The organism is Mesorhizobium sp. P2_B11 (assembly GCF_056404855.1).
The window spans coordinates 796370-852880 of sequence record NZ_JBFUDF010000001.1 but is presented as its reverse complement, the minus strand read 5'-3'; the positions used below and the strand labels follow the sequence as shown (position 1 = coordinate 852880).

The following is a 56511-nucleotide window of genomic DNA, read 5'->3' as shown; positions in this document are numbered from 1 at the left end:
GCCGCAAGCGCCGTCCAGCCTTTGGCTGAAACCATCGTTCCATCCACATAGGCATCGGTGGGCGACAGATCGATGTAGGTGCCGCCGGCAAGCGTCACCTCCGGCTCGCAAGCCGCGAGCGCCGCGACCTTCTTGCCACGGACGACGCCGTCGACAGCAATCAGAATCTGGACACCGTGGCAGATGGTGAAAATCGGCTTTTTGGTTTCGTGGAAGTGGCGCACCATCGCCTGAATGCGCTTGTCGGTTCGGATGTATTCCGGGCCACGTCCGCCTGCGCAATAGACGGCGTCGTATTGGCTCAGCTGCTTCTCGGCGTCGGAAAAGGTCTTGTTGATCAGCGCATTGTGACCGGGCTTTTCGGTATAAGTCTGGTCGCCTTCGAAATCGTGCAGCGAGGTCTTGATCATGTCTCCGGCGCTTTTGTCGGGGCACACAACATGAACGGTGTGCCCCACCGCTTCCATCGCCTGCTGATAGACGAAGATTTCATACTCCTCGGTGAAATCACCGGTCAGCATCAGGATTTTTTTGGCTGGCATGTCGTTTCCTCTCGGCTTGTTTCAGGGGCGAGGTGTACTGCGCGCCTCGCTTCCCGGGATCGAAATCGGCTCAGAACGGGGAATAGAATTCGTAGGCGGCAGCCTGGGCGAGCAGCGGCGCGCCGAGCTTGAGGGTGCCTCAGACAAGCAACATCGCCAGGGCTACTCGAACGCAGGCAGGAGCCTGTCCCGCGAATTTTCGATGTGCAGGCGCATGGCTTTTTCGGCGGCGTCCGGATCGCCGGCGGAGAAGGCAGCGAGAATGGCCTCGTGCTCGTCGAGCGCCTCTTCGGTCACCCGCGCGTGGTACATCAGGCGGAAGATGTGGAAGTGGGTATGCTGGTGGTTCAGCGTCTCGCGAATGAGCTCGTTCCGGGCGAACTCGACGATCTTGTCGTGGAAGATCGCATCCTGCCGGGCGAAGTTCGAATAGCGCAGGCGTTCGTCTTTGCCCACCCGTCGGGTCATGACGCCAGCCGCCTCCTGCAGCACGGCAAGACGCTCGGCGTCCATAGTGGCGGTGGCTTTGGCCGCCGCTGCAGGCTCGAGCAGAAGGCGCAGTTCATAAAGTTCGTCAAAGCGCCGGCGGGTGATTTGCGGGGCGGCGCGATAGCCGATCAGGTGAGTCTTCTCCACCAGGCCCTCCCCCTCCAACCGGCCAAGCGCTTCGCGAATGGGGGTATGCGAGACGTTGAATTCCTTGACGAGATTGTCGACGGTGATGCGCGATCCCGGAGCAATTCTCAAAGACATGAGTTGGGCGAAGATTGCCTCGTAGACGTCGCCAGCCAGACTGTTGGCGCGCTGGATGCGGCCGGTCGCACGGGCTTCATTGTCAACCGTCAGGTCGGTGTTCTGCATCGTTTGCCCCTTGACAGAAGCACCTACTAACACGATGCTCCGCCCAACTCAATCCTATATCCTATACGATTTAATAGAGGATACGGCATGAGAATGACCCGGAGCGTCGCGGCCGGTCTCCGGAACGAAGCCAATTGTCCTGGCTCCCAATCCGCCTTCGAAGGATCCTGTGCATGACCTTGTTTGCAGCGGCGCGCCTGCCGCGCGAGATCCTGTTCGGCAAAGGCCAGCGCCACGTGCTGCCTGTCGTTGCCGCCAAATATGGGCGGCGCGCGTTCATCTGTACCGACGAGCGTTTCGCGTCGACATCGCAGTTCGCCGAAATTCTTGCCGGCTTGCACAAGGCGGCAATAGACACGCTGGTCTACGACCGAACGCTGCCGGATGTGCCCCGCGACAGTGTCGCCGCCTGCATTGCGGAGGCGAAGGATTTCAAGCCGGACATGGTGATCGGAATCGGGGGTGGCAGTTGCCTCGACATGGCCAAGTGCGCAGCGCTGCTGCTCAGCCATGGCGGCAGGCTCGAGGACTACTATGGCGAGTTCAACGTACCGGGCCCTACCCTTCCCGTGATCGCCGTGCCGACCACGGCCGGGACAGGCTCCGAGGTGACGCCTGTCGCCGTGATCTCCGACCCGGATCGGACGCTGAAAGTGGGGATCGCCAGTCCTCATCTCATCGCCGTTGTAGCGCTTTGCGATCCGGATCTGACGGCGACCTGTCCACCCTCGCTTACGGCGATCGCCGGCGCCGACGCGCTGACGCACGCAATCGAGGCCTTCACCGCCAGCAAACGCGGCAGCGATCCGAATTTGCCGCAGCAGCATGTCTTCGTCGGCAAGAGCGCTCTGACCGATCATTTCGCGCTTCTGGCCATCAGGCTACTGGGCCGTAGTCTCGAAAAGGCATATCGCGACGGATCGGACGAGACAGCACGCGCCGATGTCATGATGGGAGCGCTGGCCGCCGGTTGCGCCTTCGGCACGGCGGGAACGGCAGCCGCCCATGCGGTGCAGTATCCCGTCGGTGCGCTTACCCATACTGCGCATGGCCTGGGGGTCGCCACCATGCTGCCCTATGTGATGAGCTACAACCGTGCCGCCGCGGCCGCAGAGATTTCCGAAGTCGGCGCCGCTCTCGGCATTTCCCATCACGGCGGCGGCGACGCCGATGCATCGGCGCACGCCACCATCAGGGAGGTAAGCCGGCTTTTTGGCGCCATCGGCATCCCACCGACCCTGGCCGAACTCGGTCTTCCCGAGGACAAGATCGACTGGACAGCCGAGCAGGCGCTCGGCATCGGCCGGTTGATCAAGAACAATCCCCGTCCCTTCGACCTCGCAGCAATGCGAGGGCTGATCAGGGCTGCTTATGACGGCGACATGTCCGCCACCGTGATGTGATCGACCAGGAGCTCATCCCATGAATATTGCCGCAGGCATATCCGACGAGGATCAAGATATGTTCGACTACGCCACCGTCTCGCACGGTCTCTACATTGGCGGAAGCTGGCGACCGGCGTCGGAGGGCCGCATCATCGAAGTGGTCGATCCGTCGACCGAAGCCGTGATCGCGGCGGTTGCCGATGCCACGCTCGCCGACGCCGCCGCCGCCGTCGACGCGGCCGCGAAGGCGGCGGCCGGCTGGCAGGAAACCTCGCCACGCAAGCGTTCGGAAATCCTGCGGCGCTGCTTCGAACTGATGACCGAGCGGGCGGAGATCCTGGCTGCGCTGATCTCGCTGGAGAATGGCAAGGCGTTGCGCGACGCGCGCGGTGAAGTTGCGTACGCGGCGGAGTTCTTTCGCTGGAACGCCGAGGAAGCGGTCCGCATCAGCGGCGAGTTCGGCCTGGCGCCATCGGGCGCGAACCGGATCATTGTCGACTACCAGCCCATCGGCATTTGCGTGCTCATCACGCCGTGGAATTTTCCAGCCGCCATGGCGACCCGCAAGATCGCACCGGCGCTGGCGGCCGGCTGCACTGTGATCCTGAAGCCCGCCAGCGAGACACCGCTGACGGCCTATGCGCTTGCTGCTCTCTACGAGGAAGCCGGCGTGCCGCCGGGCGTCGTCAACGTGCTGACGACTTCGACCCCGGGGCCGGTGACGGCAGCCATGCTGGCCGATCCACGCGTGCGAAAGCTGTCCTTCACCGGCTCGACCGGCGTCGGCCGCGCGCTCTTGGCCGAAGCCGCAAAACACGTCATTTCCTGTTCCATGGAGCTTGGCGGCAACGCACCGTTCATCGTCTTCGACGACGCCGACCTCGAAGCAGCGCTGGACGGTGCGATGGTTGCCAAGATGCGCAACGCCGGCGAAGCCTGCACGGCCGCCAACAGGTTTTACGTGCAGGCCGGCATCCATGATGCTTTTGCGGAAGGCTTGAGCAAACGCATGGCGGCACTCAACGTCGGCCCGGGCACCGATTCAGAAACCGAATGCGGGCCGATGATCACCAGGAAGGCTGTGCACAACATCGATCGGCTCGTGCGGGACGCCGTTGGCCGCGGCGCCAAAATCCTGTGTGGCGGCGGCGTATCTGAAGGCAGAGGCTTTTTCTATCCGCCAACTGTGCTCTGGGACGTTCCGGCCGATGCCGCCATGGCTCATGAGGAGATATTCGGCCCGGTGGCACCGGTCAGCCGCTTCGGCGATGAGGCAGAGGTAATCGCAAAGGCGAACGACACCGAGTACGGCCTCGCCGCCTATATCTACACGCGCGACGTGGCGAAGGGCATGCGCGTGGCATCGAAGATCGAATCCGGCATGATCGCGCTCAATCGCGGCCTGATGTCGGATCCGGCGGCGCCCTTCGGCGGCGTCAAGCAGAGCGGGTTGGGGCGAGAAGGCGGCCAGAAGCATGGCATGGCCGAGTTCATGGAGGCCAAGTATATCGCCGTGACGATCTGAGCAGACAGATGCCGAAGGATCCGTTCCGCATTCGTGATCACGTCGCCGAATTCGATGACATCGTGGCCGAGATCGTTCGCCGCAGCGCCGAGACCAGAGCGAAGGCACCCATGGCCGCCGATATCGCCTATGGACCGGATAGCACCGAAACCATCGACCTGTTCTTCCCGCAAGGCAAACGCGACCGCCTTCCGGCGCATATGTTCATCCACGGCGGCTATTGGCGCATGTTCTCCAAACGCGACTATTCCTATGTCGCCGAGACTGTCACCAATGCAGGAGCGATCGCGGTCATCGTAGACTACGCGCTGATGCCGGCCGTCAGGATGGCCAGGATCGTCGACCAGGTGCGCCGCGCCAAGCAATGGGTGCTTGACCATATCGCAGACCACGGCGGCAATCCCGATCTCCTGACCGTCAGCGGTCATTCCGCCGGCGCGCATCTGGCAACGATGCTTTTCAACCGTGACAACCGGCCGTCCGGCATCAAAGCTGCTCTGCTGCTCGGCGGCCTTTACGACCTGAAGCCGTTGCAGACGTCATTCCTTGCCGCCGAGATCGCGATCACCGACGAAGACGTCTGCCGGTTCTCGCCGATCAACCACAACTTCGATCCATCCGTGACCGTAGAGATCTCGGTCGGCGCCGAGGAAACGCCGCCCTTCCACAGCCAGGCCACGACCTTCACCAACTACTTGGAAAACCAAGGACTGGCTGTTTCACGCAGAACCCTTGCGGCGGTCAATCACATGAGCAGCGTCCGCGACCTTGGCGTGGTGGGTACCGATGCCGCGTCACTGTTGGCCCGCCTCGTGGCCGTGTGAAACCACCTCCTCAGGCGTCCGCCAGGTCGAACAAGCATCTTGCCGATGTTCTCGCCGGCAAAGAGGCCAACGGCAGGATTTGGGCCGGAAGCATACCAGCAGCTTTCAGGCAGCTTCTAGCTCGAATTGTCAGAAACAGCCCCCCAGATCGGCGCAAGCTTCGACATTGTCGACCCCGTTTCACACGTGCGGCTTACGTGGTCAAAGCCGCAAAAAATCAAGATTGGGCCACCACCGCCACCACCGCGATGCAATCGCCCGCTTTGACGAGTCCAGGGAAGTGACGGGCCGCGAGGATCCCCGACATTTTTGCTCTGATCTCCAGAGGGACTTGTCCGGTCCGGCCGGCAAGATGGATGCGTGCAATAACTTGGCCATTTTCCACCTTTTCGCCGAGATCGACCATGGTTTCGATCATCCCGTCATCCTCGGCGAAGGAGAAGCAATCGCCAGACGGCATGTCCAGCCATTGGGTCGTGCCCGTCTCGACTGGACCCTCAACAATGCCGGCATGGCGCAGCACATTGCTGATGCCGCGCCGCGCGATCCGCACGGTTTGCGCACGTGAGGTGCCGCCGCCGCCAAGCTCGGTGCTGACGAAGACCTTGCCCATTTCCTCCGCCGCCGTGTCGTACATGCCAACGGAATCTATCTCGATCATGCGCATCGAGAACGGGGCCGAGAAGGCCGCGACCGCGTCGAAGGCTTTCTGCTCCAGAGCCTTGTCGGGCAAAGTGTGGGCGGCGCAGAAGGGCACGAAGTCCAGCGTCTTGCCGCCCGAATGGAAGTCGAACACGAGGTCGGCGCGAGGCAGCAATTCGCGCTGGAAATAATCGGCGATCTTCTCGGTCACTGTTCCATCTGGACGGCCGGGAAAGCTGCGGTTCATGTTGCCTTTGTCGATCGGCGACGTCCGGGTGCCGGCGCGGAAGGCCGGATAGTTCATCGCCGGCACGATGATTACCGTGCCGCTGACTTGCTTTGGATCGAGCGTGCGGGCGAGATCGTAGAGCGCCAGGGGGCCTTCATACTCATCGCCGTGGTTGCCGCCGGTGAGCAGCGCCGTCGGCCCGTTGCCGTTGCGGATGACGCAGATCGGTATCATGACCGAACCCCAGGCCGAGTCGTCACGGCTGTAGGGCAAGCGCAGGAAGCCGTGCTGGACGCCATCCTTGTCGAAATCGACGGTCGGCGCGATTGGCGACGGGCGAACGCTGGACATCGGGCTCAATTCTTCACCACCAGTTTGCGCGGCACATTGGCCAGGCACTCTACACCGGTTTCGGTGATCAGGATGGATTCAGTGATCTCCAGCCCCATCGTCTCCAGCCACAAGCCGGTCATGAAATGGAACGTCATGCCGGGCCTAAGTTCGGTGCGGTCGCCGGGGCGCAGGCTCATCGTGCGTTCGCCCCAGTCCGGCGGATAGGAGAGACCGATCGAGTAGCCGGTGCGGTTGTCCTTGACGATGCCGTATTTTTTCAACACGGCGAAGAAGGCGTTGGCGATGTCCTCGCAGGCGTTGCCGGGCTTGGCCGCCGCAAGCCCTGCCTCCATGCCTTCCAGCGTCGCCTTCTCGGCATCGAGGAAAGCTTGCGTCGGCTTGCCCAGAAAGACGGTGCGCGAGAGCGGCAAGTGATAGCGGTTGTAGCAGCCGGCAATCTCGAAGAAGGTGCCTTCGCCCGACTTCATCGGCTGGTCGTCCCAGGTCAAATGCGGTGCCGAAGCGTCGGCGCCCGACGGGAGCAGCGGCACGATCGCCGGATAGTCGCCGCCGATCCCATCGACGCCGCGCGTTCCGGCATCGTAGATCTCGGCGACAAGATCGCATTTGCGCATGCCGACCTCGATCTTGTCGACGATGCGCTGATGCATGGCTTCGACGATGCGGGCCGCTTTGCGCATATAGTCGATCTCGGTCGGGCTCTTCACCGCCCGCTGCCAGTTGACCAGCGCAGTTGCGTCGACAAAGCGGGCGTTGGGCAGGTGTTCCTGCAGCGCGGCGAAGGCGGCAGCCGAAAACCAGTAATTGTCCATCTCGACGCCGATGCTAAAGTTACCCCAGCCGCGATCACTGAGCACGCTGGACAAGAAGTCCATCGGGTGGCGTTCGGTCGACTGCACATAGTGATCGGCGTAGCCGACGATGTTGTCATGGGCGAGATAGGCGGTGCGCTTGGCGCCATTGGCATCCTGGCCGCGGCCATACCAGATCGGCTCCCCCGACGGCGGCACGATGACCGCCTGATGCACGTAGAACGACCAGCCGTCATAGCCCGTCAGCCAGGCCATGTTGGAAGGGTCGCTCACGATCAGGAGATCGACGCCCTTCGCCTCCATAGCTCGCCGCGTCTTGGCGAGGCGGTCCGCAAATTCGCCGCGCGAGAATTTCAGGTTAGGCTGCATTGTTCTTGGTCCTCGTTTGTTGGGCCGGGAGCCCGCTTCAACTTCGTTGAATCCGGCTCCAGGAATTTTTGCTTGAGCATGATCTGATCGGAAAACCGGCTCCCACTTTTCCGGACCATGCTTTGCGGCCAGCATCAGCTTTCGAAAATGGTTCCCGCCTTCGCCGCCCGCGCGCGGTCGCGGGCGAGCGTGGCAATCGCCGTGTCCTGAACGCCGGTGCCGGTGAGGTCGGCGATGGTGATGTCGCTGACCGAGCGCCGGCCGTGCTTTTCACCGGCGATGATCTGGCCGAGTTCGGTGACCTCCGCGTCAGCTCCAATCACGCCCGCCGCAATGGCGTGATGGAGTTCGCCGAGACGCCGCGTTTGCTTCGCGCTGTCGGCGACATAGAGATCGGCCATGCGCAGTATCGCCGGCGCGATCTCGTTCTTGTGCTCGGCGTCTGAGCCCATGGCGGTGATGTGTTGACCGGCAGAGACGAATCCGGCCTCGACCAGCGGTTCGGTCGAAGGCGTGGTGGTGACGATGATGTCGGCGCCGGCAGCGGCCTTTGCCGCGTCAGGTTCGACGCGTACGACGATGCCGAATTTTTCACGCAGTGCCGACGCAGTAACCTCCGCCTTGACCGCATCGCGCGCCCAGATGCGCGCCTCTTCGATCGGCCGCACCAGCTTTAACGCCTCAAGCTGGAGGCCAGCCTGCAGGCCTGCTCCGAAGATGGCGGCGACAGACGAGTCTGGCCGCGAAAGGTGCTTCGCCGCGACAGCGCCTGCAGCAGCGGTGCGGATGTCGGTGAGGTAGCCATTGTCGAGCAGCAGCGCCTCGACCACGCCGGTTCTTGCCGAGAGCAGGACCATCATGCCGCCGCCGCTCGGCAGGCCGAGCTTTGGATTGTCGAAGAAGCCCGAGCTTATCTTGACGGCGAAACCGTCTATCCCAGGCACATAGGCCGACTTCACATCGACCTCGCCGCGATGCTCGTGAATGTCGAGCCGCAGGATCGGCGGCATCGCAACCGGCAAAGTGGCAAGCGCGCGGAAGGCGTTTTCGACACAGGCGACGGCGTCGAGATCGAGCGTCACGATGGTGCGCAGTTCTTCCTCGGTGAGGATCATCATTCGGCTCATGCCGCGCGCTCCGCAATGGCGTCACCGCAGATGACCTTGCGATGCGTGTTCATATCGATGTTTCGACCGGACAGAAGAACCACCACCGGCCCGTTCACCTTGACCTTGCCGGCGAGCAGCGCGGCGATGCCGACCGCACCGGCGCCTTCGACGATCTCACGCTCCTGCGCGTAGGCATGGCGGATGCCGGCGGCGATCTCGTCCTCGCTGAGTAGGATGACATCGTCGAGCAGGTCGCGGCACATGGCGAAGGTCAGCCGGTTGTCGGGGCCGATGCCGCCGCCGAGCGAATCCGCCAGCGTCGGCAGCTCCTCGACCTCGACCGGGCGACCGGCATCGAGGCTTGCCTTCATCGCGGCGCCGCGCGCCATCGAAACGCCGATGACTTTTGTCCGAGGGCTGACGCCTTTGATGGCTGCGGCGATGCCCGAGGCCAGCCCACCGCCAGAGAGCTGGACCAGAGCGAGAGTGGCATCCGGAACCTGCTCGATCATCTCCAGTCCGAGTGTGCCTTGCCCGGCGATAATGTCGGGATGGTCGAAGGGCGGCAGCATCACCAGCCCTTCTTGCGCCACCAGCCGCTCGACTTCCTGCTGCGCCTCATCCTGACTGCTGCCGACGATGCGGACATCCGCACCGAGCCGACGGATTTCATCCAGCTTGTTGCCCGGCACCAGCCGCGACATGCAGATCACCGCGCGCATCCCTTCGAGCTTCGCGGCATGGGCAAGCGCACGACCATGATTGCCAGTCGACGACGCGACCACGCCGTGCGCCCTCTCCTCAGCGCTCAGCGCAGCGACAGCATTCGAGGCGCCGCGCAGCTTGAAGCTGCCGGTGGTCTGGCGATGTTCGAGCTTGAGATGGACGGGGCCACCCAGCCGTTCGGACAGGCTGTGGGATAATACTGTTGGCGTGCGCTCGATCTTGCCGGCAATGCGCTCACGCGCGGCACGAATATCGCTAAGGCTAACTGTTGTCATGATCGTCAATCGCGCGGCAGCGGCAGCGTCATCAGACGGCCGAACTCCGGATGCGGTGTTTCATCGCCACACAGCCGCAAACAATTCCAGGCGCTGGCCTGATTGCTGGTCACCACCGGGCGGCCAATGGCCTCTTCCATGCCGGCGACTGCCAGCGCGCCCCGCAAGGCCGTGCAGGAGACGAACAGCGCATCGGCCTCAGCGTGCGTGGCCTCGCGTGCGAGATCGACAATCGCTGCCGGCGCGATGCGCGCCATCTCGCGGTCGTCTTCGAAGCCAAGGCAGGTGAAGCTCAATATGTCGAAGCCACGCGCCACAAAATAGGCGGCCATCGGCCTCGAGGTTTCGACTGTGTAAGGGGTGAGGATGCTGATCTTCTTCGCGCCCAACGCCTTCAGCCCGCGCACGCCGGCCATCGGCGGCGTGACGACGGGAACGCGAGGCTTGGCAGACTGGATTGCCGCCTCGATCTCCGCATCGCCGATCACCACCGAGGCCGAGGTGCAGGAATAGCAGATGGCGTCGAGGCTCTCGTCGGGCAGGATGAGCGCCGCGCCCGCCGCCAGCTCCGGCTGCATCTTGCGAAGGTTTTCCGGCGTGGTCGGATTCTTGTATGGAATGCGCGCGACATAGACGCCGATCCGCTCGCTCGCCACCATGCGGCGGAAATCCGGCTCGCTGGTGTGGTCGGTGGCAAGGATGATCAGGCCGACGCGCTTTTCCAGCGGGCGCGCGTCGAGCGCCGGCCTTGTCGACATCAGCCTGATTTCGGGCAGCGGTTTCATCTTGAGGATTACCTTTCGATCTTGCCGTAGCGATGTTCCAGCCAGCGGAGCAGCACGACCGAAAAGAGGCTGATGACGAGGAAGAAGGCGCCGACCAGCGTGATCGGCTCGATGTAGCGATAATAGGTGTTGGCGACGCTCTTGGCCTGGTTCATCAGTTCCAGCACGGTGATCGCCGACAGCAGCGGCGTCTCCTTGAACATGGCGATGAAATAATTGGCGAGCGCCGGAATCATCGGCGGGATGGCCTGCGGGATGATGATGTGGGTCCAGGTCTGCGTGGCGCTGAGATTACAGGCCTTGGCCGCTTCCCACTGGCCGCGCGGCACGTTGTCGATGCCGGCGCGGTAGACCTCGGCCGTGTAGGTGCCGTAGTGCAGGCCAAGCCCGATGACACCAGCGACGAGCGGCGGCAAAAGGATGCCGATGTCAGGCAGCACGTAGAAGATGAAATAGAGCTGCACCAGAAGCGGCGTGCCGCGGATGAACTCGGCGGCCCAGCCGACGCTGCGCGACAGCGCCTTGCTGGGCGAGCGGCGCGCCAGTGCGATGCCCAGCCCGACGAGGGCGGCCAGCACGGAGCCAAGCAGCGTCGCCAGGATGGTGATCTTCACCCCCTGGATCAGCGTCGGCATGATTTCCCAAACGAAGTTCCAATCCCAATCCATCAGACGCGCACCCCATCGAGGCCACGCGCCATGCGGCGTTCCAGAGAACGCACACCCCATGAGATGATTAGCGCCAGGGCGAAATAGATGATCAGGATGGTGGCGAACGGCACCAGCGTGTTGCCGGTCTGCGAGCGCACGACCTGCGCCTGAAAGGTGAGGTCGGCGAGCGAGATCAGCGACACCACGGAAGTCGCCTTGAGCAATTCGATGGCGTTGTTGCCGAAGGTCGGCAGCATGATCAGCAGCGCCTGCGGCAGGATGACGTGGCGCATGCCTTGCCAGCGGCCGAAATTGAGCGCGATGCAGGCTTCGTATTGCTCACGGCCGACCGACTGGATGGCGCCGCGCACAACTTCGGCCGCATAGGCGCCGACATTGAGGCCCAGCGCCAGCACGCCGGCCTGCAGCGGGGTCAGTTCGAGGCCGATCAACGGCAGCACGAAATAGGCAAAAAACAGCTGCACGAAGATCGACGTGCCGCGGAAGAATTCGATGTAGACGGTTGCCAGCCAGCGCAGCGCAAAGAAGCGGGACAGGCGCCCCATGCCGGCAAGGAAGGCCATGACCAGCGCGAGCACCGACCCCATCAGCGTCAGCTCGATGGTGACAAGCGCTCCCTGCAATATCAGGCCGAGATAGCCGGACCATTGGGTCATTCGGGTTCCAACGTTGGCGGTTAGCTCCCTTCTCCCGTTCTACGGGGAGAAGATGCCGGCAGGCAGATGAGGGGCGGAGCCAGCCTCTCCACGGCAAGCGCTGCCCCTCATCCGTCACTTCGTGACACCTTCTCCCCGTGAACGGGGAGAAGGAAACAGCAGCGCGTTACTTCGCAGCGCAGAGCTTGTCGCGGGTCGTCGACATCGCTGCTGCCGCCGAGAAGCCGTAGGGTTCGATGATCTTGGCGAACTTACCGGATTTCTTCAACTTCGCGAGTTCCACGTCGAAGGCGTCACGCAACGCTTCATCGCCCTTCTTGAAGGCGGCACCGTCGCAATAGACAGGCGCGCCCTGCACCGGCGCAATGACTTCGAGGTTCGGATCGTTGGCCTTCTTGACGAGGTCGTTGATCGACAAAACGGGAAGCGAATAGGCGTCGATACGGCCGTCCTGCAGCATCTTCAGGCCGCTCTGGCCGTCCGGTACGACGATGACGCGCTCGCGCGGCACGCCGGCGTTGAGCGCCAGCTTCTCTTCGGTGCCGCCGCCCGGCGCGCCGATCGTGGCTGACGTGTCCTTGGCAACGTCCTCGTAGCTCTTGAAGCCCTTCGGGTTGCCCTTCTTCACCAGCATCGCCTCGGCATCGCACAGCACCGGTTCGGAATAGACAACCGCCGCGCAGCGCTCGGGTTTCATGAACAGGCCGGCGGTGACGACGTCGAAGCGGCCGGCCTGCAGGCCGGGGATCATCGCGCCATACTCCGAAATCGAGGCGACGATGTCGCCAACGCCGAGACGCTTGAAGACCTCGCGGGCCACGTCGGGCGCCGCGCCCGAGACCTTGCCATCGGCGGCGACCGCCGTGTAGGGCGGCTCGTTGGCGATAGCGACGCGGGCAAACCCCTGCGCCTTCAATTGCTCAAGCTTGCCGTCATCGGCCGAACCGATGCTTGACGCGGCCAGAACCGCTGTCAATGCGAGACCGGCGACGCCGGCCAGAGTGCCAAGTTTCTTCATTGTTCCCAACTCCTTGTTTTCTTGTCTTGGTTTTTGTCTGGGGCGATCTTCCGCCCCGCAAAGCGGTCAGACACGATGTCCGGCCGCGATGATCTTCTTCAGGAAGCCTTGCGTGCGCTCCTGCTTGGGATGGCGGAAAATCTCGTCGGGCTTGCCTTCCTCGACGATCCTGCCGCGGTCGAAAAACAGCACACGGTCAGCGAAATCGTGGGCAAAGCCCATCTCATGGGTGACGAGCAGCATGGTCATGTCGGTCTCGGCGGCAAGCTTGCGCATGACGTTGAGCACCTCTTCGACCAGCTCCGGATCGAGCGCCGAGGTCACCTCGTCGAAGAGCATGATCTTCGGCGACAGGGCCAACGCCCGCGCAATCGCCACCCGCTGCTTCTGGCCGCCGGACAATTGCGCCGGCATCGACTTCGCCTTGTCGGCCATGCCGACCATGTCGAGCAGTTCCATCGCCCGCTTTTCGGCTGCGGCGCGCGGCGTTCCCTTGGTCAGCATCGGCGCCAGGGTGACATTGTCCATGACGCATTTGTGCGGAAACAGATTGAACAGCTGGAAGACCATGCCGATCTTCTGGCGCATCTTGGTCAAATGCCGCTCGTCGGCGGGCAGCAGCTGGCCATTGCGCTCCATGTGGTAGAGCTGCTCGCCATCGATCTGGATATGGCCGCCATCGATCTTTTCCAGCGTCATCAGGATGCGCAGGATCGTCGTCTTGCCCGAGCCGGACGGGCCGATCAGCGCCAGCTTCTCGCCGGGCATGACCTGCATCGACAGGCCGTCGAGCACCTTGAACGAGCCGAAACTCTTCGAAATCGCATCGACCTTGATGATGGGTGTGGACAAATGAATTTCCCCTGTTGGAGAAGCCTGTGCCCTTAACGATGGGGAAGGCGCCAAATCATGTCAATTGAGAAAATAATCTCATGACAATATTTCCGACGCCGCATGATTTCAGGGCAATTTCCGCTCAGATTGCGAGCAGCAGATGCTCCGGATCGCCAAGCAGCAGCTTGGTCACAACGCCGAGGCCGGCACGCAGTTCCCCTTCGGTGGTCGAGCCCAAAGAGATGCGCACCGCCGGATGCCAGGGTGCATCGGAGATGCGAAAGGAGGTGCCGGGCGCGATCGCGACACCCTGCAAGCGGGCCTGGGCGACGAAGCTGTCCTCGGCGCGGTTGGCCGGCAATTGCAGCCAGACATGCAGCCCGTCGCGCCGGGCGCGGTAGTCGACCCCGGCCAGCACTTCGGCCGCGATATCCTGGCGCCGCCGCAACGCCGTGCGCTGCCAGCGCACGAGCTCCATCGCCGTGCCGTCGGCCACCCATTTGGTGGCGATCTCTGCGACCAGCGGCGTCGCCATCCAGTTGGACACCAGATGCCGGTTGGCAACGGCCGCGACATAGCGGTCGGGCGCGGCGAGATACCCGATGCGCAGGCCGGGCACGGTGATCTTGGTGAAGGACGTCACGTAGAGCGTGCGCTCCGGCGCGAAGGCCGCAACCGGCGGCGGCCGATCCTCAACCAGAGGACCGAGCACATCGTTCTCGATAATGGCGATGTCGTGCTTGCGCGCCACCGCCGCGATCTCTTCACGCCGCCGCGCATCCATCAGCGTCGCCGTCGGGTTGATCACCGAAGGCTGGACGAAGACCGCGCGGATATCCGAGAGCCGGCAGGCCTCGTCCAAAGCATCCGGTATCAGCCCGTTGCCGTCGATCGGCAGGCCTTCCAGGTTGAAACCGAGATAGCGTGCCAGCGGCACCAGCGTGTGATGGCCGATGGCTTCGGTGGCGACGGTCGAGCCCGGCGGCGCAACGCTCATCAGCGCCACCGTCATCCCGGCGGTGGCGCCGTTGGTGAGACTGACATTCTGTGCGGAGACATCCAGCCCGCACAGCTTCAGCCAATCCACCGCCACCGCGCGGTGGCGCGGGAACACCATGTTGGGCCGGAACGACAGCGCCGAACTTGACGGCAGGTTTTCCGCCAGCCAGCCCAGCGCCTGCTTCAGCCGCTCCAGATGCATCGGCTCGCAGACCGGCTTCAGGATTGAGAGATCAATGACCTCGCCGAGGCGCTCCGGCAGATAGGGCGGCTCGGGCTCGCGGCGCTGCGTCTGCACAAAACTGCCGCGGCCGATCTCGCCCGAAATCAGGCCGCGCCGGATCAGTTCCTCATAGGCGCGGCTGACCGTCTGCACCGATAGTTTCAGGTCGTCAGCCAATCGGCGATGCGTCGGCAGCCGCGTGCCATTGGCCAGCCGCCCGTCATGGATGGCGCGCGCGAACTGGTCGGCCAGCGATTGATAGGCCGGCCGGCGAAGGAGCGCGGGATCGGGTTGCCACAATGTCATGACTTATTAGGATCGAAATCAGTGCAATTGACAATCGAAATAATGCGCCGTCATGCTGGCGCCGACGAAAATTGAGCCATGGATGTCATCAATCAAACTCGACCCGATCGACCTCAAAATCCTCGACGCCATCCAGCGTGACGGACGCATCACCAAGCTGGCGCTGGCCGACAAGGTCGGCCTGTCGCCGACGCCGTGCTGGATGCGTCTGCGCAAGCTGGAGAAAGCCGGCATCGTCTCGGGCTATCACGCCAGAATCGCCATGCGCGTCGTGGCGCCGGTCGCCACCGTGTTGATGGAGGTGACGCTGGCCAGCCACCGACAGGCCGATTTCGACCGCTTCGAACGCGCCATCCGCGACATTCCCGAGATCGTCGCCTGCTGGTCTGTCGGTGGCGGCGTCGACTATGTCGTGAAGGTGATGGCGCGCAACATCGACGCCTATCAGCAGCTCGTCGACGGCTTGCTCGCGCGCGAAATCGGCATCGATCGCTACTTCACCTATATCGTCACCAAGACGGTGAAGGAGGAGCTCGTCCTTCCCATCGCCGACCTGCTGCCGGCATCGTCCTAGCCCGGAGAGATCGTCTGCCTAGGCGGCACAAGAGAGAGACTCTCTCTGCAACCGGGCACGCCAACAGTCTCTCTGTCTGCTGGTGACCGATAGTCTTCCCGTACTGTCCGAAACGGGAGGCCCTCGACCATGTCCGCGCATTTCGCCCGCTCCCATCGCCATGAGGCGCTCGAGCGCCTTGCCGACCGCCGGCTGCTTCGCGAACTCGCCTATATCGATGGCCACTGGACGGCAAGCGATGCCGCCAAAAGCTTCGAAGTGACCGATCCGGCCACCGGCACCACCGTCGCCTTCGTCGCCGCGCTCGATGCCCGGCAGACGACCAAGGCGATCGATGCCGCCGCGCGCGCCTTCCCGGCCTGGCGATCACTGCTGCCGCAGGAGCGGTCCAAAATCTTACGAAAATGGTTCGAGCTGATCGTTGCGGCCAAGGATGATCTGGCCCTGCTGATGACACTGGAGCAAGGCAAGCCGCTGCAGGAATCGCTTGGCGAGATCGACTACGCCGCTTCCTTCGTCGAGTGGTACGCCGAGGAAGCCAAACGCCTCAATGCGGAGAGCGTCACAAGCCATCTGCCGAATGCGGAAATGATGGTGCGGCGCGAGCCGATCGGCGTCGTCGGCGTCGTCACGCCGTGGAATTTTCCATCGGCCATGCTGACCCGCAAGGCGGCGGCTGCCCTTGCCGCCGGCTGCACCATCGTCGCGCATCCGTCCTCGGATACGCCGCTGTCGGCGCTAGCATTGGCCGAGCTTGGCGAGCGTGCCGGCCTGCCAGCCGGCGTCCTCAACGTCATCACCGGCAAAGCCGCGACGATTGTCGGCCGCATGTGCGAGGATGCGCGCGTCCGCGCCATGAGTTTTACCGGCTCGACGGAGGTCGGCAGGCTGATCGCCGCGCAAAGTGCTGCGACGATGAAGCGGCTGGTGATGGAGCTTGGCGGCCATGCGCCGCTGATCGTGTTTGCGGATGCGGATCTCGACAAAGCGGTGAACATCGCCATCGACGCCAAGTTCGCCACGTCGGGCCAGGATTGCCTCGCCGCCAACCGCATCTATGTCCATCGCCCGATCTACGATCGCTTCTGCGCCGCCTTTGCCAGGCGCGTCGAGATGTTGCGAACCGGTAATGGGCTTGCCGACAAGTCTGACATCGGGCCGCTGATGCATGAGCGCGCCGTCACCAAGGTCGAGGAGCAGGTCGCCGATGCCATCGCCCGTGGCGCGCGCTGCCTGACCGGCGGCAAACGACATCCGGCCGGGCCGCTGTTCTACCAGCCGACGCTGCTGGTCGATGTTTCCGACGAGGCGCTGATCATGCGCGAAGAGACCTTTGGCCCGGTCGCCGCTGTGACGCCCTTCGACAGCGAGGATGAGGTGATCGCCCGCGCCAATGCCACCGAATATGGCCTCGTCGCCTATGTCGTGACCGAGAACGGCCCGCGCCAGCAACGCATGGGCCGCGCCCTCGACTACGGCATGGTCGCCATCAACCGCGTCAAGATCACCGGGGCACCGATCCCGTTTGGCGGCGTCAAGCAATCCGGCATTGGCCGCGAAGGCTCGCGCCACGGGCTCGAAGCCTTCACCGATCTCAAGTATCTCTGCCTGGACGTCGCATAGGGTCCAGGTCAACGGATGCATGAGAAGCGTATTTGCCAATCTTTTGAGATCCATCCATGAACGCCACAACAAGAACCATCCCGGCCACCATGTCCGCAGTGCTGCTCACCGGGCATGGCGGTCCGGAAAAACTCGTCTACCGCACCGATGTGAAAGTGCCTGTGCCCACTCCGGGTGAGGTGCTGGTCAAGGTCAGCGCTTGCGGCATGAACAACACCGATGTGTGGGTTCGCCAGGGCGCCTATGGGACCGAGGAGGATGCCGCCGCGGTGTCGACCTGGCGGCGCCAGGGCAACACGCTTGTTTTCCCGCGCATCCAGGGCACCGACACGGTCGGCACCATTGCTGCTGTCGGCGAAGGCGTTTCGCCGGATCGCATTGGCGAACGGGTGATGGTCGATTTCTCCATCTACAACCGCGACGACGATTCACTGGCCGACATTGACTATATGGGCCACGGCCGTGACGGCGGTTATGCGGAGTACCAAGCGGTGCCGGCAGAAAACGCCCATGTCGTCGACACCGAGATGAGCGACGTAGACCTCGCCACCTTCTGCTGCGCCTATCTCACCGGCGAGCAGATGCTGGAGCGTGCCGGGCTGAAAGCCGGCGAGCGCGTGCTGGTCACCGGTGCCTCGGGCGGCGTTGGCTCAGGCATCGTGCAGCTGGCACGGGCGCGCGGTGCCATCCCCTATGCAGTCGTCGGCAAGGGCAAGGAGCAGGCGGTACGCGACATCGGCGCCGAGGCCGTCATCACCCGTGGCGTCGCCGACTTGCCCGCCGCGGTTAATGAGGCGACAGGCGGCCAGCCGATAGACGTAGTCGCCGATCTGGTGGGCGGCGCGATCTTCAACGACCTGTTGCGCATTCTCCGACCCGAAGGCCGCTACACCACCGCAGGCGCCATCGCCGGCCCGGTCGTGCAGCTCGATCTCCGGACCATGTACCTGAAACAGTTGCAGCTGCGCGGCTCTAGCCAGGGCACGCGGGCGGACTTCCGGCGCATCGTGCGTTACATCGAGGAAAAGAGGATCCGGCCCCTGATCGGCGGCGTCTACAGGCTCTCCGATTTCCACAAAGCGCAGGCCGACTTCATTGCCAAGGATTTTGTCGGGAAGCTGGTGGTGGTCCCGGACGTTGCTTGGGAGGAAAGCTGAGATCTTCGAGCGTCCAAGCGGTGGGCACCGATGTCGGCTCTGGCGAACAAGAATGGGACGTTTCGATCATCGCGCCGCGTATCCGCGCTAGCGGCGAACTGTGATGTCGAGCTGGGTACAAAGCAAACCCGCCTAATTATACGCTATTCTACGCTAGAACCCTCTCGCCCTCTGAGGTCGCTTTACATAGGCCGAGACTTGGATGCAGATTAGATTTGCCAATTCTGAGAAGGAGATCAATGCCACGTGGAGTGGGTCGGGAAACAGGTGAACGGCAGCGCAAATCGCCGCGGAAACTACGCTATAGCCGCCGAATACCCCTCACTCCCACTCGATCGTGCCCGGCGGCTTGGACGTCACGTCGTAGACCACCCGGTTGATGCCACGGACCTCGTTGATGATGCGGGTGGCGGCGGCGCCGAGGAAGGCCATGTCGTAGTGGTAGAAATCCGCCGTCATGCCGTCGACTGAGGTGACGGCGCGCAGCGCGCAGACGAATTCATAGGTGCGGCCGTCGCCCATGACGCCAACGGTCTGCACCGGCAGCAGCACGGCGAAGGCCTGCCAGATGGCGTCGTAGAGCCCGGCCTTGCGGATCTCGTCGAGATAGATGGCGTCGGCTTCGCGCAGGATCTCCAGCTTTTCGCGGGTGATGCCGCCGGGGCAGCGGATGGCGAGGCCAGGGCCTGGGAAAGGATGGCGGCCGATGAAGCTCTCGGGCAGGCCGAGCTCCTTGCCGAGCGCCCTCACCTCATCCTTGAACAGTTCGCGCAGCGGCTCGACCAGCTGCATGTTCATGCGCGCCGGCAGGCCGCCGACATTGTGGTGCGACTTGATGGTCACCGACGGGCCGCCGGTGAAGGAGACGCTTTCGATGACGTCGGGATAGAGCGTGCCCTGCGCCAGGAAATCGGCGCCGCCGAGCTTTTTCGCCTCTTCCTCGAACACTTCGATGAACAGCCGGCCGATGGTCTTGCGCTTCTTCTCCGGGTCGGACTCGCCTTCCAGTGCGGAGATGAATTTTTCCGAGGCATCGACCAGGATCAGCGGCAGATTGTAGTGCTGGCGGAACATCGCCACCACACCCGCGGCCTCATCCTTGCGCATCAGGCCATGGTCGACGAGGATGCAGGTCAGCTGGTCGCCGACCGCCTCGTGGATCAACAGCGCCGCGACCGAGGAGTCGACGCCGCCCGACAGTGCGCAGATCACCTTGCCCTTGCCGACCTGCTTGCGGATTGCCTCGACCGCGTGCTCGCGGTAGGCGCGCATCGTCCAGTCGCCTTCGATGCCGGCAATGTTGTGGACGAAGTTGCGGAGCAGCCTGGCGCCGTCGGGCGTATGCACCACTTCGGGGTGGAACATGATGCCGTACATCTTGCGCGCGACGTTGCCGAAGATGGCGAAGGGCGAACCTTCCGACTTGCCGAAGACCTCAAAACCCTTGGGCAGCGATATGACGCGGTCGCCATGGCTCATCCACACCTGGTGGCGCTGGCCTGGCGCCCACAGGCCTTCGAACAGCGGACTGTCCTTCTCGATCTCGACGAAGGCGCGGCCGAATTCGCGATGGTCGGAGCTTTCGGCGACGCCGCCCATCTGCACGCACATGGCCATCTGGCCGTAGCAGATGCCGAGCACTGGCACGCCGGCATCGAAGACGATCTGCGGCGCGCGCGGGCTGCCTATGTCCGATGTCGAGGCGGGACCGCCCGACAGGATCACGGCTTTGGGATTGATGCGCTTGAAGGCAGCTTCGGCCGATTGGAACGGCACGATCTCGGAAAACACGCCGGCCTCGCGGATGCGGCGGGCGATGAGCTGCGTAAACTGGCTGCCGAAATCGATGATCAGAACGGTGTCGGCCAGGACGGTATCGGAGTGATTGGCTGTCGTCATGGCGAGCCTTTAGAGAAAGAAATGAGTCGACGCAATGGGTTGCGAGGCCGCACCGCTACGGAACTTCGGCGTCTTTGTCACCGGCATTCGAGGAGTCTGCATCGAGGGCTCGCAAGGCATCCATCAGCGCCGCGAAGCGCTGCTGGCCGATGCGCCCGACATAGCGCCGTTCGATCTCAAGCTTGATGCGGTCACCGTCGCGCAAGGCGTCCAGGCCCTTGCTTGTGTAGCCGACAAGCTTGCCGCGCCCGTCGCGCGGATCAGGCAGGCGCTGTACCACGCCTTCCGCCTCCAGCCCGTCGAGCAATTGCTGGACCGCCTGCTTGGAAATCGCCGAGCGATCGATCAGCGCAGCCTGGCGAACGCCGTCGCGAGAGATATGCCCGAGCAGCCCAGCGCGCGCTTCGGTGAACCAGCCATGGCCGGCGGCGCGCATCGCAGCGGCGAATTCGGCCTGCCAGGCGCGGCTCGCCTGCCACAGGCGCCAACCGACGTGATCGGGCAGCGCTTTGGTTTTTTCGTCAAGCTCCTTGACCATTCCTCTGGCGCTCCATATAGTCAAGATACTTGACGATCTTCACCGCGTCGACCGTTTTCGAACTCAAACCTGGGACCTCGGACAATGACAATTCTAAACAAGGACACGCTGGCCATTATCATGATCGGCACCACGCATGTCATCGACATGGGCGGCAAGAGCGCATTCATCCACTACGAAACCGTCGACCGCGCGCATATGCTTTTGCCGGACGGCAGCCGCTTCCATGGACAATGGGACCTGCTGGAAGACGGCTACAAGGTCGAATGGGCGAATGGCCCGGCCGGCGCCTGGAAACTCGAGCACACGCCGGGAGCCATCGACTATGTCGATGCCACCGGCACTGTGCGCGGGCGCATCTCGCGCATCGATTTCGGCGATCCTGCCAGCCTGGCGGCCTGATCGGTACAGTCAGGCGCCAAGCAAACCGTCACCGATCGCCTGATCGAGCAGCCCGACCGCATCCGCCAGCTTCTCGTCGATGACATGCAGATATTCGGTCCAGTCACCGACATGCCGCAGGTCAGCCGCGCCGTCGGAAATGCCGCGCAGGCCAATCAACGGGATATCGAACAGCTGGCAGGCACGCAGGCAGGCGAAGGTCTCCATGTCGACCATGTCGGCGCCAATTGCATTGTAGGCATCGCCGCTGATGATGGCGCCGCCGGTCGACAGCGACGCTTGCCTGATACCCGGAATCTTTAATGGCAGCGGCACGGTCACCGGCAGGTCGAGAAACGGCGTCGCGCCCTTCTCGAAGCCGAGCGGCGAGGCGTCGATATCGCGATAGCTGACCGAGATCGCCTGGTAGATTTCGGTCTGTTCCAGCGTGCGGCTGCCGGCGGAGCCGAGCGAGACGACGAGATCGGGCAGCGTCTTTTCAGACTTCAGCCGGGACAGTTCGGCGCCGAGCCGCACACCTGCCTCGACCGGGCCGACACCCGTCATCAGCGGCGTGAACAGTTTTTGCAGATGCGGACCGTATTCTGCCTGCGCCGCCATGACGAAGAGCACATCCTTGCCGCCAATGCGCGTAACTTTGACCATCAGCCAGCGATCCCATCACGGCCCACCACCGTCATCATCGTCCCCGTCATCGTCGCAATGAGCTTGGCCTCGCCGTCGGCGGCAAAGGCATAGGCCTGACCGTCGGCAACGATGATGGTGCGGCCGGGCTTGGTCACCGAGCCCCGGAAGAGGAAGCGCTCGCCCCTGCCCGGCGCCAGCAGATTGACCTTGAACTCGATGGTCAGCACGCCGGAATTTTCCGGCATCAATGAAAAGGCGGCATAGCCGCAGGCCGAGTCCAATGCCGTCGAAATCACGCCGGCATGGAGGAAACCATGTTGCTGGGTGAGAGCCGCCGAATAGGGCATTTCGATCTCGATGATGCCTGGCGTCACCAGCGTCAGTTCGGCGCCGATCGTCGCCATGGCCTGCTGGCGCGCGAAGGACGCCCTGACGCGATCCTCATAGTCGGGAGCCGGTACGATCTTTGCTGCCATGGCCATCGCCCTGATTTTTCTGCGAAAAGCTTATCGCAGACGCCGCAAGATCAGGCAAATGCTTTTGCTGCACTGCAACAAAAGCGACTTAAGCGCGTCGCGCTGATACGGGAATCATGCGACGCGCTTAAGTCTTTTGTTTTGATGCATGTCGTTCTCTCAAAACCAGGACCACTTTTGAGCGACATGCATTAGTTCAGCAGGAGAAGCGACGCGTTGAGCAAGGTGGCGAAGGCGACCCATGCCGCGTAAGGGACAAACAACCAACCGGAAGCCCGGTCGCGGTTCCAGACTTTGGCGATGAACAGAACAATGGTGGCGAGAAGAGCCAGTATCACCAAAAGCGCCGGCCCCATCAGTTTGGCACCGAAGAAGGTCGGCGACCAACAAAAGTTCAGCACAAGCTGGACGACCCAGATCTTCATCGCCGCGCCCGCCGGTTCCCGCAGCCAGGTCCTCCAGCCGGCCACGGCGATCAGGACATAGAGAATTGTCCACGCCGGTGCGAAGACCCAATTGGGCGGGTTGAAGGGCGGCTTGATGAGAGATGCATACCAGGCGCCCGGCAGCGTCGCGTAGCCGATCAGCAGGCCGCCGCCGAGCACCAGAAGGAGGAAAAGCAGAAACGACAGATATCTTTGCAAGAATTCTACCCCGTGATGGCGGCCCAACGCCGCGCATCTGCAACTGGGGCGCTATGTCAGCCTGTCAACGGCAGCGTCAATTCGCCCGGCGCAGCGCGCAGAAGTAGAACCCGTCGGTGCCACTGAGCGCCGGCGACAGCGAGATGTCGCTTGTCTTGCCGATCCGCGCGGCCGCCGCGTGGCCGGGAAAATGGACGTCCCAGAGTGTGCGATGGTCGACCGGAACAAAACCTTTGTGCCGCTCGCGGAAGCCGGAGATCTGTTCGCCATTCTCCTCGTCGAACACCGAACAGGTGATGTAGACCAAAAGGCCGCCGGGTTTGACGTAGGCCTTGGCGGCATCGAGGATCGCCGACTGCTCGCCCTTGCGGGCGTCGAGCTGTCTCTGGGTCAGCCGCCACTTGGCATCGGGACGGCGCCGCCAGGTGCCGCTGCCGGTGCAGGGCGCATCGACCAGCACAATGTCCATATGGCCCGCGAGGGGGCTAAGTTCGGCCGGCTTGGTGACCACCTGGACGTTGCGGTTTTCCGACCGGCGGATGCGGTCGAAGATCGGCGCCAGCCGCGCCTTTTCGGCGTCGTGGGCGAAAACCTGGCCTTTGTTGGCCATCGCCGCCGACAGCGCCAGCGTCTTGCCGCCGGCGCCGGCGCAGAAGTCGAGCACCTGCATGCCAGATTGCGCCCCGGCGAGTGCGGCGACGATCTGCGAGCCCTCGTCCTGGACCTCGTACCAGCCTTTCTGGAAGGCTGGCTCGGCCTGCACGTTCGGATGCCGGCCATCGCCGTCGATCGGCGGAATGCGAATGCCTTGCAGCGCGATAGCAGCCGGTTTGGCGCCGGTGTCGGCGAGTTCCGCCAACACTTTGGCGCGATCGGCCTGAAGCGTGTTGACCCTGATGTCGAGCGGCGGGCGGGTGGCGAGCGCTGCGCCTTCCGCGACCCAGTCCGCGCCAAAGGCTCGTTCGAAGAGCGGTTCACACCAGTCGGGTACGTCCGCCCGCACGGCCTCCGGCGCGTCATCAGGGCGGCGTTCGGCCAGCGCCTGCAACTCGGCGGCGCTGAGCAGCGGCGGCGCGAACTTGTCGCCGTCGAGCGCCTGGTTGAGCGATTGCGCCGTCTGGCCCCATTCGATGAGCAGCGCACCGAAGCCGATGGCGCGCGGCGTGTCTTCACCGAGCAGCCAGCCGGCGGAACGCTTGTGGCGCAGCGCGTCGTAGACGATGTTGCCGATCGCCGCGCGGTCGCCGCCGCCGGCGAAGCGATGCGACAGGCCCCAATCCTTCAGCGCATCGGCCACCGGCCGGTGACGCCGGCCAATGTCTTCCAGCACTTCGATGGCTGCCGCCAGCCGTCCGCCCAGTCGCATTCGTTATTCCATCCAAAGAAGCTTCCCGGCTGCTCTTAGAGCCTTTCACGTCGAGATTGAACCCCACTTGAATTTCGCGGCGACAAGGCCCTTGTGATCGCGGTCGGCGAATTTCCCCGGCTGGCAAATGTCCGCCCGCCGGCGACAACAAATTCCCAAATAGATGCAGGGTCTCTAATGTTGGAAAACTGGCTGCCGCAAGCATGGCCTGTGGCGCAACTGCTCTGCTTTCCAAGCTTTTGCGTTGAGAATACTCTCTGCTCCATGATTCGCGGCGCAGAAAACGCGAACCCGCGGATCGATACGAGGAGAGGGCAATGAAAACGTATCTTGCGGAAGTTCTAGGGACATTTCTGTTGGTGTTCATCGGCACGGCGTCGGTGGCGACGGGCGGCTTTCTGGCCGACCTGCCGCTTGGCCAGGAAGCCATCGGCCTGGCGTTCGGCATCGGCCTGATTGCGGCGGCCTATGCGGTCGGACCGATTTCCGGCGCGCATCTCAACCCGGCGGTCACGCTCGGCGTCTTCGTCGCCGGCCGTCTGCCGGCCAAGGATGTCATCCCTTACTGGATCGCACAGGTCATCGGCGCCATCCTGGCCTCGCTGGCGCTGTGGATCATTGTCTCCGGCCAGACCGGCGGACACACAACCGGCTTCGGCGCCAATGGCTGGGACGTGGCGAAATGGGGGATGAGCTCGGCCTTCCTGTGGGAGCTGATCGGAACCTTCACCTTCGTCACCGTCATCCTCGGCGTCACCGCTGAAAAACACTCGACGGCGTTTGCCGGCCTGGTCATCGGCCTGACGCTCGCGGGGCTGCACTTCGCCATGATCCCGGTGACCGGCACCTCGGTCAATCCGGCGCGTTCGATCGGCCCGGCGCTGTTTACCGGTGGCGCAGCGCTCAGCCAGCTCTGGCTGTTCATCGTCGCCCCGCTGCTCGGCGGCGCGATTGCCGGCATTGTCGCAAAGGCCCGCATCTTCGAAAAGGACTGATTTTCGAAGCCTGCAAAAACAAAAAGGCGCGGGCCTCGGCCCGCGCCTTTTTGCTTGGGAGGTAATGCGATCAGCGAGCGATGTCGAAGCGATCGGCGTTCATCACCTTGGTCCACGCCTTGACGAAATCGCCGACGAATTTCGGCCCGGCGTCCGCCGACCCGTAGACCTCGGCCAGCGCGCGCAACTGCGCGTGCGAACCGAAGATCAGGTCAGCGCGGGTGGCCGTCCATTTGACCGCCTTGGTCTTGCGGTCGCGCGCTTCGTAGACCTCGTGCGAGCCCGGCTCAGAGGCCGGATCCCAGACTGTCGCCATCGAGAGCAGATTGACGAAGAAGTCATTCGTCAGCGTGCCCGGCCTGTCGGTGAGCACGCCATGCTTCGAGCCGCCGGCGTTGGCGCCGAGCACGCGAAGGCCGGCAACCAGCACCGACATCTCCGGCGCCGTCAGGTTGAGCAGTTGCGCGCGGTCGATCAGCAACGCTTCGACCGACATCGGCAGCTTGCCGCCGACATAATTGCGGAAGCCATCCACCTTCGGCTCAAGCGCGGCGAAGGAATGAACGTCGGTCTGCGCCTGCGAGGCGTCGGTGCGGCCCGGCGTGAACGGAACCTTCACCGCGTTGCCGCCATCCGTCGCCGCCTTCTCGACCGCGGCGACACCGCCGAGCACGATGAGGTCGGCCAGCGAGACCTTCTTGCCGCCTACGCTGAACTCCTTCTGGATGGCCTCGAGCTTCGCCAGCACCTTGGCGAGTTCCGCCGGCTGGTTGACCTCCCAGTCCTTCTGCGGCGCCAAACGAATGCGCGCGCCATTGGCGCCGCCGCGCTTGTCGGAGTTGCGGAAGGTCGAGGCCGAGGCCCAGGCAGTCGAAACCAGCTGGGAAACGGTGAGGCCCGAAGCCAGGATCTTGGCCTTCAGGGAAGCGATATCCTGGTCGCTGACCAGTTCATGGTCGACGGCCGGCACCGGATCTTGCCAGATCAGCTCTTCCTTCGGCACCAACGGGCCGAGGTAGCGAACAACCGGACCCATGTCGCGGTGGGTGAGCTTGTACCAGGCGCGAGCGAAGGCATCGGCGAACTGCTCGGGATGCTCATGGAAACGCCGCGAGATCTTCTCATAGGCCGGGTCGGCACGAAGCGCGAGGTCGGTGGTGAGCATGGCCGGCGCATGACGCTTGCCCGGATTGTGGGCGTCGGGCACCGTAACAGCGCCAGAACCGCCTTTCGGCGTCCACTGATGGGCGCCGGCGGGGCTCTTGGTCAGCTCCCATTCGAAGTTGAACAGATTGTCGAAGAAGTTGTTGCTCCACTTGGTCGGCGTCGTCGTCCAGGTGACTTCGAGGCCCGAAGTGATCGCATCGCCGGCAATGCCTGACGCATGCTTGCTCGACCAGCCGAGGCCTTGCGCCTCGATGCCGGCGCCTTCCGGCTCGGCGCCGACAAGGGCTGCATCACCGGCGCCATGGGTCTTGCCGAAGGTATGGCCGCCGGCGATCAGCGCCACCGTCTCTTCGTCGTTCATCGCCATGCGCCCGAAGGTCTCGCGGATATCGCGCGCCGAGGCCAGCGGATCGGGCTTGCCGTTCGGGCCTTCGGGGTTGACGTAGATCAGGCCCATCTGCACGGCACCGAGATGGCCATGCAGTTCACGGTCACCGGAATAGCGCTTGTCGTCGAGCCACTTGGTTTCCGAACCCCAGTTGACGTCCTGCTCGGGCTCCCAGACATCGACGCGGCCGCCGGCAAAACCAAAAGTCTTGAAGCCCATCGATTCCAGCGCGACGTTGCCGGTGAGGATCAACAGGTCGGCCCAGGAAATCTTGCGGCCGTATTTCTGCTTGATCGGCCACAGAAGCCGGCGGGCCTTGTCGAGATTGGCGTTGTCCGGCCAGCTGTTCAGCGGCGCGAAACGCTGCTGGCCCGCACCTGCGCCACCGCGGCCGTCGCCGATGCGATAGGTGCCGGCGCTGTGCCAGGCCATGCGAATGAACAGCGGGCCGTAATGGCCGAAATCGGCCGGCCACCAATCCTGCGAATCGGTCATCACCTTGTGCAGGTCCTTGATCACCGCGTCGAGGTCGAGGGTCTTGAACTCCTCGGCATAGTCAAAGGCTTCGCCCATCGGGTCCGAAAGGTTCGACTGCTGGTGGAGGACGCTGATGTCGAGCTGGTTCGGCCACCAGTCACGGTTGGTCCTGCCGGAGGTTCCATGCGCGACCGGGCATTTGCCGGCGCTGTTGTCGTCGGTGTTCGCGTCCATCTTAGCCTCCGAAGTGCTGATTTTCTGGTTGGTTTTCCGGGCCGGCCGGGAGCCGCGCCACTCTGGAACAATTCCAGACTAGGCCGTCTCTTCGATAAAAACAAATTGCCTTTCCTGTTTGTTGCGATAGGTTTTCCTTATGATTGGTCTCACCGTCCGGCAGATGCAATATTTCGAGGCTTTGGCGCAAACGCTGCATTTCGGCCGCGCTGCAAAGCTCGCCGGCGTCAGCCAGCCGGCGCTGTCCGCACAGATCGCGGAGATGGAACAAAGGCTGAGCTGCCGGCTGTTCGAACGCGGCGGCAAGACGGTGCGGATGACTGAGGAAGCGCAGTCGCTGCTGCCACGCATCGAGCGCATCCTGCGCGATATCAGCGAGGTCGAAACGACGGCGCGGCGCGGCCGCCCGGCCATGGAAGGGCGCTTCCGGCTGGGCATCATCCCGACGGTGGCGCCGTATCTTTTGCCGCATGTGCTGCCGGAGCTGAAGCGGCATTTTCCGGCTTTGCAGCTCGAACTGCGCGAAGCGGTGACGTCATCGCTGGTCGAGGACACGGCGACGGGACGGCTCGACGCTTTCATCGCCGCGCTGCCACTCGACCAGCCAGGCCTGGTCACCGAGGCGCTGTTCGCCGACCGCTTCTTCCTTGCCGTGCCGTCAGGCGATCCCGCCTTCGCGTCGCCGCCGGTGCCGCCGGAAAGCCCGGCGCTGGAGCGGCTGATGCTTTTGGAGGAAGGCCACTGCCTGCGCGAACAGGCGCTTGCGCTGTGCGGCAGCGTGCGGCCGGTGGCGATGGCAAGCTACGGCGCCACCAGCCTGACGACGCTGTTGCAGATGGTGGCGCATGGGCTGGGCGTCACGCTGATCCCGGAAATGGCGGCAAGGCCGGCCAGCGCCATGCCGGACCTGAAGATCGTGCCATTCCAGGAGCCGATGCCGCAACGCACGATCTGCCTGGCCTGGCGCCGCAACAAGGTGCGGCATGATGAGTGCGTGGAACTGGCCAAGATCATTCGCGGGCTGGATCAGGCGGTGCTGGCGGCGTAAATGCCAAATCATCCCGTCACGTAGCGCAGCTATTGCCTGGCCCTCTCAACTTCGTCGGCGACATGCAACGCATAACCCTCCGCTGGTGGCAGCGGACGCGATGTCCTGCGGATCGAAGTCACCAGAAAACCTTTGCCGGCCGTTTTCCCTGCAAGGCGGCTGCGCAACGCCGTTGGATCGATACCCGTCAGACGGTAGAGCGCGGCAGAAATACGGGCCGGTTTGCGCCGATCGGGTTGGGGTTCATTGGCCGCGGCCATCGCGATTTGGCGCTGCTCATCCGCATCCTTGCCGGATAAAAGGGCCTCCAACACCTGATGCTGGGGGCTTGCGACCGCATAAGTGCCGCCTGGAGAGCCTCTCCCACTATAGGTCACGATCTTCAACACTGTCGGTGTATCTTCGAATGCGAAACGTGCGCCGGCACGCCAGGCTCGCATCACGAAATCCTGCAGTGGCGGACGATGGACCGTCAACGGGTGAGCCCACAGACCTATTCGCTCGACAATGCCACGGTCGAAAATCCAGGCGCTGGCGGGCTCAAACAAATAGTGGTTGCGATCGCAAACGTCGTAGTCGACCCGGTCAGCGCCGGACATTCGCGTAAAGAGCGGCACCGGCGAATCCATCGCCTCGCTGGAGCTATCTTCGGCAAAAAGGGCTGCGCCAACGAAAAAATCAGAGCCCGCGCTGAGTTTCGCCCTTGCCCGCGCTATGTGATCCGGCAGCAATATGTCGTCATGGTTGAGGTAGGCAAGGAGCGGTGTCCCGGCGAGAAGGCCCCCTACCGAGTTAGGCCCGGATTGATGACCAAAACGCTTTTGCAGGTTGAGATACGAGAAACGCAGATCGGCCATCGAGCGCACCACGGCTTCGGTCTCCGGCGCGCAATTGTCGCCGACGACGAGCACCCGCCAGCCCTGATCTGTCTGGCGTTGGACTGAGCGCATGGCGATCGCCAACGTGTCGGGGCGATTATACGTCGCCACGACGAACGTTATCTCACCGTCGCGCATCGCTCGATCCTGGCCAAGTACCATTCTTGTTCCTGTATCTCTCAGTGTGGTAACCAGCCCGCCCAGGGATTGAGAAAACAGATGCAGGACAGGCTGGATTCGGTTGAGCAGATTCTCGACTGGCGATCAAAGCAGCTATCCCTGAGTGCTTTTCACTATGAACGCATCCCGCTTTCCCAGTGCCGCGCATGGCGCTTGGCGGACGGGCGCATCGAGCATTCCACCAGGCGATTTTTCAGCGTTGTCGGCATAAAGGCCGCATCTGCCTCCCCCGCCGTCAACACCCAAAGTCAACCTATCATCGACCAGCCCGAGGTGGGAACGCTTGCTTTCCTGTTACGGCAGATGGATGGGCAATACGACGTCTTGGTTCAGGCCAAGACAGAGCCTGGAAATGTCGGCGCGGCGCAACTGGCGCCAACCGTCCAGGCGACGCTCAGCAATCACAACAGGCTCCATGGTGGAGCGCCGACGCGCTATCTCGAGTATTTTGACAGCGCGACCGACACGACCAGCGATCAGCTGCAGTCCGAGCAAGGGACGCGTTTTCTGGCAAAATACAACCGCAATGCGACGCGCGAAATCGCCGGCTCCGGTCCTGCGCCGGCCGGCGAGGCTTGGCGATGGTGCGGCATGGAGTCATTGCTTGCGTTGCTCCACCATGACTACGTCATCAATACAGACGCACGCTCGGTGTTGGTCGCCAGTCCATGGGAATCGCTTGGCCCGGACCGGTCGCCGTTTTCATTCGCGCGCGGTGCTGGCAATTTCGGTGCGGATCTCTTCACATCGCATGAGGCGCAAGACGACAAGGCCGTGCATAATTTCGACGACCTGCTGGACAGGCTATCTGCCGCCCGCGCGTCCGCATCGATTGTTCTCCGCCCTGTCCCCATCGACAGCATATCCGGCTGGATTTTCGAGGACAGCGAGATCGCTGACGAAGGTCGTAGCCGGTTTCGTGTCGGATATCATCGCATCCAGGCACTCGATCGCGAGGTGCCACGATGGGATCAGCCGCTGCTGTCGGACTTCCATGCCGTGGATGTGGTGATGGTGTGCCAGCGGCGCGGCGGTGTGCTGCACTTCCTGTTGYGGCATGCCGCGGAGATCGGTTTTCGTGAAGGCGTTCAATTCGGCCCGACCCTGCAGTTGACCGCCACGGAGCATTTGCGCGACCCTTTTCAGCGGCCGCTCGTGGAACTCATCGAAGAGGGCATCGTACACGCTGACGTCTGGGCATCGGACGAAGGCGGCCGTTTCGACCACAACCGTGTGCGCTACCGCGTCGTCGAGCTACCTGACGGGTTGGAATGCCGCGATGGCCCGGCGGCCTCGTGGGCGACGCTGTCGCAGATACGCAAGCTTCTGAAGATTTCCGGCGCGTTGACCAATGAAGCGCGCAGCGTCCTGTCGCTGCTGCTGCCGTATTTGTGGAAAGCTTGAGTCACGCTGTCTTGCGCGCGGCAACAACATCGTAGGGCGGGGCCTAGCTTCTCGTCCGTGCTCATTCCGGAAATGGCTGCGAAGCCGGCCAGCGCCATGCCAGATCTCAAGATCGTGCCACAGGGCCGTAACAGGCTTTATGCCTAAGACCATACTGTCTCACTATTTGATGTAGACGAGCACGTACCTGTTTTTGTAGGGCTGGTAGTATTTCGTGCCGCAACTCCAGACCACGATCCCACCGCTATAGGTGGTTTTCACGCAGCCCTTTGGAAGTGTCGTAATGTAGATGGTGGTCTTCTGGATGACGACCGTCTTTGCTTCCGCTGATGCGATGAAACCGAATCCAGAGGCGCCTGCCATCGACGAAATCGCGAGCAAAGCTCCAATGGCAAAAGTACGCGCAAACAAACCACGTCTGACCATAGGTTTCCCCTCTCCTCAACCTGCAGCCTCTCTAATGTAGCATCAGCGAGCGAAAGCCTCAACAGATCGATTGATTCGGTTCCATTGAGGCGCGGCCAGATCGTCGATGCAGCCCCGGTATAGCCGGACCCTTAGTCAGGGCCGGCAACAGTTTCACGGCACAAAGATCAGAAACACATACGTAAAAAACACCACGATATGGACCATGCCGGTCAGGAACGTCGTTCTTTCGGTACTGAAGCTTACGGCGCATGTGAAAAGCGCGAGGACCAAGAGGACGGCGTCAGCCGCCGGCAGCCCCAGGGTCAATCCCCTCCCCGTCAACAGGCTGGCGGCTGCTACTCCCGGAATTGTCAGGCCGATCGTGGCGCAGGCCGAACCCATTGCGACATTCAAGCCGCGCTGCAACTCGTTGTTGAGTGAAGCGCGAATGGCCGAAATGGCCTCCGGCATCAACACCAGCCCTGCGATCATTGCTCCGACAATGCTGTCGGCCTGGGTCACCTGGTAGGCAACGAGCGTATCTTCAACGCTTGCGGCGACCTGCTCGGCAAGCATGACAATTCCGATCAGCCCGGCAACCAGCAGCGCAGCGCTGATAAAGATGTTCTCGCCGGCGGCCGTTCGCACCGAACTGTGGTGTTCTTGTCCCTCGACAAAGTCTTCCCGGTGCCGGACGGTCTGCGCGAACACGAAGCTTGCATAAAGCAGCACTGAAAGGGCACTGACGAAACCAAGCTGGGCCGCCGAAAACGTACCGGGACCCGTGGTCTGGGTGTAGGTCGGCAGAATAAGCGTCATGACGGTCAGCGCGCTCAGAACCGCCAGATAGGCACTGGTTCCTTGCCGGACGATTGCCTGCTTGCGATGGCGCCAGCCGCCAAGCGCGAGGCATATGCCGACGACGCCGGTGGAGGTGATCATCACCGTTGAGAAAACGGACTCGCGCGCGAGCGTCGGATTGTTCTCTCCGTGCAACATCATCGAAACGATGATCGACACTTCGATCGCCGTCACTGCAAAAGTCAGCACCAACGTTCCATAGGGCTCGCCCACGCGCCGGGCGACCGCCTCGGCATGCTCGAGCACCACAAAAATGGTGGTGAACATGATCGCGCTCGACAGCGCACCAACGACGATCCTGAGGTTCAGCGACCCTTCGTCGACCGAAAGGCCGCTGGCCCTCACCGCGAGAGCCATTGCCAAGGCACCCAAAGGCATCAGCCAAGACACCACCGATCGCCCGAAACCGCCCGATGCGGCCTTGGATGTTGCAACCTTGGGCATTTGCGTAGGCCTGTCTTCAAGCATCCAGCCAACATTCCACGAGATCAGCGGGCCTTGCCGGCCAGCGTTCGCTGATCCCGCTCAGTCGTCGAATAGGCCGAGCCCTAGAGCACTCTATCCCAATTCCGGAGGCAAAAATCACCGCGCACTTTTGCTGGAATTGCCTTGGTGGCCCTATTGGGGCGTATTCGCCTTGACGACCTGCTGGCATTGCGGCGTCAGGTCACTCAGATGTTCGTTCAGGCACGCGATGATGCGGCCTCCGCCCTGCTCCACCCCTTTGCAGAATTTCTCGTAGTCAGACTTGCAGGCTTCGCGCTCGGCCGCAGTCTGCGCAAATGCGACATTGGCCGTCACCTGAGTTGCCAGAAAAAGCACGCTTAACGCAATCCGCATGACAAACTCCCCAAAAAAAGCTAGCTTCACCCCAATTTCACAGCAATACGATATATATACCGAAGTATTCAGAGGGGCAAAATGGTTTTCTCAAGGAGGAGAGCCGCGCCGACGGCTGGTTCATTCGCACTCGCAGCAATTTTATTGTGCGCCTGCAGCAAGGAAAACAGTTACGCGCCGCCCCCGCCACCCAAGATAGATGTAGCGCTTCCGGTCAAGCAGACTGTAACACCCTATCTTGAGGCTACAGGCAGCGCCGCGGCGGTCAACACGACACCTCTGGTTGCGCGTGTCTCCGGCTTCATCCAGGAAATCGACTATAAGGACGGAGATGAGGTCAAGGCTGGTACCCGGCTGTTCCTGATCGAACAGGATACCTACCAATTGGCCCTCGAACAGGCCCAGGCCGGGCAGGGTTCGGCCGACGCCTCCGCCAAGCAGTCCGGAGCCGACCTCAAGCGGCAGCAGGAGCTGCTATCCCAGAAGGTCATCTCGCAATCGACCCTCGATCAGTCCGCAGCCGCGGCGGATGTCGACGCCGCCAAGCAGAAGCAGAGCGCCGTCGACGTCGAGCAGGCCCAGCTCAATTTGAGCTACACCGAGGTCAAGGCGCCGTTTGCCGGCATCGTCGGCGCCCGCCAGGTGTCAATCGGGCAACTGGTTGGCGCCGGCAGCGCGACGACGCTGGCGACCATCGTTCAGCTCGCGCCAATCTATGTCAACTTCAACATCTCGGAGCAGGACGTGCTGCGCATTCGCGCCGCCATGGCCAAACGGGGCCTGACCGGCCAGGACCTCAAGAAGGTACCCGCCGAAGTCGGCCTGCAGAACGAGACAGGCTATCCGCACAAGGGAATGCTGGACTACGCCTCCCCTGAGGTTACGGCCACCACCGGCACGCTCGCGGTGCGCGCCGTGCTGCCCAACGACGATCGGGCATTGCTTCCGGGTTACTTCGTGCGCGTGCGCGTGCCGCTGGGCGAAGAACCGGACATGCTGCTGGTTCCCGACAGAGCGATCGGAAGCGACCAGAGGGGTCGCTACCTGCTCGTTGCAGGAAAGGACGACGTCGTCGAGGAGCGTCCGGTCGAGATCGGCCAGCTTGTCGGTGCCTTGCGCGTGATCCGCAAGGGGATCACCGCCGAAGACCGCGTCCTGGTCTCCGGCTTGCTGACGGCCGTGCCCGGCCAGAAGATCGAGCCGCAGGTGAAAACGCTGGAAGCGGCTGCGGCCGACGGCGCTGCCCAATGATCTCCAAATTCTTCATCGAGCGGCCGGTCCTGGCCAATGCAATCGCGATCCTCATGGTCGTCATCGGCCTGGTCTCGCTCTTCGGCCTGCCGGTGGCGCAATATCCCGACGTGGTGCCGCCGACCGTTTCGGTGACCACCCGCTATCCTGGCGCCAGCGCGCGCTCGGTGATCGACACGGTGGCGCTGCCGATCGAGCAGCAGGTCAACGGCGTCGAGGGCATGCTCTACATGCAGTCCTTCTCCGCGTCGGATGGCAGCTACAATCTGACCGTCACTTTCCAGATCGGCACGGACCTCGACCAGGCGCAGGTGCGTGTCCAGAACCGGGTGTCCACTGCGCTCGCATCGCTGCCGCAGGCAGTGCAGGTGCAGGGCGTCAACGTCCAAAAGAAATCGACCTCCATCCTCGAGATCGTCACGCTGACGTCGCCGGACAAACAATACGACAGCCTTTATCTCGCCAACTACGCAACCATCCGGCTGAAGGACGAGCTCTCCCGGATACCAGGTGTCGGCAACGTGAACGTGTTCGGCGCCGGGCAGTATTCGATGCGCGTCTGGCTCGACCCGCAGAAGATGCAGGTGCGCGGCCTTACCACCCAGGACGTCGTCCAGGCTCTGCAGCAGCAAAGCGAGCAGGTCACCGCGGGCCAGGTTGGCGCGCCACCGGCGCCCGACGGACAGTCCTTCCAATATACGATCGAAGTGTCGAGCCGCCTTGACGACCCCGATCAGTTCGGCGCGGTGATCGTCAAGACCGGCGCCAACGGCGACCTGACCCGCGTGCGCGACGTCGGCCGGGTCGAGCTCGGCGCCCAGACCTACGGGCAATTCTTCAATCTCGACGGCCAGCAGGCGGCTGGCCTGGCCATCTTCCTGTCGCCGGGCGCCAACGCGCTCAACGTGGCCGGCAAAGTCGAGGCCAGGATGAAGGAACTGTCTGGCGAGTTCCCGCAAGGCCTCGTCTACTCGATCCCGTTCAACACCACGATCTTCGTCAGCCAGGCGATCGACGAAGTCTACAAGACGCTGCTTGAGGCCGCGGTGCTGGTGCTGATCGTCATCCTGCTTTTCCTGCAGGACTGGCGGGCGATGCTGGTGCCGGCAACGACCGTGCCGGTGACCATCATCGGAGCCTTCGCGGCGATGCTCGCGCTCGGCTTTACCGTCAACCTGTCGACGCTCTTCGCCATCGTGCTTGCCATCGGTATCGTCGTCGATGACGCCATCGTTGTGGTCGAGGGGGCCGCGCACAACATGGAGCGCGGCATGTCCGGCCACGATGCGGCGGTCACGGCCATGAATGCGCTGTTCGGACCGATCATCGGCATCACGCTTGTGCTGATGGCAGTGTTCCTGCCTGCCGCCTTCCTGCCCGGCCTTACCGGGCAGATGTATGCACAATTCGCCCTGGTGATTGCGGCAACGGCCTTGATCAGCGCCGTCAACGCGGCAACGCTGAAGCCCACGCAGTGCGCGACATGGCTGAGGCAGCCGGTGCCGCTGGACAAGCGAAACGCCTTCTTCCGTGGCTTCAATGCCGTCTATCAGCGCGCGGAAAACGGCTACGCCCGCCTGATCGGATCCATGGTGCGCCACAGCACGGTGATGGGCATAATCGCGTTGCTTATCATTGGCGCGGCGGGCTACGGCATGTCGCGCGTGGCCACCGGGTTCATTCCGATCGAGGACCAAGGCTATCTGCTCGCTTCGGTGCAACTGCCTGACGGCGCGTCCCTCGGCCGTACGCAGGAGACGCTGCAGCAGATTTCGAAGATCGCCAAGGCAACGCCGGGCGTAGACCAGGTGGTGACGATCGCCGGCTTGTCGGCCCTCGACAACAACTCGACGTTAGCAAATGCCGGCGTTGCCTACATCATCCTCAAGGACTGGAGCGTGCGGGGCAAGGGTGAGGATCTCGCCTCGCTTTATGCGACGCTGAACAAGAACCTGTCAGACATGGCGGACGGCAATGTCCTGGTGCTGCCACCGCCGCCGATCCAGGGCATCGGCAACGCCGCCGGCTTCACCATGCAGGTCGAGTTGCGTGACGGCAGTTTCGACCTTGCGAAGTTGCAGGGCGCGACCAACGCGCTGACCAGGGCAGCAGCGACGCAGTCCGGCATCCAGCGCGTATCGGCAACGTTCCGATCCAACGTCCCGCAATACAAGGTCGAGTTCGACCGCGAAAAGGTACAGATGCTCGGGCTGACCACTGACCAGGTGTTCCAGACGCTCGCCGGCTATCTAGGCTCCACCTATGTCAGCCAATTCAACAAGTTCGGGCGGGTCTTCCAGATCTATGTGCAGGGCGATTCTCAGTTCCGACTGTCTCCCGAGGACATCGGCCGCCTGACGGTGCGCAACCAGAACGGCGATATGATCCCGCTTGGCACGGTGCTGACGGTCACGCCAAGCGTCGGCCCCTCGCTGATCAGCCTCTATAACCTCTATCCCTCCGCATCAGTCCTTGGCGTGCAGGCGCAGGGTTTCTCATCAGGTGATGCGATCAAGCTGATGGAAGCGGCCGCGGCCGACACGCTGCCGCCCGGGACCGGCTACGACTGGACTGCGCTCTCCTTCCAGGAAAAGCTCGTCGGCAGCCAGATCTACCTGGTGTTCGGTATGGCACTGCTGCTGGTCTATCTGGTGCTGGCGGGCCAGTACGGGAGCTGGCTGGCGCCGATCTCGATCTTGCTCGCCGCGCCGCTTTCGCTGGTCGGCCCGGTGTTGGTCCTCACCGGGCTCGGTATCGATAACAACCTCTATGTCCAGATCGGCCTGATCCTGCTGATTGCGCTGTCGGCCAAGAACGCCATTCTGATCGTCGAGGTCGCGCGCGAATTGCGCGCCGCCGGCAGACCGATCGTCGAGGCGGCGATCGAGGCCGCGCGCGCCCGCTTCCGCCCCATCTTGATGACGTCCTTCGCCTTCATCCTCGGCGTCGCGCCGCTGGTGCTGGCGACAGGCGCCGGAGCCAGTGCGCGCAAATCGATCGGCATCACGGTCTTCTCCGGCATGATCGCCTCCACCTGCCTTGCTGTTCTCTTCGTGCCTGCCTTCTTCGTGATCTTGCAGCGGTTTGAGGAATGGCGCGCCGAGCGCAAAGGGAAGCGGCAGGTCACGTCCACGCTTCCCGGCTAGGCACGGCACGAGAGCCGCGTCCAACGACTACCAAGGAGATTTGCCTGCTATCGGACGCATCGCAACTTAGCCAAGGAAAATCTGACATGCTTTTCCACTCCCTCATCCGTCTCTTCGCTCTTGCGGGCGCTTCATTTCTGCTTGTCCCGACGGCGCCAGCCTGGGCGGTGAACGCTCAGGTCGGTATCCTGAAATGCGACACCTCGACCGGCATCGGCGAAATCATCACGCGCAAACAGACAATGACCTGCGTCTTCACCAGGAGTGACGGCACGAAGGAAAATTACACCGGCTCCATCAAGGAATTCGGCATTGAGCTTGGCGAGGTCAAGGAGGGCCATCTCATATGGGCCGTCGTGAGCGGTTCGGCTGCAAAGGACAATGGCCTGCTAACCGGAAAATATGATGGCGTCGATGCGGAAGCGGCCGCGGGCCTTGGACTTGGCGCCGATGTCCTGCTTGGTGGAACCGAGAAAGCCTTTGCACTTCAACCGCTCGCAGTCGAGGGCGAAACTGGCATCAACATCGCGGCGGGGGTCGAGCAGGTCGAACTCACTGCCGCAAACTAGAACGTTTCACCGTTTCACGGAAACGGCGACCCGCTCTATCTCTTTGTTTTTTCGCAATTCCCGGACGGAAAACCGCTCACACTTTTCCTGGAATTGCTCTAGTAGCCGCGTCCACACGAGACCATCTGGCCAAGCCTGTACGGCAAGGCAAGATGCCTACTGGCGCGAACTGCGGCTAAGTAACCGCTTTACGCCGTCTTCTGCGCCACCAGCCCCAACTCCTCCACCATCGCCTCGCGCATCAGGAACTTCTGCGGCTTGCCGGTGACCGTCATCGGCAATTCGGTGCGGAAGCGGATGTAGCGGGGGATCTTGTAGTGGGCGATCTGGCCGGCGCAGAAGTTCTTGATCTCCTGCTCGGTGGCGATCTGGTTGGGTTTCAGCACGATCCAGGCGCACAGCTCCTCGCCATATTTGGCGTCGGGAATGCCGAACACCTGCACTTCCTTGACCTTGGGATGGCGGTAGAGAAATTCCTCGACCTCTCTGGGATAGACGTTCTCGCCACCGCGGATGACCATGTCCTTGACCCGGCCGACAATGTTGCAATAGCCCTCGGCGTCTATCGTCGCGAGGTCGCCGGTGTGCATCCAGCCATCGCTGTCGATCGCCTCCGCGGTCTTTTCCGCGTCGTCCCAATAGCCCTTCATCACGGAATAGCCGCGCGTGCACAGTTCGCCCGGTGCGCCGACGGCAACGGTGGCGCCCTCGGTGTCGATGGCCTTGACCTCGACATGCGGATGGATGCGGCCAACGGTGGAGACGCGCTTTTCCAGCGGGTCGTCGACGCTGCTCTGGAACGACACCGGGCTGGTCTCGGTCATGCCATAGGCGATGGTGACTTCTTGCATGTGCATCAGCGACACGACCTTCTTCATCACCTCGATCGGGCAAGGTGAACCCGCCATGATGCCGGTGCGCAGGCTGGAAAGATCGAAGCTGGCGAAGTCGGCGTGATCGAGCATGGCGACGAACATGGTCGGCACACCGTAGAGGCCGGTGCAGCCTTCCCGCGCCACTGCCTTCAGTGTCGCGCCGGCGTCAAACCCCTCGCCCGGAAACACCATCGTCGCGCCCTTGGTGACACAGCCCATCGTGCCCATCGACATGCCGAAGCAGTGATAGAGCGGCACCGGAATGCAGAGCCGGTCGTCGACGGTGAGCTTGATCGCCGCGGTGACGAAATTGCCGTTGTTGACGATGTTGGTGTGGGTCAGCGTCGCGCCCTTGGGAGCGCCTGTCGTGCCTGAGGTGAACTGGATGTTGATGGCCTCGCCAGGCTTCAACCCCTCGGAGATGCGGTCGAGGCTGTCATGCTCGTCGCGGCCGGCCATCGACAGCACATCGGCGAAATTGAACATGCCGGGTGAGTTGTCGTCGCCCATCCGGATGACGATCTTCAACGCCGGCAGTTTCTGCGCCTTGAGCTTGCCGGAGGTCGCATTGGCGAGCTCCGGCGCCAGCGTCTCGATCATGCCGAGATAGTCGGAGGTCTTGAAGCTGGCGGCCGTCACCAGCGCCTTGCAGCCAACCTTGTTGAGGGCATATTCGAGTTCGGTCAGCCGATAGGCCGGGTTAATGTTGACCAGGATCAGGCCGATGCGGGCCGTGGCGAACTGCGTTACCAGCCATTCCCAGCGGTTGGGCGACCAGATGCCGACGCGATCGCCCTTTTCGAGGCCGAGCGCCAGGAAGCCGGCGGCGAGCGTATCGACGGTGTCCGACAGTTCGCTCCAGGTGAAGCGCTTGTCCTGGCCGACGAAGACGGCAGCATCCTGCGTGGCGTATTTGCTGACCGTGTCGGAAAACAGCTGAGGAATCGTCTTGTCGAGCAGCGGCACGGAACGGTCGCCCGACACATGCGCCCGGCCATCCAGCGGGGCGATGAACGCCCTGCCGCGCCCGCGCAGGTTGGTGGCGTTCTTCAGTTCGTCGAGATTGATCGCCATCGCCGTCTCCTCCCGGGATATGGCGAGCCTATCAGCCTGATGCGGCGGTGGAAATCCCGTCGATGGTACCCCTCCCCCTCAAGGGGACGGTGCCGAGCGAAGCGAGGCGGGTGGGGTCGCCTCAACTGCCTCGACCTCCATCTGGCTTTGACCAAAGATGGAGCACTGCCGCAGCGACCCCACCCGTCCAGCCGCCTTTGGCGGCTGTCTACACTCCCCTCAAGGGGGAGGGAGGGCGCTCATCTTCGCAGCGATATCGCGCACCAGCGCCTCATCGACCGCCGCACGGTCCTTCCGCGACGCCACCAGACAAGCCTGCGACTTCAGCACGACGCCGTCGGCCAGCACTTTGAGATGGTTGGCGCGGAGCGTCGAGCCGGTGGTGGTGATGTCGACGATGACGTCGGCAAGGCCCGCCGCCGGCGCGCCTTCGGTGGCGCCGAGGCTTTCGACGATGCGGTAGACCTGGATGCCGTGCTTTTGGGAGAAGAATTGTTGCGTCAGCCGCCAGTATTTGGTGGCGATCCTCAGCCTTCTGCCGTGGCGCTGGCGAAAATCGGCGGCGACATCGTCGAGATCGGCCATGGTGTCGACGTCGAGCCAGATGCCGGGCACGGCGACGACCACATCGGCATGGCCGAAGCCCAGACGGGCGACGATTTCGGCGCGCGCTTCCCAGTCGGCGAGGTTTTCACGCAAAAGGTCTTCGCCGGTGATGCCGAGGTCGACCGTGCGTTGACCGATCTCGCCGGCGATTTCGGAGGCCGACAGGAACGCCACCTCGACGTTTTCGAGCCCATCGATGCGGGCGCGGTATTTGCGCACGTCGTCCGGCAGCGTGACGCCGAGCCCTGCCTTGGCCAGCACCTCCAGCGCCTGCTCCTTCAGCCGGCCTTTCGACGGGATCGCCAGCGTGATCATTTGAGCTCTCCGCGCAGCGCTTCGATGCGGTCGAGCCAGACGGAGAAGCCGACGCCGGGGATCGGCGTTTTCGCGCCAAGCAGCGTCAGCAGCCGGTCGTAGCGGCCGCCGCCGGCCAGCGGCCGCTCACCGCCTTCAGCCGCTATCTCGAAGACGATGCCGGTGTAGTAATCGAGCGGACGACCGAAAGCGGCGTCATAGCGGATTGTTTGCATCGGCAGGCCGTGCGCCTCGATGGCTTTGGCGCGGGCTGCGAATTTCTCCAGCGCCGCGCCCAGCGACAGGCCGGCAGAGGCGGCGAAGCTTTCGAGCGCCTGGGACGCGCTGTCGAGCGGCACGTCGATGGCCAGAAAATCCTTCAGCGCCGCAAACGCCTCGTTCGACAGCCGCACGCTGCGCAATTCGGCCTTCTCGATCAGCCGCCGGGCAATGTCGGCCGGCGCGCGTCCGCCCGACGCCAAGAGGCCTGCTTCTTCCATGCCGCCGGCGATGTGGGCGGACAGCGCTTCGAGATCGCCGTCGAGGACAAGCGCGGCGACATCGCCGTCAAGCTGGCCGTTGCGCGGCGGGTTGGCGAGATCGGCGAGCGCTGCCTGCAGCATCGGCGCCGAGCCGAAGGCGCGGGCCAGCCGCATGCGCCAGCCGCGCGGCAGGCCGAGCGCCGCCAGCACTGCCTCGAAAATGGTCTGGTCGCCGAGCGTGACCGCCAGGGGCTGCGCCGGCAGCACCAGCCGCAGCAATGCATGCGCATCGGCCACCGAACGGGCGTCGGCCTCGGCCGTGTCGCGGTCGCCGAGATCCTCGATGCCGGCCTGGAAAAACTCGTTGCCACCCTCGCGGCGCTGGCGAAACACTTCGCCCAGATAAGAATAGCGGCGCGGCGTGCCGGCCTGGCTGGCGATGTGGTCGAGGCAGACGGGGATGGTGAATTCAGGACGCAGGCAGAGCGTCTTGCCGGTTTCGCTTTCGGTCAGAAAAATGCGGCGGCGCAGATCCTCGCCGGCCATATCGAGGAACGGATCGGCCGGCTGCAGCACGGCCACCTCCACCGCGTGGGTGTTGCGGGTAGCGAAGAGGTTGATGATTTCGGTTGAGATGGCGGGGCGGGAGGTCATAAGACGCCGCCTCCCCTTCTCCCCTTGTGGGAGAAGGTGTCGCCGAAGGCGACGGATGAGGGGTGTTCCAGCGGAGTGAGGCGTTGGCGTTCCCTAGAACACCCCTCATCCGTCTCGGCGCTCCGCGCCGATCCACCTTCTCCCACAAGGGGAGAAGGGAAGAACAGCGCGGCGCTCTTCATTTCGCGCGTTCCTCGGCCTGCGCCGCCAAAATCTTCTTCACCTCGGCGACCAGCGCACCTTCCGCCACCGTCACCTGCGCCGGCCTTGCCGCGCGCCATTCGGCGTTGTCGGTGATCTCGGCCGACATCCGCGCGCCTTCGATCAGGTCCTTGATCTGCAACTCGCCCCTGGCGCGCTCGTCGCCGCCCTGGATGACAGCGACCGGGCTGCCGCGGCGGTCGGCGTATTTCAGCTGCGCCTTCATGCCGGCGCCGCCGAGATACATTTCGGAACGAATGCCGGCGGCGCGCAGCTCGGCGACCATCTTCTGGTAGCGGCCGAGGCTTTCGGTGTCCTTGTCCATGACCAGTACGACAACCGGCGCGATGACATCGGCGGTGTCCAGCTTGCCGAGGTTCTTCAGCGCTGTCATCAGCCGGGAGACGCCGATGGAGAAGCCGGTCGCCGGAACGGGCTCGCCGCGAAAGCGCGAGACCAGGCCGTCATAACGCCCGCCGCCACCGACCGAGCCGAAGCGGACGATCTGGCCGTCCTCGTTGGGGATCTCGGCGAGAAGCTCGGCCTCGAAGACGGGGCCGGTGTAGTATTCGAGGCCGCGGACGACGGAGCGATCCATGGCGATGCGATCTTCGCCATATCCTGCAGCCTTGACCAAGGCTTCAATCGTCGCAAGTTCGCCGACGCCTTCCTGATAAGTCGCGTTCGAGCTCACCATGGAATCCTGGCCGACCTGCGCGTTTCTCGCCGTAGCGAGCAGAACGGCTTCGGCCTGCCCGTCGTCCAACCCGGCGCCCTTGGCAAAGTCGCCCTCGCCTTCCTTGCCGCCGTCCCACCGCCCAGGCCCGAGCAGGAGCTTCACGCCCTCAGGTCCAAGCTTGTCCAGCTTGTCGATGGCTCGAAGCACCGTCAGCCGGCGGCCGGCATTTCCCTCTCCGCCAAGTCCGATCGCCTCGAGCACGCCGTCGAGCACCTTGCGGTTGTTGACGCGGATGACGTAATCGCCGCGCTTGATGCCGAGCGCTTCCATCACGTCGGCCATCATCATCGCCATCTCGGCATCCGCTGCCACGCCCGGCGTGCCGATGGTGTCGGCGTCGAACTGCATGAACTGGCGGAAGCGACCGGGGCCGGGCTTTTCGTTGCGGAACACCCAGCCGGAACGGTAGCTGCGGTAGGGTTTCGGCAGCTTCTCAAAATTCTCGGCGACRWAACGCGCCGTCGGYGCRGTCARRTCGTAGCGCAGCGACAGCCAYTGSTCGTCATCGTCCTGGAASGAGAACACGCCYTCATTCGGCCGGTCCTGGTCGGGCAGGAAYTTKCCSAGCGCATCGGTGTATTCGATCAGCGGCTGGTCGGCCGGYTCGAAACCATAGAGCTCATAGACCGACCGGATCGTCGCCATCATCTTCTCGACGGCGCGGATATCGTCGGCGCTGCGGTCGGCAAAGCCGCGCGGCAGCCGCGCTTTCGTCTTTTCCGATTTGTCGGCCATGGGATGTACTCGGCGTTTCGTGGGCAAATTACCGCTTTCCACGGCGCGCGTGTCCTAACCGATGCAGCCGGGAGCGGCAAGGGTTAGCGCTCTTCCTTCCCCCCCTGTGGGAGAAGGTGGATCGGTGCCCCGAAACAAAACGCACCAAAAAGGAAACAATTCCGCCACCGGTGCGGCATCGTGCCGACACAATCAAAGCCGATAAGCGCGCCGAAACAAGGGGTTGGGGCCATGACCACGGCACACAAGTTCGACATCAGAGACGACGGCTTGCATGAAGTTCGACTGCGGCCGGCCGAGAGCTGTGCGCCGGTGACGGCAAGCCTCGGTCCGTTTGAGGTCACTGCCGAAGAGCGCAAGGGCTCGTCGATGCGCGAGGCGCTGATGACCGGGTTGCTGGTGATCTATCCGGCCTTCGCCGCGTTGGCGGCGATTGTCGCGGGGCTCTTCCTGACCGGCGCCAGCGGGGTGTGAGTTTCTCACCCTCCCCCTTGTGGGGAGGGTCGACGCGTAGCGTCGGGGTGGGGGGCAGCGCCAAGATACCCCCACCCGCGCCTTCGGCGCGACCTCCCCACAAGGGGAGGTAGGGGACAGCGCGCTACTTCGGCCGCTTGAACGCCTTCCTGTCCTTCTCGACCTGCTTGCGGCAATAACAGCCCTCAAGATGGTCGTTGACCAGGCCCATCGCCTGCATGAAGGCGTAGACGGTGGTGGGACCGACAAAGCTCCAGCCGCGCTTCTTCAGCTCCTTCGATATCCTCACCGAGACCGCCGTCGTCGGGTTGGCGCGCAAATGCGTGAGGTCGACGACCGCCGGCCGCTCGTCCGGCCCCGGCTCGAACTTCCAGAACCAGGCGGCGAGCGAACCGAACTCATCGACCATCTCCCTCGCGCGTTTGGCGTTGTTGATGGTCGAGACGATCTTGCCGCGGTGGCGGATGATGCCGGCATTGCCGACGAGGCGTTCGACATCCTCATCGGTAAAGGCGGCGACCTTGTCGAAGTCGAAGCCGGCGAAAGCCTCGCGGAAATTCTCGCGCTTGCGCAGGATGGTCAGCCAGGACAGGCCGGACTGAAAACCTTCAAGGCAGATCTTTTCGAACAGCCTGCGGTCGTCGGCCACCGGCCGGCCCCATTCACGGTCATGATAATGCAGATAGTCCGGCAGATTGCCGTGCCAGAAGCAGCGCGTGAGCCCGTCGTCGCCGGTCAGCAGGCCGGTATTGTCTTGTGCCATGGCCAATCCATTTGTTAACGCGGCTCGACACCGCATTTACCGCGGCTTTACCAGATTCCTGAACCCGGCGGTAACCACACCAAAAGGTTTACTGACAAAGCGGCATTTTACGCATTCCGATTCATGTTTCGGTTGCGGCTTCGCGCCAAGGATCGCGCAACCGGGGGCAACTTCCGCTTCCGTCCGTTCGACGATCAAGGTGCGTTCCGATGAAGATCTTTTTGCGTTCCGTGCTCGGCGCCGTGGCCATTCTGGCCGCCGGCGCCACCTCGTCCGCCGCCAACGACCGCTATGCCGACAGGCCGCCGGTGATGGTGAGCCCCGACCTTTCCGCACCCTGGGTGCTGCAGCTCGGCCGGGCGCCCGGCATCGTGCGGCAGAGCCGCCAGGTGGTCCAACAGCCGCGTTTGCGCTATGCGCAGCCGGCGCAGCCCGACCGGGTGCGGACCGCTTCGGTGCAGGCGCCGGCCAAGCGCATGGTGATGCGGCCGCAGATCAATCCGCTCTATCTGCCGCAGGAAGTCGCCTATGACGGCCCGCAGAAGCCGGGCACCATCGTCATCGATACGACGCAGAATTTCCTGTTCCTGGTCGAGAAGAACGGCAAGGCGCGGCGCTATGGCGTCGGCACCGGCAAGCCGGGCTTCGAATGGTCGGGCACGCACAAGATCACCAACAAGCGCGTCTGGCCGGACTGGCGTCCGCCGGCGGAGATGATCAGGCGCGAGGCCGCCAAGGGGCGCTATCTGCCGACCTATCTGGCCGGCGGCGAAGAGAACCCGCTCGGCGCCCGCGCGCTCTATCTCGGCACGACGGAATACCGCATTCACGGCACCAACCAGCCCTGGACGATCGGCGGCGCGGTGTCCTCCGGCTGCATCCGGATGCGCAACGAGGACGTGGTTGACCTTTACGAGAGGGTCAATGTTGGAACGACCGTTGTCGTGATATAGTCGGCTAGCGAATCAGCAGGTCCAGAAGGCTAGGCCTTCAGGGATTGGCGAAAAGTTTACGGGGGACGGGCCGTGTGGGGATGCGGCCAGTCAGGGAAGGGCAGCACGGGAAACCGCGCTGCCCTTTTTCTTCGCGCCACCATCGGCCAACTGAACCAGGCTGCGCCAGAACGTCGCGCCAAGGCGATGATGCTGCGCTTTCGCGCTGCCCTTGCCACATTTCCCCTGCTATAGGGGCGGCCAAATTCGCTACGCCAAACTCCCCTACGAAAGTCCAGCCATGTCTCAGCCAGACGACAGCCGCTATCTCCGGGGCGGACCGGTCGCCCAGCGCATCATCGCCGCCGTGCGCGAGGATGCCGCCATCGCCACCGCCGAGGGTTTTCCGCCGAAGCTGGTGTCGATCACCGTCGGCGATACCGATGCCGTCGATGTCTATGTACGCAACCAGCGCGCCAAGGCCGCGCTTGCCGGCATCTCCTTCGAGGAGCGGCGGTTCCCCGCCGACATAACCGCCGGCGAACTCGAGGCGGCGATCCATGGGCTTAACGCCGACCCGCGCGTCACCGGCATCATCATCCAGCGGCCGGTGCCGGCGCATATCCCGATCAAGACTTTGCAGGCGGCGGTGCATCCGCTGAAGGATGTCGAGGGCATGCATCCGGCCTCGATCGGCAACATCGTCTATAACCAGCTCGACCTCGCGCCCTGCACGGCGGCGGCTTCGGTCGAACTCTTGAAAGAGACCGGCCTCGACCTCAAGGGACTGGAGGTCGTCGTCGTCGGCCATTCCGAAATCGTCGGCAAGCCGATCGCCTTCCTGCTGATGAGCGAAGGCGCGACAGTGACGGTGTGCCATCACATGACGCGCTCCGTGGCGGCCCATGCGCGCCGCGCCGACGCGCTGTTCGTCGCCGTCGGCAAGCCGAGGCTGATCCAGGCCGACATGGTCAAGCCGGGCGCGGCCGTCATCGATATCGGCATCAACTCGGAGATCGGGCCTGACGGGCAAAGCCGCATCGTCGGCGACGTCGATACCGAGAGCGTCAAGGAAGTTGCGTCCTGGATCACACCTGTGCCGGGCGGCGTCGGCCCGATCACCGTGGCGATCCTGCTGCGCAACACAATGGTCGCGCTCAGCCGCCAGCGCGCGCGCTACCAGGCGACGTATGGAACGGTGGACAGGCTGGCGGCTGAGTAGCTTCGCCTACTCAGCCGCGACCAGTCTTCCCTCTGAGACGCCTTCCGGCTTCGGGCCACCATAGGCCCAATCCAGCAGCTTGACCGTATGCACCACCGGCAGCTTCGCGGCGGAAGCGATCTGGGTGATGCAGCCTATGTTGCCGGTGGCGACGATTTCGGCGCCGGTCGCCTCGATGTTTTTCACCTTGCGGTCGCGCAGCTTGGCCGAAATCTCGGACTGGAGGATGTTGTAGGTGCCGGCGGATCCGCAGCACAGATGCCCTTCGCGCGGCTCGCGCACGACGAAGCCGGCTTTGGCCAGCAATTCCTTTGGCTGGCGGGTGATCTTTTGGCCGTGCTGCATCGAACAGGCGGAGTGATACGCGACAACGGTGCCTGGCTTGCGCACCGGCTCAGGCAGGTCGAGCCCTGCAAGATATTCGGTGATATCCTTGGCCAGCGCCGAGACCTTCGCGGCCTTGTCGGCATAGGCCGGATCGAGGCGCAGCATGAAGCCGTAGTCCTTGATGGTGGTGCCGCAGCCCGAGGCGGTGATGACGATGGCGTCGAGCCCGCCCTGGTCGATGGCGCGTGTCCAGGCATCGACATTCTGCTTCGCCGAGGCGAGCGCCGCTGCCTCGCGGCCCATATGATGGACCAGCGCGCCGCAGCAGGCTTCGCCTTGCGGCACCACGACCTCGACGCCAAGCCTGGTCAACAGCGCAATCGTCGTCTCGTTGATGGCGGGATCGAGCACCGACTGGGCGCAGCCGGTGAGAATGGCGACGCGGCCCTTTTTCGTCCCCTGCCCGGCATGAATGCCGGGAGAAGCCATTGGCGACGCCGCCGGGATCGAAGCCGGCGCCAGTTTCAGCATCGCGCCGAGCGGCTTCAGGGCCGGCAGCTTTTCGAACAGGCCAATGAACGGCTTGCCCAGCTTTGCCAGTTTCAGCGCGGCGCGAAAGCGCACGGGGTAGGGCAGCACGAAGGCCAGCATGGTGCGGGTCAGCCGGTCGAGCAACGGCCGCTTGTAGGTCTCCTCGATGTGAGCGCGGGCATGGTCGACCAGATGCATGTAGTTGACGCCCGACGGGCAGGTGGTCATGCAGGCAAGGCAGGACAGGCAGCGGTCGATATGGGTGACGATCTCCTTGTCGGCGGGACGGCCGTTCTCCAGCATGTCCTTGATCAGGTAAATCCGCCCGCGCGGCGAATCGAGCTCATTGCCGAGCGTCACATAGGTCGGGCAAGTGGCGGTGCAGAAGCCGCAATGCACGCATTTGCGCAGGATCTTCTCCGATTCCGCGACATGCGGATCGGCAAGCTGGGCAAGGGAGAAGTTGGTCTGCATTCGCGTTAGCCCTGGGTCATACGGCCGGGATTGAGGATAGCCTTGGGATCGAACTCGGCCTTGAGCCTGGCCGACAGCGCCGCCAGATGCGGCGCCTGCGGCTCGAACACCGGCACGGCGGCGCGATGGGCAGGGGCAGCGCGCACCAATGTGGCGTGGCCGCCGCCATGTTTTCGGATCAGCCCGCGCAGCAGGCCGGCCTCGGGATCGCCCTCCTCCATGCGCAGCCAGACCAGCCCGCCCTGCCAATCGTAGAAGGCGCTGACGCCGATCTGCATGCGCAGCGTCAGCACCATCTGGTGGGCCTGGGACGGTGCCATGGAGACGCGCCAGACCGGCTTTTCGCTGCCGTCGGCGAAAGGCGCGCAATCCCTGACGTCGCGCCAAAGCGCATGCGAGGGGTCGCCCGCAATCTCCTGCAGCGGGCCGGCGTTTTTCAGCAAGGTCTTCAGCGCTTCGATGCGGTAAGCGACCGAAGGGCCAAAGCCTTCCACGCGTAGCAGCGTCGTGGCGTCAGCGCCGAGTGTGCCGCCGGCGACGCGCGCGGCGATGCGTTCGGGCAGATGGGCGGCGCTCGACACTTCAGCGCTGGAACCTAGCGCCAGCGCCATGGCGCTTGCTGCTGCATCGTCGAGCAGACCGCGCACGGCAAGGGTCACTTCAGTCTCGGCCGCCGGCAGCACCTTGAAGGTGACGTCGGTGAACACGGCGAGTGTGCCCCAGCTGTTGGCCATCAGCTTGGACAGATCGTAGCCGGTGACGTTCTTGACGACGCGGCCGCCGGACTTGAAGGCTTCGCCGCGACCGGCCACCGCATTGATGCCGAGGATGTGGTCACGTGCGGCGCCCGCCTTCAGCCGGCGCGGGCCGGACAGGTTCGCGGCAAGCACGCCGCCGATGGTGCCTTTGCCGGGCGCGCCACCGAGCAGAGGACCGTAATCCATCGGTTCGAACGCCAGTTGCTGGCCATTCTGCGCAAGCAGGCTTTCGATCTCGGACAGCGGCGTGCCGGCTTTCGCCGACAGCACCAGTTCGGCGGGCTCGTAGAGCGTGACGCTGGTGAGTTTTGACAGGTTGAGTGTGTGCTCGCTCTGCTGCGGACGGCCGATGCCACGCTTGGAACCATGGCCGATGGTTTCCAGCGGCGTCACCTCCGCCGCCGCCCATTGCACGGTGGAGAGGACTTCGGCCGATGTGGTGGGCGTGAAAGTGGTCAAAGCCTGTGTTCCCGCAGTTTTTCGAGCACCGCCTCACCTCTTGGCGACAGGCGGTAGCCGACCTCAAGACTCTCGGTCAGGCCGAGTTCCTTGAGCTTGCGAACGTCCTGTTTGAATTTCAGCGTTTCGACGCCGGCATTGGCAGCAAGCGTCGCCGCCCGCACTTCCGGATGCGCGGCGATAGCTTGTAGGATCGATGGAAAATAGCCGGGCGCGGTCTTGTCCCAGCGCGCAAAACGCACGGTCAGTGCGTGCCAGTCCGCATCGGACAGCAGCGCCTCGTCGCGCAAGGCAACACGCTCGTCGGCTTCAATGCCGTTGAGTTCGATGCGGTAGACCGGGGTGCCATCATCGGGGCCAAGCATCTGTTTGAGGGCCGCCAGCGAGGCAAAGCCCGCCGCGATCGCATCGCTCAGCGACAAGGCCGATGGGTCGACAATGCTGATGGCGCCGATCCGCACCACGCCCGAAGCCGTCCTGACGCGGCCGCCAGCCTTGACCGTCGGCCGGGTCCAGCGGCGGAAGGCGAGCGTGATTTCGTTGCGGGAGATTTTGTCCAGCGAGGCTTGTTTGAACAGCACGTCAGACCTCGCTTGGGAGGCAAGTGAGATTGGAGATGCCGCGTTCCTTCGCGCCCCCCTCTGTCCTGCCGGACATCTCCCCCACTTGGGGGGAGATCAGCAGCTTTGGCGACCGCGCCTCTCTTACAACGCCGAAGATTGGCGAAGACCGAAATGCCAGCTGATCTCCCCCCTTGTGGGGGAGATGTCCGGCAGGACAGAGGGGGGCGCGAAGGATCGCCGACGTGCGAAATTCCGCCCCCATCAAAACCTCGGAATATCCGGAAAGGCCACCTGTCCGCGATGCACATGCATGCGTCCAAGCTCCGCACATCTGCGCAACTGCGGAAATACCTTCCCCGGGTTCAGCAGGTGATTTGGGTCGAAGGCGCATTTGACGCGCATTTGCTGGTCGAGGTCGATCTGGTTGAACATTTCCGGCATCAGGTCGCGCTTCTCGACGCCGACGCCGTGTTCGCCGGTCAAGACGCCGCCGACCTTGACGCAGAGCCGCAAGATGTCGGCGCCAAAGCTTTCGGCCTTGTCGAGTTCGCCCGGCACATTGGCGTCGTAGAGGATCAACGGATGCAGATTGCCGTCGCCGGCATGGAAGACGTTGGCGACGCCGAGCCCGTATTTTTCCGAGAGTTCGCGCATGCCGGCGAGCACGTTCGGCAGTTCCTTGCGCGGGATGGTGCCGTCCATGCAGTAGTAGTCGGGCGAGATGCGGCCGACCGCGGGAAAGGCTGCCTTGCGGCCGGCCCAGAAACTCAGCCGCTCCTGTTCGGATTGCGAAATGCGGCAGGTGGTGGAGCCGTTCCTGTAGGCGATCGCCTCGACGAGACCGATCAGGTGGTCGACCTCGACGCCCGGCCCGTCGAGCTCGACGATGAGCAGCGCCTCGACATCGAGGGGGTAGCCGGCATGGACGAAATCCTCCGCCGCATGGATGGCCGGGCGGTCCATCATTTCCATGCCGCCCGGAATGATGCCGGCGCCGATGATGTCGGCGACGCATTGGCCGCCCTGCTCGCTGGTCGGAAAACCGATCAGCAGCGCGCGCGCCATCTCCGGTTTCTTGAGGATGCGCACAGTGACTTCGGTGACGACGCCGAGCAGGCCTTCCGAGCCGGTCATGACGCCGAGCAGGTCGTAGCCTTCAGCGTCGAGATGGTTGCCGCCAAGGCGCACCACCTCGCCATTCATCAGCACCATCTCGATGCCCAACACATTGTTGGCGGTGAGGCCGTATTTCAGGCAGTGCACGCCGCCGGAATTTTCCGCGACATTGCCGCCGATTGAGCAGGCGATCTGGGAAGATGGATCGGGCGCGTAATAAAAGCCCTCCTGCTCGACGGCGGTGGTGATGCCGAGATTGGTGACGCCCGGCTGGGCGACGACGGTGCGGTCGGGATAGTCGATGGCGAGAATGCGGTTGAAGCGGCTCATGACCAGAAGTACGGCATCTTCGAGCGGCAGAGCGCCGCCCGACAGCGAGGTGCCGGAGCCGCGCGGCACGACGCGGATGTTGCGGTCGTTGCAGTATTTCAGGATGCGCGAGACCTGCGCCACCGTTTCCGGCAGCACCACGACCAGCGGCAATTGCCGGTAGGCGGTGAGGCCGTCGCTTTCGAAGGCGCGCATTTCATTGGTGGCGTCGACGACGCCCTCGCCTGGCACGATGATGCGCATGTCGGCGACGATCTCCGCGCGCCGGCGCAGCGTGGCGTCGTCTGGCTTCGGCATGACAAGGCCGGACATCGGCAACGTCCTCCGCTTGACTGGTAAAAATCTTTTACCAGCGGCCGGCACTTGTTGCAAACCCTGCTTTGGTAGCGAGCGTCAGGAAGAAGCTTCCGCAGCGGCAATCTGCCGCTGGCGCTCTTCACCCTCCCCCTTGTGGGGAGGGTCGCGAACGCAGTGAGCGGGGTGGGGGTCCGCGCGACGAAAGCGCTTTACGAGCACCCCCACCCCGATCCGCTTTGCGGATCGACCCTCCCCACAAGGGGGAGGGTGAAAGCCCGCGCTCTACTCGCCCGGATGTTTCGCCGGCTCGGAGTGCATCCGCCTGACTCGGCGCACGCCCCACCAGACCAGCAGGATGGCGACCGGCACCGACGCTGCGGTGACCAGCTCCGGCGCAAAGGCATGGCCGAAGATGGAGGCGCCCTTGGCGAGGTAGGAGATCAGGCCGACGACATAGTAGGAGACGGCCGCCACCGAGAGACCCTCCACCGTCTGCTGCAGGCGCAGTTGCAGGCGGGCGCGGTTGTTCATCGAGGCCAGCAAATCGCGGTTCTGCTTTTCGACCTCGACATCGACCCAGGTGCGCAGCAGCGTGGTGGCGCGGGTGAGTTTTCGCGACAGGTTGGCCTGGCGCTCCTCGACCGAACGGCAAGTGCGCATGGCGGGTGCGACGCGCCGCTGCAGGAAGCCACCCCAGGTGTCGTAGCCGGGCACCGCCTCTTCCTCCAGCGCCTCCAGCCGCTCTACGACGATGCCGTCATAGGCGCGGCTGGCGCCGAAGCGGTAGAGGCTGGAGGCGGCATCGGCCTCGAGCTCGGCGGCAAGCTCGGTCAGGTCGGCAAGCAGCGTCTGGCTGTCGCGGGTCTCGGTGACCTTCATTTCCAGCGTCGTCTGCGCCAGCCTGTCCTCGATGCGGCGGGCGCGGCCCGACAGCGTCAGCGCCAGCGGCAGGCCGAGCATGGCAAGCGTGCGGTAGGTCTCGATGTCGATCAGCCGCTGCGACAGCGCGCCGGTCCGCGCTGGCGTCAGGCCGCGGTCGAGCACCAGGATGCGCGTCATGCCGTCGCCATCCTGGCGAAAATCGGTGATGATGGCCGCATTGCCGCGTTCGACCAGCGAATAGCACAGGCTCGTCGGGTCAAAGGCCGCGATCAGCTTCTCGCTGGCCTGCGTCCATTTGCGGATTTCGAGCCGGATGCCGGAGATGACGGTTCCCGGCGACGAAAAGCCGTTGCCGAAGGGCGAGTCTTCCTGCGCCCTGCTGCTTTCGGCAAGCGGCCCTTCCCACAGATAGGTCGAAAATTCGGTATGCCGCTCCCAGCGCAGCGTGCCCTTGCCCCATTTCATGGCATGGTGGCGGGCGTGACGGTCGGGCGCGGCGATGCCGAGGCGCCGCGACAGTTCGGAAAGCACGGCCATGTCGACGCCGGAGCCGCCTTCGGTCATGAAGGCGAGTTGGACAAGCACGCGCGGCTTGTCGATCAGCGGATGCGGCCGGGCATGGACCTCGCCAAGCGCGCCGGGCCGTCCCTCATGCGCGGGAAAGCCCATCACGCTGCCCTGGGCGCGCGGCTGGAATTCGAGATTGGACGTCTCGTCCGACACGGCTGGTCCCCCTGTTCTCGACCCTTCGTGTTGTCGCGTCCTCTTGTGACATCAGATGCGGCACGTAAACAGCAAAGTTTAGCCGAAGCGATTTCGCCGGCGTGGCACGGAAAGCGACTGCGTTGGGCGAATTGGATAAATAATTTGACCAGTTGGCGACACCGGCTTTAATCTGCGCCATAGAAGCAGAGCATGATGCCTGGACAAACGGTTCCCGTTTGTCCGAGAAAACCGCTTCACACTTTTCGGCATCATGCTCCAGGCAGGATTTCCCAGGCGCCCCCGTTGAGCGATATTTTTTCCAGGATCGAGCATTCGCGCACCGCCGACGAGGTGGTGCAGCAGATCGAAAGTTTGGTCCTCGAAGGCGTGCTGCGCACCGGCGACCGGCTGCCGGGCGAACGCGAGCTGGCGCGCCAGTTCGACGTGTCGCGGCCGATCCTGCGCGACGCGCTTAAGGCGCTGGAAGGGCGCGGGCTTTTGACCACCAAGGCCGGCGGCGGCACCCATGTCGCCGATGTCATCGGCCAGCTTTTCACCAAGCCGGTGACCGACCTCATCTCGATGCACCGCAAGGCGGTGACCGACTATCTGGAATACCGCCGCGAGATCGAAGGCGTCGCGGCCGAATATGCGGCGCGGCGCGCCACGCCGGACGACATTGCGCTGCTCGACCGCATCATGGCGCGCATGGACGAGGCGCACCGCACCGGTGATTTCGATGACGAGGCCGAGATCGACGTCGAGTTCCATCACGCGGTCTGCGAATGCGCGCACAACATCATCCTGTTGCATACGCTGCGCTCCTGCTACCGGCTGCTGTCGGAAGGCGTGTTCCAGAACCGGCTTTTGGTGTTCACCGTGCCCGGCGCGCGCGAGGCGCTGCTGGCCCAGCACCGGGCGATCTACAGAGCGGTGAAATCAGGCGATCCCTCAGCCGCCCGCCAGGCGGCGATGGAGCATATCTCCTATGTCGAGCGCTCGATGCTTGAGGCCGAGCGCAGCGGCGACTGGCAGCGCGTGTCGCGGCTCAGGCTTAAGCAACGCTCCGACGCCGGCGACGGCATGAAGACAACAGGCTAACGAGAGACCACCATGAGCGACATCCTCACCATTGCCGACCTCAAGGACCTAGCGCGCCGGCGGGTGCCGAAGATGTTCTTCGACTATGCCGATTCCGGCGCCTGGACCGAAAGCACCTACCGCGCCAATGAAGAAGACTTTCAGAAGATAAAATTCCGCCAGCGCGTGCTGGTCGACATGAGCAACCGCTCGTTGGAATCGACCATGATCGGCGAGAAGGTGGCGATGCCGGTGGCGCTTGCCCCCACCGGCCTGACCGGTATGCAGCATGCCGATGGCGAGATGCTGGCGGCGCAGGCGGCGGAAGAATTCGGCGTGCCGTTCACGCTGTCGACGATGAGCATCTGCTCGATCGAGGATGTCGCCTCGGTGACCAAAAAGCCGTTCTGGTTCCAGCTCTATGTGCTGCGCGACAAGGATTTCGTTCTCGATCTCATCGACAGGGCGAAGGCGGCGAAATGCTCGGCGCTGGTGCTGACGCTCGACCTGCAGATCCTGGGGCAGCGCCACAAGGATGTCCGCAACGGGCTGTCGGCGCCGCCCAAGATGACGCTGACCAACATTGCCAACATCGCCATGCGGCCCCGCTGGCTGATGGGCATTGCCGGTACCAAGCGCCGCACCTTCCGTAACATTGTCGGCCATGCCAAGGGCGTCGGTGACGTCGCTTCGCTGGCGTCGTGGACGACGGAGCAGTTCGACCCGCATCTGTCGTGGAAGGATGTCGCCTGGATCAAGGAACGCTGGGGCGGCAAGCTGATCCTGAAAGGCATTCTCGACAAGGAGGACGCGCTGATGGCGGTCGAGACCGGCGCCGACGCGATCGTCGTCTCCAACCATGGCGGGCGCCAGCTCGACGGCGCGTCGTCGTCGATCATGGCGCTGGAAGAAATCGCCGATGCGGTCGGCGACAGAATAGAGGTGCACATGGATGGCGGCATCCGCTCCGGCCAGGACGTGCTGAAGGCGCTGTGCCTCGGCGCCAAGGGCACCTATATCGGCCGGCCGTTCCTCTACGGTCTCGGCGCCATGGGCAAGGAAGGGGTGACCCTGGCGCTGGAGATCATCCGCAAGGAGATGGACATCACGCTGGCACTGTGCGGCAAGCGCCTGGTGACCGACATGGGCAAGGACCAGCTGCGGCGCTAGGGTCTTATTCATCCATTGATCCTAGCCTCGCGGGATCACGGAGACGACGCCTGCCTTGACCAAGACCGGCATCCATTACCTCGATGCGCGCGCGCCGGACGGCATGCGTCTCTACGCGATCGGCGACGTGCATGGCCGGCTCGACCTGCTCGAAGCCATGCACCGCCGCATCGAGAGTGAGCTTGAATACAAGCCGACCAGCGACTGGCGCGTCATCCACCTTGGCGACTATGTCGACCGCGGCCTCGAGTCCAAGGGTGTCCTCGATTTCCTGATCGCGGCGCAGAAACGCGATCCGCGGTATCTGATGCTCGCCGGCAACCACGATATCGGCTTCCTCGATTTTCTCGAAGAGCCCGATCCGGATGGGCTGTTCATGCGCTATGGCGGCGTGCAGACGGCACGATCCTATGGCGTCGACCTGATTGGAGATGTCAGCTGGTTCGGCAAGGCCGAGACGGTGCGGCGGGG

General features: G+C 63.5%; 52 protein-coding genes (2 of these 52 only partly in view). 19 read left to right on the top strand and 33 right to left on the bottom strand.

Translation table 11 applies throughout. The annotated features are described in order from the left end of the window. Window positions 1-542, bottom strand: partial view of a DJ-1/PfpI family protein gene (locus AC1DYJ_RS03880; RefSeq protein ID WP_477280087.1) — the 5' portion only. The gene continues 52 nt to the left of window position 1, outside the view; the window shows 542 of its 594 coding nt (coding positions 1-542); its start codon is at window positions 540-542; the stop codon falls past the left edge of the window. Window positions 543-704: 162 nt separating this feature from the next. After that, window positions 705-1403, bottom strand: a complete 699-nt coding sequence (locus AC1DYJ_RS03875; protein WP_477280086.1) for a GntR family transcriptional regulator — start codon at window positions 1401-1403, stop codon at window positions 705-707. Window positions 1404-1576: 173 nt separating this feature from the next. Here AC1DYJ_RS03875 and AC1DYJ_RS03870 point away from each other — a divergent pair, with 173 nt between their 5' ends. The 3 genes from AC1DYJ_RS03870 to AC1DYJ_RS03860 are packed head-to-tail and all read left to right on the top strand — an operon-like array spanning window position 1577 to window position 5137. Next, entirely contained in the window at window positions 1577-2806 is a 1230-nt protein-coding gene (locus AC1DYJ_RS03870) for an iron-containing alcohol dehydrogenase (RefSeq protein ID WP_477280085.1), read from the top strand. Between the two features lie 58 nt (window positions 2807-2864). Continuing rightward, a complete protein-coding gene (locus tag AC1DYJ_RS03865; protein ID WP_477280207.1) occupies window positions 2865-4313 on the top strand; it encodes an NAD-dependent succinate-semialdehyde dehydrogenase in 1449 nt (482 codons plus the stop codon). Window positions 4314-4321: 8 nt separating this feature from the next. Further along, the gene (locus AC1DYJ_RS03860; protein WP_477280084.1) at window positions 4322-5137 is read left to right on the top strand and encodes an alpha/beta hydrolase; all 816 of its coding nucleotides are present in this window, start codon (window positions 4322-4324) and stop codon (window positions 5135-5137) included. Between the two features lie 217 nt (window positions 5138-5354). Here the strand turns inward: AC1DYJ_RS03860 and doeB are convergent, their stop codons facing one another. The 10 genes from doeB to ehuR form a co-directional block, all read right to left on the bottom strand. Continuing rightward, window positions 5355-6359, bottom strand: coding sequence for a N(2)-acetyl-L-2,4-diaminobutanoate deacetylase DoeB (doeB, locus tag AC1DYJ_RS03855; protein ID WP_477280083.1), 1005 nt, complete (start codon window positions 6357-6359; stop codon window positions 5355-5357). A 5-nt stretch (window positions 6360-6364) separates the two neighbouring features. Next, window positions 6365-7543: an ectoine hydrolase DoeA gene (gene doeA, locus AC1DYJ_RS03850; protein WP_477280082.1), complete on the bottom strand. Its 1179-nt coding sequence runs from the start codon at window positions 7541-7543 to the stop codon at window positions 6365-6367. A 134-nt stretch (window positions 7544-7677) separates the two neighbouring features. After that, window positions 7678-8670 carry a cyclodeaminase gene (locus AC1DYJ_RS03845; protein ID WP_477280081.1) on the bottom strand — a complete coding sequence of 331 codons (993 nt, stop codon included), beginning with the start codon at window positions 8668-8670 and terminating at the stop codon, window positions 7678-7680. Continuing rightward, a complete protein-coding gene (gene eutB / locus AC1DYJ_RS03840) occupies window positions 8667-9653 on the bottom strand; it encodes a hydroxyectoine utilization dehydratase EutB (RefSeq protein ID WP_477280080.1) in 987 nt (328 codons plus the stop codon). Before eutB ends, AC1DYJ_RS03845 begins: the two co-directional genes overlap by 4 nt. A 5-nt stretch (window positions 9654-9658) precedes the next feature. Beyond that, complete coding sequence (eutA, locus tag AC1DYJ_RS03835; protein ID WP_477280079.1) at window positions 9659-10438, bottom strand: ectoine utilization protein EutA; 780 nt, start codon at window positions 10436-10438, stop codon at window positions 9659-9661. An 8-nt stretch (window positions 10439-10446) separates the two neighbouring features. Next, on the bottom strand, window positions 10447-11106 hold the full coding sequence (ehuD, locus tag AC1DYJ_RS03830; RefSeq protein ID WP_477280078.1) for an ectoine/hydroxyectoine ABC transporter permease subunit EhuD: 660 nt from the start codon (window positions 11104-11106) through the stop codon (window positions 10447-10449). Next, window positions 11106-11765 carry an ectoine/hydroxyectoine ABC transporter permease subunit EhuC gene (gene ehuC / locus AC1DYJ_RS03825; protein WP_477280077.1) on the bottom strand — a complete coding sequence of 220 codons (660 nt, stop codon included), beginning with the start codon at window positions 11763-11765 and terminating at the stop codon, window positions 11106-11108. Before ehuC ends, ehuD begins: the two co-directional genes overlap by 1 nt. A 166-nt stretch (window positions 11766-11931) precedes the next feature. Next, entirely contained in the window at window positions 11932-12783 is an 852-nt protein-coding gene (gene ehuB, locus AC1DYJ_RS03820; protein ID WP_477280076.1) for an ectoine/hydroxyectoine ABC transporter substrate-binding protein EhuB, read from the bottom strand. A 66-nt stretch (window positions 12784-12849) separates the two neighbouring features. Beyond that, entirely contained in the window at window positions 12850-13635 is a 786-nt protein-coding gene (gene ehuA, locus AC1DYJ_RS03815; RefSeq protein WP_210285109.1) for an ectoine/hydroxyectoine ABC transporter ATP-binding protein EhuA, read from the bottom strand. A gap of 124 nt (window positions 13636-13759) precedes the next feature. Further along, window positions 13760-15145, bottom strand: coding sequence for a MocR-like ectoine utilization transcription factor EhuR (gene ehuR / locus AC1DYJ_RS03810; RefSeq protein WP_477280075.1), 1386 nt, complete (start codon window positions 15143-15145; stop codon window positions 13760-13762). 82 nt (window positions 15146-15227) lie between these two features. On the opposite strand from ehuR, the gene AC1DYJ_RS03805 reads away from it, so the two are divergent. The 3 genes from AC1DYJ_RS03805 (at window position 15228) to AC1DYJ_RS03795 (ending at window position 18499) form a co-directional block, all read left to right on the top strand. Then, the gene (locus AC1DYJ_RS03805) at window positions 15228-15719 is read left to right on the top strand and encodes an Lrp/AsnC family transcriptional regulator (protein WP_477280074.1); all 492 of its coding nucleotides are present in this window, start codon (window positions 15228-15230) and stop codon (window positions 15717-15719) included. A gap of 129 nt (window positions 15720-15848) precedes the next feature. Next, window positions 15849-17342 (top strand): NAD-dependent succinate-semialdehyde dehydrogenase, encoded by a 1494-nt coding sequence (locus AC1DYJ_RS03800; protein WP_477280073.1) that lies wholly within the window; start codon window positions 15849-15851, stop codon window positions 17340-17342. Between the two features lie 56 nt (window positions 17343-17398). Then, on the top strand, window positions 17399-18499 hold the full coding sequence (locus tag AC1DYJ_RS03795; RefSeq protein WP_477280072.1) for an alcohol dehydrogenase family protein: 1101 nt from the start codon (window positions 17399-17401) through the stop codon (window positions 18497-18499). A gap of 321 nt (window positions 18500-18820) precedes the next feature. On the opposite strand, the gene guaA is transcribed toward AC1DYJ_RS03795, so the two are convergent. Together guaA and AC1DYJ_RS03785 are read right to left on the bottom strand one after the other, a co-directional pair. Then, on the bottom strand, window positions 18821-20398 hold the full coding sequence (guaA, locus tag AC1DYJ_RS03790) for a glutamine-hydrolyzing GMP synthase (RefSeq protein ID WP_477280071.1): 1578 nt from the start codon (window positions 20396-20398) through the stop codon (window positions 18821-18823). A gap of 55 nt (window positions 20399-20453) precedes the next feature. Continuing rightward, entirely contained in the window at window positions 20454-20936 is a 483-nt protein-coding gene (locus AC1DYJ_RS03785) for a MarR family winged helix-turn-helix transcriptional regulator (RefSeq protein ID WP_477280070.1), read from the bottom strand. An 84-nt stretch (window positions 20937-21020) separates the two neighbouring features. Between AC1DYJ_RS03785 and AC1DYJ_RS03780 the strand changes: the two genes are divergently transcribed. Further along, window positions 21021-21338, top strand: a complete 318-nt coding sequence (locus AC1DYJ_RS03780; protein ID WP_477280069.1) for a hypothetical protein — start codon at window positions 21021-21023, stop codon at window positions 21336-21338. Window positions 21339-21347: 9 nt separating this feature from the next. On the opposite strand, the gene AC1DYJ_RS03775 is transcribed toward AC1DYJ_RS03780, so the two are convergent. The 4 genes from AC1DYJ_RS03775 to AC1DYJ_RS03760 all read right to left on the bottom strand — a co-directional run bounded on the left by AC1DYJ_RS03775 (window position 21348) and on the right by AC1DYJ_RS03760 (window position 24451). After that, on the bottom strand, window positions 21348-21983 hold the full coding sequence (locus AC1DYJ_RS03775; RefSeq protein WP_477280068.1) for a 5'-methylthioadenosine/S-adenosylhomocysteine nucleosidase: 636 nt from the start codon (window positions 21981-21983) through the stop codon (window positions 21348-21350). Beyond that, the gene (locus AC1DYJ_RS03770) at window positions 21983-22441 is read right to left on the bottom strand and encodes a PaaI family thioesterase (protein ID WP_023686843.1); all 459 of its coding nucleotides are present in this window, start codon (window positions 22439-22441) and stop codon (window positions 21983-21985) included. The genes AC1DYJ_RS03775 and AC1DYJ_RS03770 overlap by 1 nt, the downstream gene beginning before the upstream one ends. A gap of 191 nt (window positions 22442-22632) precedes the next feature. After that, entirely contained in the window at window positions 22633-23112 is a 480-nt protein-coding gene (locus tag AC1DYJ_RS03765) for a TspO/MBR family protein (protein WP_477280067.1), read from the bottom strand. 49 nt (window positions 23113-23161) lie between these two features. Then, window positions 23162-24451 carry an RsmB/NOP family class I SAM-dependent RNA methyltransferase gene (locus AC1DYJ_RS03760; RefSeq protein WP_477280066.1) on the bottom strand — a complete coding sequence of 430 codons (1290 nt, stop codon included), beginning with the start codon at window positions 24449-24451 and terminating at the stop codon, window positions 23162-23164. A gap of 317 nt (window positions 24452-24768) precedes the next feature. Between AC1DYJ_RS03760 and AC1DYJ_RS03755 the strand changes: the two genes are divergently transcribed. Continuing rightward, entirely contained in the window at window positions 24769-25446 is a 678-nt protein-coding gene (locus tag AC1DYJ_RS03755; protein WP_477280065.1) for an MIP family channel protein, read from the top strand. Between the two features lie 70 nt (window positions 25447-25516). On the opposite strand, the gene katG is transcribed toward AC1DYJ_RS03755, so the two are convergent. Continuing rightward, the gene (katG, locus tag AC1DYJ_RS03750; protein WP_477280064.1) at window positions 25517-27712 is read right to left on the bottom strand and encodes a catalase/peroxidase HPI; all 2196 of its coding nucleotides are present in this window, start codon (window positions 27710-27712) and stop codon (window positions 25517-25519) included. A gap of 139 nt (window positions 27713-27851) precedes the next feature. Between katG and AC1DYJ_RS03745 the strand changes: the two genes are divergently transcribed. Then, entirely contained in the window at window positions 27852-28760 is a 909-nt protein-coding gene (locus AC1DYJ_RS03745) for a hydrogen peroxide-inducible genes activator (protein ID WP_477280063.1), read from the top strand. Between the two features lie 29 nt (window positions 28761-28789). On the opposite strand, the gene AC1DYJ_RS03740 is transcribed toward AC1DYJ_RS03745, so the two are convergent. Then, window positions 28790-29776, bottom strand: a complete 987-nt coding sequence (locus AC1DYJ_RS03740) for a glycosyltransferase family 2 protein (protein ID WP_477280062.1) — start codon at window positions 29774-29776, stop codon at window positions 28790-28792. 81 nt (window positions 29777-29857) lie between these two features. Here AC1DYJ_RS03740 and AC1DYJ_RS03735 point away from each other — a divergent pair, with 81 nt between their 5' ends. Then, entirely contained in the window at window positions 29858-31222 is a 1365-nt protein-coding gene (locus AC1DYJ_RS03735; RefSeq protein WP_477425952.1) for an NDP-hexose 2,3-dehydratase family protein, read from the top strand. A gap of 162 nt (window positions 31223-31384) precedes the next feature. Here AC1DYJ_RS03735 and AC1DYJ_RS03730 read toward each other — a convergent pair whose 3' ends face one another. The 3 genes from AC1DYJ_RS03730 to AC1DYJ_RS03720 form a co-directional block, all read right to left on the bottom strand. Then, complete coding sequence (locus tag AC1DYJ_RS03730) at window positions 31385-31648, bottom strand: hypothetical protein (protein ID WP_477280060.1); 264 nt, start codon at window positions 31646-31648, stop codon at window positions 31385-31387. Between the two features lie 153 nt (window positions 31649-31801). Beyond that, entirely contained in the window at window positions 31802-32959 is a 1158-nt protein-coding gene (locus tag AC1DYJ_RS03725; RefSeq protein ID WP_477280059.1) for a calcium:cation antiporter, read from the bottom strand. A gap of 150 nt (window positions 32960-33109) precedes the next feature. Next, complete coding sequence (locus AC1DYJ_RS03720; protein ID WP_477280058.1) at window positions 33110-33331, bottom strand: cysteine rich repeat-containing protein; 222 nt, start codon at window positions 33329-33331, stop codon at window positions 33110-33112. 81 nt (window positions 33332-33412) lie between these two features. Here AC1DYJ_RS03720 and AC1DYJ_RS03715 point away from each other — a divergent pair, with 81 nt between their 5' ends. From AC1DYJ_RS03715 to AC1DYJ_RS03705, 3 genes are all read left to right on the top strand, one after another. Continuing rightward, window positions 33413-34582: an efflux RND transporter periplasmic adaptor subunit gene (locus AC1DYJ_RS03715; protein ID WP_477425950.1), complete on the top strand. Its 1170-nt coding sequence runs from the start codon at window positions 33413-33415 to the stop codon at window positions 34580-34582. Continuing rightward, window positions 34579-37728, top strand: a complete 3150-nt coding sequence (locus tag AC1DYJ_RS03710; RefSeq protein ID WP_477280056.1) for an efflux RND transporter permease subunit — start codon at window positions 34579-34581, stop codon at window positions 37726-37728. Before AC1DYJ_RS03715 ends, AC1DYJ_RS03710 begins: the two co-directional genes overlap by 4 nt. An 86-nt stretch (window positions 37729-37814) precedes the next feature. Then, window positions 37815-38297, top strand: coding sequence for a DUF992 domain-containing protein (locus AC1DYJ_RS03705; RefSeq protein WP_477280055.1), 483 nt, complete (start codon window positions 37815-37817; stop codon window positions 38295-38297). 188 nt (window positions 38298-38485) lie between these two features. Here the strand turns inward: AC1DYJ_RS03705 and AC1DYJ_RS03700 are convergent, their stop codons facing one another. From AC1DYJ_RS03700 to hisS, 4 genes are all read right to left on the bottom strand, one after another. Then, the gene (locus AC1DYJ_RS03700) at window positions 38486-40246 is read right to left on the bottom strand and encodes an AMP-binding protein (RefSeq protein ID WP_477280054.1); all 1761 of its coding nucleotides are present in this window, start codon (window positions 40244-40246) and stop codon (window positions 38486-38488) included. 219 nt (window positions 40247-40465) lie between these two features. Continuing rightward, a complete protein-coding gene (gene hisG / locus AC1DYJ_RS03695; protein WP_477280053.1) occupies window positions 40466-41167 on the bottom strand; it encodes an ATP phosphoribosyltransferase in 702 nt (233 codons plus the stop codon). Then, a complete protein-coding gene (locus AC1DYJ_RS03690) occupies window positions 41164-42282 on the bottom strand; it encodes an ATP phosphoribosyltransferase regulatory subunit (protein ID WP_477280052.1) in 1119 nt (372 codons plus the stop codon). Before AC1DYJ_RS03690 ends, hisG begins: the two co-directional genes overlap by 4 nt. A gap of 178 nt (window positions 42283-42460) precedes the next feature. Further along, window positions 42461-43957 (bottom strand): histidine--tRNA ligase, encoded by a 1497-nt coding sequence (hisS, locus tag AC1DYJ_RS03685; protein ID WP_477425948.1) that lies wholly within the window; start codon window positions 43955-43957, stop codon window positions 42461-42463. 231 nt (window positions 43958-44188) lie between these two features. On the opposite strand from hisS, the gene AC1DYJ_RS03680 reads away from it, so the two are divergent. Continuing rightward, window positions 44189-44431, top strand: a complete 243-nt coding sequence (locus tag AC1DYJ_RS03680) for a hypothetical protein (protein WP_477280050.1) — start codon at window positions 44189-44191, stop codon at window positions 44429-44431. Window positions 44432-44555: 124 nt separating this feature from the next. On the opposite strand, the gene AC1DYJ_RS03675 is transcribed toward AC1DYJ_RS03680, so the two are convergent. Then, window positions 44556-45194, bottom strand: a complete 639-nt coding sequence (locus AC1DYJ_RS03675) for a DNA-3-methyladenine glycosylase I (protein ID WP_477280049.1) — start codon at window positions 45192-45194, stop codon at window positions 44556-44558. A gap of 209 nt (window positions 45195-45403) precedes the next feature. On the opposite strand from AC1DYJ_RS03675, the gene AC1DYJ_RS03670 reads away from it, so the two are divergent. Together AC1DYJ_RS03670 and AC1DYJ_RS03665 are read left to right on the top strand one after the other, a co-directional pair. After that, entirely contained in the window at window positions 45404-46147 is a 744-nt protein-coding gene (locus tag AC1DYJ_RS03670) for a L,D-transpeptidase (RefSeq protein ID WP_477280048.1), read from the top strand. Between the two features lie 280 nt (window positions 46148-46427). Continuing rightward, a complete protein-coding gene (locus tag AC1DYJ_RS03665; RefSeq protein WP_477280047.1) occupies window positions 46428-47348 on the top strand; it encodes a bifunctional 5,10-methylenetetrahydrofolate dehydrogenase/5,10-methenyltetrahydrofolate cyclohydrolase in 921 nt (306 codons plus the stop codon). Window positions 47349-47354: 6 nt separating this feature from the next. Here the strand turns inward: AC1DYJ_RS03665 and glcF are convergent, their stop codons facing one another. The 5 genes from glcF to AC1DYJ_RS03640 form a co-directional block, all read right to left on the bottom strand. Then, the gene (gene glcF, locus AC1DYJ_RS03660; protein ID WP_477280046.1) at window positions 47355-48680 is read right to left on the bottom strand and encodes a glycolate oxidase subunit GlcF; all 1326 of its coding nucleotides are present in this window, start codon (window positions 48678-48680) and stop codon (window positions 47355-47357) included. Window positions 48681-48685: 5 nt separating this feature from the next. Next, a complete protein-coding gene (locus AC1DYJ_RS03655) occupies window positions 48686-49897 on the bottom strand; it encodes an FAD-binding protein (protein ID WP_477280045.1) in 1212 nt (403 codons plus the stop codon). After that, entirely contained in the window at window positions 49894-50478 is a 585-nt protein-coding gene (locus AC1DYJ_RS03650) for an ASCH domain-containing protein (RefSeq protein ID WP_477280044.1), read from the bottom strand. The genes AC1DYJ_RS03655 and AC1DYJ_RS03650 overlap by 4 nt, the downstream gene beginning before the upstream one ends. A 243-nt stretch (window positions 50479-50721) precedes the next feature. Further along, window positions 50722-52218 carry an FAD-linked oxidase C-terminal domain-containing protein gene (locus AC1DYJ_RS03645; protein ID WP_477280043.1) on the bottom strand — a complete coding sequence of 499 codons (1497 nt, stop codon included), beginning with the start codon at window positions 52216-52218 and terminating at the stop codon, window positions 50722-50724. 267 nt (window positions 52219-52485) lie between these two features. Further along, window positions 52486-53808 carry a DUF3422 family protein gene (locus tag AC1DYJ_RS03640; RefSeq protein WP_477280042.1) on the bottom strand — a complete coding sequence of 441 codons (1323 nt, stop codon included), beginning with the start codon at window positions 53806-53808 and terminating at the stop codon, window positions 52486-52488. A 285-nt stretch (window positions 53809-54093) separates the two neighbouring features. Between AC1DYJ_RS03640 and AC1DYJ_RS03635 the strand changes: the two genes are divergently transcribed. The 3 genes in view from AC1DYJ_RS03635 to AC1DYJ_RS03625 are tightly spaced (at most 55 nt apart) and all read left to right on the top strand, a layout consistent with a single transcriptional unit that may run on beyond the window. Continuing rightward, complete coding sequence (locus AC1DYJ_RS03635) at window positions 54094-54891, top strand: FCD domain-containing protein (protein WP_477280041.1); 798 nt, start codon at window positions 54094-54096, stop codon at window positions 54889-54891. A 12-nt stretch (window positions 54892-54903) separates the two neighbouring features. Beyond that, a complete protein-coding gene (locus AC1DYJ_RS03630) occupies window positions 54904-56040 on the top strand; it encodes an alpha-hydroxy acid oxidase (protein ID WP_477280040.1) in 1137 nt (378 codons plus the stop codon). A 55-nt stretch (window positions 56041-56095) separates the two neighbouring features. Next, a protein-coding gene (locus tag AC1DYJ_RS03625; RefSeq protein ID WP_477280039.1) for a metallophosphoesterase crosses the window boundary here: on the top strand, window positions 56096-56511 show its 5' portion. 352 nt of this gene lie beyond the right edge of the window; 416 of the gene's 768 nt are visible here — the first part of the coding sequence; the start codon lies at window positions 56096-56098; the stop codon falls past the right edge of the window.

Bases quoted from the DNA above. Each gene is read 5' to 3' on its own strand.
- guaA (WP_477280071.1), bottom strand. From the start codon at position 20,398: ATGACGACAGCCAATCACTCCGATACCGTCCTGGCCGACACCGTTCTG.
- AC1DYJ_RS03805 (WP_477280074.1), top strand. From the start codon at position 15,228: ATGTCATCAATCAAACTCGACCCGATCGACCTCAAAATCCTCGACGCC.
- AC1DYJ_RS03700 (WP_477280054.1), bottom strand. From the start codon at position 40,246: ATGGCGATCAATCTCGACGAACTGAAGAACGCCACCAACCTGCGCGGG.
- AC1DYJ_RS03710 (WP_477280056.1), top strand. From the start codon at position 34,579: ATGATCTCCAAATTCTTCATCGAGCGGCCGGTCCTGGCCAATGCAATC.
- AC1DYJ_RS03740 (WP_477280062.1), bottom strand. From the start codon at position 29,776: ATGCGCGACGGTGAGATAACGTTCGTCGTGGCGACGTATAATCGCCCC.
- ehuB (WP_477280076.1), bottom strand. From the start codon at position 12,783: ATGAAGAAACTTGGCACTCTGGCCGGCGTCGCCGGTCTCGCATTGACA.
- AC1DYJ_RS03745 (WP_477280063.1), top strand. From the start codon at position 27,852: ATGATTGGTCTCACCGTCCGGCAGATGCAATATTTCGAGGCTTTGGCG.
- AC1DYJ_RS03670 (WP_477280048.1), top strand. From the start codon at position 45,404: ATGAAGATCTTTTTGCGTTCCGTGCTCGGCGCCGTGGCCATTCTGGCC.
- ehuR (WP_477280075.1), bottom strand. From the start codon at position 15,145: ATGACATTGTGGCAACCCGATCCCGCGCTCCTTCGCCGGCCGGCCTAT.
- ehuC (WP_477280077.1), bottom strand. From the start codon at position 11,765: ATGACCCAATGGTCCGGCTATCTCGGCCTGATATTGCAGGGAGCGCTT.
- ehuD (WP_477280078.1), bottom strand. From the start codon at position 11,106: ATGGATTGGGATTGGAACTTCGTTTGGGAAATCATGCCGACGCTGATC.
- AC1DYJ_RS03775 (WP_477280068.1), bottom strand. From the start codon at position 21,983: ATGGTCAAAGTTACGCGCATTGGCGGCAAGGATGTGCTCTTCGTCATG.
- AC1DYJ_RS03785 (WP_477280070.1), bottom strand. From the start codon at position 20,936: ATGGTCAAGGAGCTTGACGAAAAAACCAAAGCGCTGCCCGATCACGTC.
- AC1DYJ_RS03780 (WP_477280069.1), top strand. From the start codon at position 21,021: ATGACAATTCTAAACAAGGACACGCTGGCCATTATCATGATCGGCACC.
- AC1DYJ_RS03760 (WP_477280066.1), bottom strand. From the start codon at position 24,451: ATGCGACTGGGCGGACGGCTGGCGGCAGCCATCGAAGTGCTGGAAGAC.
- eutA (WP_477280079.1), bottom strand. From the start codon at position 10,438: ATGAAACCGCTGCCCGAAATCAGGCTGATGTCGACAAGGCCGGCGCTC.
- AC1DYJ_RS03875 (WP_477280086.1), bottom strand. From the start codon at position 1,403: ATGCAGAACACCGACCTGACGGTTGACAATGAAGCCCGTGCGACCGGC.
- doeB (WP_477280083.1), bottom strand. From the start codon at position 6,359: ATGTCCAGCGTTCGCCCGTCGCCAATCGCGCCGACCGTCGATTTCGAC.
- AC1DYJ_RS03720 (WP_477280058.1), bottom strand. From the start codon at position 33,331: ATGCGGATTGCGTTAAGCGTGCTTTTTCTGGCAACTCAGGTGACGGCC.
- AC1DYJ_RS03645 (WP_477280043.1), bottom strand. From the start codon at position 52,218: ATGTCCGGCCTTGTCATGCCGAAGCCAGACGACGCCACGCTGCGCCGG.
- AC1DYJ_RS03725 (WP_477280059.1), bottom strand. From the start codon at position 32,959: ATGCTTGAAGACAGGCCTACGCAAATGCCCAAGGTTGCAACATCCAAG.
- AC1DYJ_RS03715 (WP_477425950.1), top strand. From the start codon at position 33,413: ATGGTTTTCTCAAGGAGGAGAGCCGCGCCGACGGCTGGTTCATTCGCA.
- AC1DYJ_RS03795 (WP_477280072.1), top strand. From the start codon at position 17,399: ATGAACGCCACAACAAGAACCATCCCGGCCACCATGTCCGCAGTGCTG.
- AC1DYJ_RS03845 (WP_477280081.1), bottom strand. From the start codon at position 8,670: ATGAGCCGAATGATGATCCTCACCGAGGAAGAACTGCGCACCATCGTG.
- eutB (WP_477280080.1), bottom strand. From the start codon at position 9,653: ATGACAACAGTTAGCCTTAGCGATATTCGTGCCGCGCGTGAGCGCATT.
- glcF (WP_477280046.1), bottom strand. From the start codon at position 48,680: ATGCAGACCAACTTCTCCCTTGCCCAGCTTGCCGATCCGCATGTCGCG.
- doeA (WP_477280082.1), bottom strand. From the start codon at position 7,543: ATGCAGCCTAACCTGAAATTCTCGCGCGGCGAATTTGCGGACCGCCTC.
- AC1DYJ_RS03865 (WP_477280207.1), top strand. From the start codon at position 2,865: ATGTTCGACTACGCCACCGTCTCGCACGGTCTCTACATTGGCGGAAGC.
- AC1DYJ_RS03860 (WP_477280084.1), top strand. From the start codon at position 4,322: ATGCCGAAGGATCCGTTCCGCATTCGTGATCACGTCGCCGAATTCGAT.
- AC1DYJ_RS03755 (WP_477280065.1), top strand. From the start codon at position 24,769: ATGAAAACGTATCTTGCGGAAGTTCTAGGGACATTTCTGTTGGTGTTC.
- AC1DYJ_RS03870 (WP_477280085.1), top strand. From the start codon at position 1,577: ATGACCTTGTTTGCAGCGGCGCGCCTGCCGCGCGAGATCCTGTTCGGC.
- katG (WP_477280064.1), bottom strand. From the start codon at position 27,712: ATGGACGCGAACACCGACGACAACAGCGCCGGCAAATGCCCGGTCGCG.
- AC1DYJ_RS03675 (WP_477280049.1), bottom strand. From the start codon at position 45,194: ATGGCACAAGACAATACCGGCCTGCTGACCGGCGACGACGGGCTCACG.
- AC1DYJ_RS03630 (WP_477280040.1), top strand. From the start codon at position 54,904: ATGAGCGACATCCTCACCATTGCCGACCTCAAGGACCTAGCGCGCCGG.
- AC1DYJ_RS03665 (WP_477280047.1), top strand. From the start codon at position 46,428: ATGTCTCAGCCAGACGACAGCCGCTATCTCCGGGGCGGACCGGTCGCC.
- AC1DYJ_RS03690 (WP_477280052.1), bottom strand. From the start codon at position 42,282: ATGACCTCCCGCCCCGCCATCTCAACCGAAATCATCAACCTCTTCGCT.
- AC1DYJ_RS03730 (WP_477280060.1), bottom strand. From the start codon at position 31,648: ATGGTCAGACGTGGTTTGTTTGCGCGTACTTTTGCCATTGGAGCTTTG.
- hisG (WP_477280053.1), bottom strand. From the start codon at position 41,167: ATGATCACGCTGGCGATCCCGTCGAAAGGCCGGCTGAAGGAGCAGGCG.
- AC1DYJ_RS03705 (WP_477280055.1), top strand. From the start codon at position 37,815: ATGCTTTTCCACTCCCTCATCCGTCTCTTCGCTCTTGCGGGCGCTTCA.
- AC1DYJ_RS03800 (WP_477280073.1), top strand. From the start codon at position 15,849: ATGTCCGCGCATTTCGCCCGCTCCCATCGCCATGAGGCGCTCGAGCGC.
- AC1DYJ_RS03680 (WP_477280050.1), top strand. From the start codon at position 44,189: ATGACCACGGCACACAAGTTCGACATCAGAGACGACGGCTTGCATGAA.
- AC1DYJ_RS03770 (WP_023686843.1), bottom strand. From the start codon at position 22,441: ATGGCAGCAAAGATCGTACCGGCTCCCGACTATGAGGATCGCGTCAGG.